We start from the raw sequence: 56768 nt of genomic DNA on the forward strand, positions 1-56768 counted from the left end.
AGGTCTGCTGATCGCGGCCATCTTAATCTTGGTGGCACGCCCACTCGCGGTAGCCCCCATTCTCAAACTGTTCGGATTTAACAATCGCGAAACGGGGCTGGTGGCATGGGTCGGGCTACGCGGTTCAGTGCCGATCATACTGGCCATATTCCCGCTGATTTTTGGACTGGAAGGCGCAGAACTGATTTTCAACGTGGTCTTCTTTGTAGTGTTGATCTCAGCCACGCTTCAAGGCACCACCCTTCCTTATGTGGCGCGTAAATTAGGCCTGACCGAAGAGCCGCCCGTCGTGCCTGCTGCAAGCCTTGAAATTACCGCTTTGGAAGATGTCGATGCTGATATTGTGGAGTATCGCCTAGGGGATTTTGCCCGCGCTGCCAACCGGCGTTTATCACAGATAGCGCTGCCTGATGGCACTGTGATTGCCATGGTCACGCGGGGCAAGAATGTCATCCCGCCAAGAGGTTCTACCATGCTGCTGCCTGGCGACCACCTGTTTGTCGTATTGCGCCCCGACACACGCCCCTTTGTTGACTGTGTCTTTGCAGAAGGCACCGCTATCGCCAGCCGCGAGCTTCCCGACCAAACCTTGCGCCTGAAAGGCAACACAAGCGTGGGCGAAATACTCCATTCGTACGGTATCGCGCTAGATAACGATATGAGCCGCACGCTGGACGCCCTTTTACACGAGCGCCTGACCGCCAACCCCAGAGAAGGCGATGCCTTGAGGCTGGGTAGCGTGACGCTGTCCGTTGAAGGTGTGCTTGAAGGGCGTATTACCACGGCCGGTTTAACAATAATGCAGCCCGCCTTATCGGTAGAGGGCGCTTTACCTTAAACCACAAGGAAAACGGCCATCCGCCAAGCATGGATGGCCGTTCAACAAAGTGAATCCTCGCACTGTCAGGCGGCTTCGTAAGCGGCCTTCAAGCGATAAAATTCATCCACAATAGCGGCCATCTCAGTGGCGTCATAGTGGCAAAGGCCGCTAACCACCAGTTTCTTGGAGCCAACTCCGACGGTGCTGCCAGCTGATTCTATCGAAAATTCAAGCAGTGCATCCGCCCGTTTACCCTGCACATCCAGCGATGAGCGGGTCAAGTCAAGGTCAGGGGTAAACCCATCCAGACGCTCTAATGAAAAACCCATGCTATCGTATATAACCAATGGGCGCTTAGGGTTGAACATCACCCCGTGCTGCTCCATGAGCGGCTTTAAGTAGTGCGGGAAGTTCTTGCCTGAAAATGCCACATAGCAACGGGCAAATGCTTCAATGGCGGTTTTATCAAAGGTTGTTTCGCCACTACGCACTACCTGCAGATAGCACTTGCCGCTCTCGTCACATACGTGAAGCTCACCATTATCAGCTTCACTAAAGCATAGCGGTGTATCAGCACTTACCATATTGGTAAAGCGAAATTCCATTTGCCGCGACAGCCCAAATTTCACAAGTATCAGAGTAAACAGTAGATCACCAGGCACGCAGAAACGCCGCGCATCCGGATTGTGAATCGGGTTGTAATCGCCGGCCACGCCTTTGGCGAAACGGCTGGCCTGCTCTGCAGAGATAACAACATACTCTCCGCTCTGCGAGTAAAAATCCTTGAACATGGCGTTTGCTGCCTGCCTAGCGTTGAAATCGAAAACCCATAACTGCCCAATGTCGCGCATAATGCCATAAAACAAGCGCTAACAGGAGACTAAGGCAAGGAAGCGAGTATGCCAAACACAAATGTCGCCCAAAAACGCTTATTGCGCTTTGCGTTAGCTACGCTGATCAGTGTGCTGTTTATCATAGCGGTTTGGCTGATGGGCAGCCACTGGCTGCTCAATAGCCAGTGGCTGCCCAACCGGATTTCCCAATTTGAAGGCATTGAAATCCGTTGGAGCCAAGGTTCCAGTCGCCATCCAGGCCGCTGGAAGGTAGAGAATCTGTATCTGACGCGCGAAGATGATGCGCTGCCCATTACCATTGAGGCTGAGCGTGCCACGCTGCACCTCTCGCTGTTGTCACTTCTGCACGGCGAACTGCATATTAACGCCATGGATGCCAAAGGGATTCGCCGCCTGACGGTGGGCGATATTGCCCTTGAGGCCCAAGGCACCTTAGAGGTGGTAGATACAACATTAAGCCGTGAACACTTAACCGTCCCCAAGGTCAATCTGGCAATCACCGAGGGGCGCTTGGTACGGCTAAGTGACCAAACCACGCTGGTTAACGAGATTAATCTTGAAGCAGCGGCGTCACTTGATGAAGTAACGCCCACCGACCCTGCCACAAGTGAGCTTAACTCTGAACTGTTAGCGGCACTTTCAGCAACACTTGAAATTCAGGCCCAGGCAGATGCCTGGGATGTCTTTATGCCTTATTTGGAGGCGCTGCCTTGGCTATTCTTAAATGGCCGAGGCGCATTGAACGGTCATATTGAACTGGCCTTGGGCACCCTTGAGCCCGGCAGTCAGCTTGTTCTGAATGCACCGGAATTACACCTGACGCTGGATGAGCGGAGGCTCAATAAGCCAGAACATCCACCCACATGGATCATTGCTGACACGCCGCCACCGCGCCATACGGCAACCGGTAAAGGCAGCGTAACGCTCGGCGTAAACGAAGATCGACTTGAGTTTGAAACCCAGCTCACGGATGTCACTCTGGCGGACACTCAGCCCTACGCCGTTAATACCGAGCTAAGCCTGACCAGCAGTGTCGCCAATCAGCGCCTGGACCACCTCGCCTCGCCCACAGATACCGAGCTCACGCTTGAAGGCACGATCACCCGGCTGGATATGCTGGACCGCTATTTGGCCGATACGCTGCAAGGTGAAGGGGTACGCCTCTCGGGTAATGGCCGCATAGCGGCCGACGTGAGCGTTCGTGACACTCAGGCCCACAATGGTCACCTATGGATTGAAGCCGAGAATCTTGCAGCCAAAGCGCTGGATTTCACGGTTCAGGGCAACGGTACACTAAACGCTGAGTTGAGAGATGCCGCGACCCTGAATGCCACACTTGATTTCAGCAGCGCGACGCTTTCCCACTTTGAACAAACGCTGCTGGATAGCGCGATATTCAACCTGACCGCTCAAAGCCCTATTGACCCAATAAAGGCCCGCGAGCAAGCCAACGCCACGCTTAGCTGGGATGACGCGCGCCTACCCAATATCAATGCCCTGCAACCCTATATAAACACCTACCTGCCCGACCCGGCACCGCTAAGGCTGATCAGCGGCCAGGCACAAAGCCAGGGGACGCTTAATGTTACCCACGACCAACTGAGCGGCGAGGTTCAGCTGGCGGGAAATGCATTAACCACCCGCTGGCAGCGCAGTGATCAGCACACCACCTTGACCAGCGACATGCAGCTTTCTCTGCTGCTTAATCAGGCTGCCACCGATGGCACCTCTCTTGATATAAGCGGCAGCCGCCTGCACTGGCAGGTAGCCGATAACATGCAACCCGGTGAGCGCCTGGAAAGTATTCTCGTACTCCGCGAAGGCCGCTTTCAACGCCGCGCTGACACCCCTAGCGGGCAGTTTCAACTGGAGGGTAGCGTGCAGCGCCTGGGCTTCTTAAATACCTTTTTACCTGCTGCCCACGGCGTATCACTCTCAGGTAACGGTCAGCTGTTCGCCCAAGGCTCGTTTCGCGATGACCGCCTGCTGGCCCCTACCCGATTGCGCATCAATGCCAACCAGCTTGAGGTGGTCTTTCTGGACTACCTGGTCACCGGACGCGGCGAGCTGACCGCACAAATCGACAGCACCGAGCAGGCCCAGCTTTCGCTGGGCATTCCGCAATTTTCCCTACAGCGTAAAGATGACGAGCGCCCTCATGTGGAAGGGCGGCACTTTGCGCTCACCACCCAGACAGACCAGTTGAGCAAAGTGCTGGCGACGCCTGCGCCGGAGTATTTTGTCACGCGTATCGCCCTACCTATTACCGAAGTGCCGGACTTTACTCGCTACAACCGCTACCTGCCCGAAAGTGCCGGAATTACGTTGTTAGGCGGGCAGGCAAGCCTTGCCAGCGAATGGCTGCTGGATGGCCTGAAGGCCCAGGGCCAGCTTTCACTACGAGCGTTTGGCGCCGATATGGCGCTGCTTGATCAGCGCCTGCGCGGGGACCTGCACCTTTCCTTAATCCTGACAGACGGTGATCTAGAAACGCACCGCTTTACCGCCGACAACTCATTCCTACGCCTAGAAAACATCATTCGCCCCAATGAAGGCATCTCGGCAGATGCCGGCTGGTGGGTACAGTTTTCCATGAACAACGCCCAACTGGATTGGACAGACCCCGTGCATCTGGTCAGCCAGGTGGGCCTTGAAATGCGTGATACTGGGTTGCTCGCCAGGCTTTTTCTAGAACGGGCACGCGCAAAGGAGTGGCTGGGGCGCTTGCTCAGCGTGCGTAATATCAGCGGTTCTGCCGAGCTTGTGATTAACGGCGAACGCGCCAGCTTGAAGGATCTTGTCTTAACCGGCGGGCCACTACTGCTGCTTTCGGATATCAACCTGGCCGAGCGCCGTGCTGATGGTGCGCTTTATGCACGCCTGGGCGCATTGGGCATGGCGGTAGAGCTTGAAGACAGCCAGCCGAACCTGCATCTCTTTCGGCCGCGCCGCTGGTTTGATCATTGGCGCCAGACTCAATCGTCCACCCTTGACGCACCGCCGCCCCGTTAACGCTTTGTCTTGCGCTCGCGCCGAATCATTCTTACCCGCTCTTTGGCTTTGGCAGGCGTCGAGAGCGGGGCGGCCGGATCTGCCTCTTTTGGCGGTAGTGTCACCCAAGCAAAGACTGGCAACGCCAAGTGCCAGTGAATGGCCGCCAGCCGAAGCCCCAAGGTAAGCGCAAGCGCCATACCAATACTCAGGTTCAACGGCGCATTCAGGGCTTGCAGCGTGACATAGACAATCCCGCCTGCCATGGCGGCAGTGGCGTATATCTCTTCACGCAACACCATGGGTACGCGCTGGGCCAGCATGTCGCGGATCATACCCCCTGCCACGCCGGTCATCATGCCCATCAGTACAGCCACCTCGCCAGAGGTTCCCAGCAACAACGCTTTATGGGTGCCGATGACGGTAAACAGGGCGAGCCCAAACGCATCGGCAATGGGCAGAAAGCCCCGCGACAGACGATGAATGTAGTGAAAGCCCACCAGAGAGACACCTACTGTGGCCAGAATGACCCACAAGTAGCTTGGGTCGCTTACCCAGAACACGGGCCGTATCCCTAGTACCAGATCGCGCAACGTGCCACCACCAATGCCAGTGACCGCGGCCAGCACCAGCATGCCGAAGGGGTCCATATTGGAACGGCACGCCAGAATAACCCCCGACAGCGCAAAGACAATCACCCCTGCCATGTCCAGCCAGTAGACCATACCTGTCACGCGATTCCCCTTTGTGAGCTATGGTTCTTAAAACAGGCAGAATAGCACTAAAGCGTTTTACGTTTATCGCTTACTCATGCCCAATTAAGCAGACTTAACACCGTGGCTTAAGGTAGGCTTAAGACAACTTTTACAAGGAGGCGCTATGGATTGGAACCCTGCATATACGTGGCTGGTACTGGCGCTACTTCTCAGCTTAGGGGAATTGATGTCAGGAGCCATGGTGCTCTTGGCACTTGGCATAGCCGCCGCCCTGACCGCAGCCGTTACCACTTTGGGCTTATCACTACCCTGGCAGATTTTAAGCATGGGCATCTTTACCGGTATTCTGGTACCGATAGGCATCTGGGTTATCCGCCCACGTTTTTCGCCCCGTGGCGTTGCCTACGGCACTACTGGCACGGGCGTGGAAAAGGGCAACTATTACTACACGCTGCGCCGCGACTTTGACGGTGCAACGGGCATTAAAATCAACGGCGACTTCTACCGTCTACGCGTTATCGATACGGGCACTACCGAACTTCCACCCGATACGTCCGTTATCTTTCAGCGCTTTGAAGGCACCACAGCGCTGGTCGCCCTCCCTTCGTCAGCATCTAACCCTCTGCGAGACGATACCACCCTGCACAAGGAGCCTTGATAATGGATTTACCTATTAGTCCCGGTTTATTGATTAGCTTGATTATTGTCGTTATCGGCATCGTGATTATTTCCAAGGGCCTGGTGATCGTTCGCCAGTCTGAGGTCATGGTGGTTGAACGCCTCGGATCGTTTAATCGCGTGCTCGAGAGCGGTATTAATATTATTGTCCCCTTTATCGAGCAGCCGCGCGCCATCACGATGCTGCGCTATCGCAAAATGGGCGAAGAGTACCAAGCAATCACCACTGACGAGACTCGCATCGACCGTCGCGAGACGGTAATGGACTTTCCTGGCCAGCCGGTAGTGACCACCGATAACGTGACCGTGCGTATTAATGGCGCACTCTACTATCAAATCATCGACCCCAAACGCGCGGTTTATGAAGTCGCCAACATGAGCCAGGCCGTCGAGGTTCTGGCTAAAACCACGCTGCGCTCGGTCGTTGGAAAAATGGAGCTGGATAAACTGTTTGAATCGCGCGCGGAAGTGAATAACGAGATCCAGACCGCGATGGAAGAGCCTGCCTCCAAGTGGGGTGTCAAGATATCTCGAGTAGAAGTGCAGGATATCGCCATGCCCGAAGAGGTGGAAACCGCCATGCGCTTGCAGATGGCCGCCGAACGTAAACGCCGCGCGACCGTGACCGAAGCCGAAGGTGAAAAATCCGCAGCCATCGCCATGGCCCAGGGTCAGCGGGAATCCGCCATTCTCAACGCCCAAGGCGATAAGGAGTCGGCTATTCTGCGTGCCCAGGGTGAGCAGGAATCCATCAAGCTGGTACTTAACGCCATTGGTGACAGCGAAGAGAACAAACGCACCGTGGTGGGTTACCTGCTGGGGCAGAGCTATATCAAAGGCTTACCCAATATGGCCAAAAATGGCGAGCGTGTCTTTGTTCCTTACGAATCGTCTGCCCTGCTGGGCTCGATGGGTATGTTCCGCGAACTGGCTGGCTCACCTGAGGATGCCGTGGGGGAACATCTTAAACACCGTACAGGTAATGCCAGCGCATCCAATAGCTTTCGCAGTGGCGTGGTAGGCGGTGGCATTAGCGGAAACTAACCCTCTCTGCTTCAAAAAAACCGGGTAATAGTTACCCGGTTTTTTTTAATACCTGCCACATGCTATCTTCTGTTGATGCGCCAGCCTTAACGGCTGGCTTTCCCAAGATGGGTTAAGCCACGCGGCGCCGCAATGCGAAAGAAACGCTCAACCACGTCGGCGTTGGTGGCCGGTGTGATTAACGAGACGCCAATGAAGACAGGCAGATTAATCATCAGCCCCCAAAAGCCGGCATGAATACCCAATGGGTGCGACCATAGCGTGGTAAATGCTACGGTTACCAAAAAGCCTGCCACAATGCCTGCCATAACGCCTAGCCGTGAAGCGCGGGGCCAGAAGAACATGCCGATAAAAGCAGGCAACACTTGGGAGGCAAACCCCAACCCCACCAATAGAATCATCACCAAACTACCCGGTTCGGCAATTGCTAAAGGCGCAATCACCAGCGCCATAATGGGAACGATCATTAGCCTGGCAAGCCTGCCGGTCATGGCATTGGAAAGCTTTAACAGCGGCTGAATGACATCTTTACTCAATGAGAGCGACACCGAGTGGATAAATGGCTCGCTTGACGACATGGAGGCCGCCAAGGTGCCTGCCCCCAGCAGCCCGACCAGCACCACCGGCAACTGCTGCATGGCGTACTCAAGGGCTACGGTATCAGCTCGAACTAACTCCGGTAATGAGAAAATACCGATAAAACCCACGACCACCATGGGCAAGATCACCACATAGTAAGTCGGCAGCCAGGTAGCGCTACGGCGAATGGTGCGCGCTGAAGATGCACTCATCCACTGGGTCCACACCGGTGGCATGAAGGAGAGCATCGAAATAATAATCGAGGTCGTCCAGAAGCTGTAACTCATGTCTCCGCTGGCGCCTGGCAGGGTCAGAAACTCAGGATGCTCGGCTTGAATACGCTCAAACACACCGGCAAAGCTTAGCCCGCCTGTTGCACTATGCACGGCCCACATGCCAACCGCCCAAGCGACCATCAGCATCAGCATGCCTTGGAACGCATTGGTGCGACCAATGGCCCGCTGCCCGCTGGCGTACAGATAAACGGCAATGCAGGCCAGCACCAGTACAACACCCAACCATACCGGTATAAGGCCGCCACTCATCACAAACAGAATGTAGGCCGAACCAATAGTTTGCAGCACTGCGTAGGCAATGGAACCCACCGCCATGACCAGCGCGGCAAGTGCGCCCAGCGCAGGGCTTTGGTAGCGATCAGCAATGGCGCTTGCCTGGGTAACATGGCCGAACTCGGCGCCAAACTGCCATACCTTGGGGCCAAAGTACCAGGCGATAAGCGCCAGATAGGCCAGGTAGGTGGCTACATAAAAGACCGCCACACCTTTGGAATACGCCCAGCCCGGGGCGCCCATAAAGGTGTAAGCACTGACGCTACCCGCGGCAATCAGCAGATAGAGCATAACCGGGCCCATGCTGCGCCCGGCAACGCCCCACTCCTCCAGGCTGTTCATATTGGCGCCCTTATGGCGAGCGCGTAAGCCAATCATCATGACAATGGCTACATAGGCTAGCGTGATCGAGAGCGGCCAGACACTATTCATGGTTGTCTCTCTCCACTATATGATTTCCAACCACCATGACCGCCACACAGGCAAAAATGACCAGATAGCTCCATACCACCATCAGGGGCAGGCCCAATACCAGGGTTGCCCGATTGACCCAGCCAATCACCGGCCACGTGCCCATTACAATCAGTGCTACAAACGCGATTAACAACCCCCACCCCGCACGCGTGGTGGGCAGTACCAGTAAACGTCGCATAGTGATTTCCTGTTATTTAACGAGCGGCAGCGTTGGCCAGCCTAGAGTAGAGTAATGCGCATCAATGAATCATCAACGCGTCTAAATATCGAGCTGGCGTATCATTACCGTCACGTTTTCGCCACGGTGTTCAAGGCATTCGATCGGCTGCCAACCCAGACGTTGATAAAGCGCCTGCTGATCCGGCGTGTAGAGGTAAAACTGGCGAATGCCGTTTGCCTGCGCCTCGGCTTCCACACGCTGTACCAGTGCTGAAGCAATGCCGCAGCCGCGTGACTCAGGTAGTACAAAGACCGAGGCAAGCCAAGGCGTTAGCTCAGGTCGAGTGCTCATATCATCAGCAATCAGGCTAGCGGTGCCTACCGGTATCTCGTCTTGCATGGCAACGAAAATAGACGGCACACCCCAGGCGCCGCACTCGGAAAAGGTTTCTTCAAGCGCATCTTGAAGCGTTTTCCCGGGATGCAAGTGCCCCCAGGCCGTAAACGTCCATTGCGCGACAACGAGGGCGTGCGGACTGCCCGCGTCTAGGTGCTCAATGGTGATCGCATCGTGCATACTGTTTCCGGAAGGTTTAGCAAAGGCAGACATAATAGTGGCATGTACCGTCAATCACTACGGGAGTTAATGCGCGCTTAGCGTACCGTCATACGTTTTTCCCGAAAGTGGGCTTCTCGTTTAACGCCGTTTCAAGCGGTTCATTGATTAGCATCTCTCCCCAGGTATCGCCATGCACCAACTCACTTAGCGGCAGTCTTGAGCGCCAGCCCTTGGCTTCAAGCTCCGGCTGGTCCAGAAACTCGCTGACATAACCAAGACATAAATAGGCCACGGGATACACATGCTCAGGCAGGTTCAAAGCCTCACTTAACTGAGTTTGATCAAGGATGCTTACCCAGCCGACGCCCACCCCTTCGGCCCGTGCGGCCAACCACAGGTTTTGTACCGCCAGGCAAGTGCTGAACAGGTCCGTCTCCACAATGCTGTTGCGCCCTAATACATGAGGACCGCCCCGGCTTCGGTCGCAGGTGATACATAGATTCAGGGGGCTTTCGACAATCCCCTGAAGTTTGAGGCTGCGATAAAGGTCTTTACGCTCACCTTCAAAATGCTCAGCCGCCGCTTGGTTTGCCTGCTCGAACAGCGCCAAAATAGAGGCTCTTATCTCATGATTTTCAATGACAATGAAATCCCAGGGCTGCATAAATCCAACGGAAGGCGCATGGTGGGCGGCCTGCAATAGACGCGCCAGTACGTCAGGTGCAATGGGGTCAGGCAAAAACTGCGAGCGTACGTCCCGCCGTTCATAGATGGCGCGGTAAACCCCATCCCGCTCAGCCTCTTTAAAGCAATTGTCTGGTGCGGTCATCGTGGGAGTTACATCCTTTTCCAGCGGTGCACTTAGGTTTTTTTAGCAAATGCTTTCTTAACTGATACTTGCTTAACGGCTGCCAGCTTAACTACCTATAGCGGGCTTCACCATATCAATATGGAGTATGCCATCCTCATCATATGGCTCGCTAACCGCCTGGAACCCCAAGGATTCATAAAACACCTTGAGATAATATTGCGCGCCAATCTTAATGCCCAGTCCGGGATAGGTTTGCTCGGTGAAACGAATCGCCTCACTCATAAGAGCCCGGCCATACTGATGATCCCGGAAAGCTTTAAGGGTCATCACCCGGCCAATCGAGGGCTCGGCGAACTTATCGCCCGGCCCTACCACACGGATATACGCCGCAAGCTGGCCATCAACCGTGGCGGTAAGATGCCAAGCCAGCGGATCCAGCTCATCAACCTCTTGATAGGCACATTGCTGCTCGACTACAAACACCGCTTCGCGTGCCTTAACGATTTCATAGAAATCGCGCGTACTAAAGTCGCTCAATCGCGACCAGCTAAAGTGCAAGGACATACAGGCCAGGCCTCCGGAACGCTCGTAGATATTCGCTGAAATTTTCAAGGCCTATTATACAGGCGCGACAAGATCCGAGGGCCCAACTCACTGCTTGTAGTTATAAACTTAACCTAGCCGCCAACGAAGTGGTGCCGTTTTACTCAGCATGCCTTCTTCATTCCAGTCCTCCCACCCGGCAAAGGGAATAGGCGACTCGTCCGTCACATTTTCCAGGCGGGCCGACCAACGCTGTTTACAAGCAAGCGGGAGTGCCTTATGTCTGTTCAAACCCTGCCAAGAAGTGCTTGAGCAGTTCATCAAGCTGCGTACGCTGTTCATCACTTAGGCCACTGGCTAGCTCGGCCTGGGTCTCTACGTGGGCGGCAATGGCCTCATCGATCAACACAAATCCTTTCTCGGATAGCGAGATTAGAAAGCCTCGCCCGTCGGCGGGGTTTTTGACACGCTCAATCAATTCCGCTTTTTCCAGCTGTTGAAGCCGATGCGTCATGGTGCCGGACGTCACCATAGTGGAGGCCATTAAATCGCTGGGCGAAAGCGCGTAAGGCGGTCCTTCGCGGCGCAGCGTGGCCAGCACGTCAAAGCTTGAGTCGTTAAGGCCATACTCCGCCCAGGTCTGTTCCATGCGGCGCATCAGGCTCTGATGCAGCCGTTTAATCCGGCCTAGCGTGCCCATAGGAGCTACGTTCAGGTCGGGGCGCTCTTGCTGCCACTGTATGAGTATTTTATCGACATGATCCATGTGGATAATGCTTACCGCTTTTTAACTTGACGTCAAGATAAAAAGCCATATAACTTGACGTCAAGTTAGTTTCAAAAAGACATTACAAGAGCCACGCCATGCAGCCATTCAATACAACGTCAGGAGCACTACCCAAAAAGAGGCGACTCGCCGCGTTTATCTATCTTGTCGCGGGTGGCGCGCTGCTTGGCCTCTCAACCAATTTGGCCAAACTGGCCGGTGGAGTGCAGCTATCGCCTCTCGCCTTTCTGTTCTGGTCGATTGCAGGCGCGGCTTTTATTTTGCTGATAGTGGCAGCACTACGCAGCAATTTACCCCCTGTCACTGGACGTACGCTTGAGTATTACCTGATTTCCGCCTTTGTGGGCGTCGCGGGTTCTAACCTGATTTTCTTCTCGGCCATTCCGCATATCGGCGCGGGGTTTGTCGCCCTTGTGATTACATTGCCGCCCCTTCTCACCTATATGGGCGCGCTGATATTAAGGCTGGAACGCTTTCAGATTATGCGGGCGATGGGCGTTGTGTCCGCGCTTGCTGGAGCTATCACCTTAGCGGCTCACAAGCTTTCCGCGCCTGATGCCGACTATGTCTGGATTCTTCTAGCGTTGGCAGGGCCGGTACTACTGGCTATCGGCAATCTTTATCGGACACTGCGCTGGCCAGCGGGAGTCTCAGGCGATGCCCTCGCCCCCGGCATGTTAATCGCCGCGGCTGGCCTTCTGTTCAGCATCGGCCTGCTGCCTGGTTTTTCGCTTGAGGTTCCAACCGAGCAACGCCTTGCGCTTCTGCTAATCGCCATTCAATCAGCGGTGTTTGCAGGTCAGTTTTTACTACTTTTCCTACTTCAAAAAACCGGTGGGCCAGTACTTCTTAGCCTGCTGGGTTCCGTCGGGGCGGTGGTTGGCGTACCGGTTGCGATATTGCTACAGGGAGAAGCCGTCCCCGAAGGTTTACTACCCGGCGCCCTGCTAATAAGCGCAGGCATCGCCCTGCTTAATATCGGCAAAGCCAAACAGCTTCCCTAGATAAAGCAGGAGGCAGGGTTTACGGTCGGGTATTGATAGATTAGGGAGGCATCGCTTAAACAATACGCCGCTCCATGTAGTGAGTATTATTTTCTGTTTTACGAACGTGAAAGCCCATGCGTTCGTAGAGCGCGGCGGCAGGATTGATGCAAAACACCCGAAGGCGCAGCGTGTCGATATCCGCCTGCCGTGCCCTGTCCATCGTATAGCGAATTGCCGCCGTCCCAAGGCCCTGGCGCTGCCATTTTGGTACGATTTGCAGCTCGCGAATATAGAGCGCCTGCGCATCCTGATTGATACATAGCAAGCCCGCCGGGCATGTATTGATGATCAGCTGATAGCTTTCCAATGTGCGCCATTCGCTATCAAACAGAGCACTGCTCCAGTGCATATCCAACTGCTCATGGTAGCTGGACATATTCTGGCGGATCAGTTGCTCTGCAAACCTCTTGTCGTTAGTCGGCCGAATAAGTGGTGTCATATCACTATTTTTCTACCCCAACTGAAACGGGTAAACCGAGCCGATCCTTAACAGCTGCGTTAGCTCATCTAACGCGGTGAGGGATTCTTCTGCGAGCTGCGGGTCAGCAAGATCTTGTGTTGTGAGGTGGTCGCGGTAGTGGCGGTTGACCCAAGTAGTGAGATCTTCATAAAGATCATTGGTGAGCAGTACACGACCAGTCAGTGCTGCGCATTCGGCTTCTGACAGAGCGACCCGCAGACGCAGGCAGGCGGGGCCGCCGCCGTTGCGCATGCTTTGCTTGACGTCCTTCACTACCACTTCACTGATGGGGTTATTGCCCGCCAGCAGGTAATCTTGAATGGTGCGCCATACCGCCTCATTTTCCTGGCATTCGCCAGGCACCACCAGTGTCATGGTGCCATCGGGGTTGGAGAGCAGCTGCGAGTTAAACAGATACGATGCCACGGCATCTTCCAGACTCACCGCTTCAACCGGCACGCGCACGGGAATCAAGGGTGTTGCCATTTTGGCGCGCAGCTCTTCAAGCGTGCCCTCTTCGTCCAAAAAGGCCATTTCGTGATACAGCAGCACGGGGCCGTTACCCACCGCAATGACGTCGTTATGGAACACGCCCGCATCAATGGCGTCCGGATGCTGCTGGGCAAACACCGTCTGGGCTTCGCTTAGCCCGTGCTGACGGGCAATGGCTTGGCTGGCTTCCAGGGTTTGCCGAGCAGGATAGCGTTTAGGTTCGTGCTCACCGCCAAACGCTTGACGCCCATAGACAAACAGGTGAACGCCCGGCTCGCCGTGCTCACCACACAGGCGAGTATGATTGGCTGCGCCTTCATCGGAAAAGGCGGGCGTAGCAGGTAGCATCGGGTGATGTACAAAGTGCTGTTCACTATGAAAAATAGCTTGCAGCACGCGGCCAGTAGTTTGCGGCTCAAGAAAACGGTGAAAGCTCGATTGTAGATTGGCCGGAGTAAAGTGAACCCTACTGTCCGGCGTATCCAGGCTGGGGGTTACGGTACCGGCATTGGCTGTCCACATGCTCGAGGCCGAGCATACGGCCCGCAGCAGCTGCGGTGCTTCTTTAGCCGCGCGAGCCAGCACCTCGTGATTGCTGCCGCTAAAGCCCAGATCGCGCAGTGCACCGATATCCGGGCGCTGTTGAGGCGGCAGTACGCCTTGGGCGTAGCCTGCCTCCATCAACGACTTCATTTTTAGAAGCCCCTGAAGCGCCCCCTCTTTAGGGTTAGAGACTAGCCCGCCATGACTCATGGAAGCCACGTTACCTACCGCCAACCCCGAGTAGTTATGGGTTGGGCCCACCAGGCCATCGAAATTGACTTCTCTGACGCTGTTAATGGAAACAGTGCTCATAGGCTTACCCCGGGCGGCAGGATTTCGGGCATTTCCAACGCTTCAGCTTCCATGGAGGCGACCGGGTAGGCGCAGTAATCCGCCGCGTAGTAAGCGCTGGGACGATGATTGCCGCTGTCGCCGACACCACCGAAAGGCGCATCGCCGGAGGCACCAGTGGTCTGGCGGTTCCAGTTCACAATCCCCGCGCGTATGCGCAGCAGGAAGTCGTCCCAATCGTCTTGATCACCGCCAATTAGTCCGGCCGAGAGCCCATAGCGCGTATCGTTGGCAAGCTGCAACGCCTCATCCCAGTCGCTATAGCGATGAACTTTAAGCAGCGGTCCGAAATACTCTTCATCAGGCACGTTCAGGCCGGTCACATCAATTAACGACGGGCTTAGCAGGCTGGTACCATTTTTGAGGCACTGCATGCGGTTGATCACCGTGCCACCTAACGCCTCCAACATATCCTGAGCGTCTAGCAGGCCACCAGCAGCGGCCACGCTTACCAAGCCGCCATAAAAAGGCTCAGGATTATTTTCAAACGGCCCTGAAACATGCAGCCTGGCAATCGCCTCGGAGAGCGCCTCGATGAGCCGGTCTCCCTGCTCACCCTGCGGAACAATAAGGCGGCGGGCACAAGTACAGCGCTGGCCGCCGGATAAAAACGCCGATTGCAAAATGGTGAGCACGGCCGCACGCTCATCCTCTACGTTTTTAACCACCAACGGGTTGTTGCCGCCTAGCTCTAACGCCAGAATTTTATCCAGCTGGCCTGCGAACTGTTGCTGCAGCATACCGCCGACTTTTGCGCTGCCGGTAAACAGCAAGCCATCAATACCCGGGTGCTCAGAAAGCGCCTGCCCCACCGGGACACCGCCCTGCACCAAGTTGATGACACCATCGGGAAGCCCGGCCTCCAGCCAGCACTGCAGGGTCAAATCGGCGGTCAACGGGGTTTGGTCACTGGGCTTGAAAACCACAGTATTGCCCGCCAGCAGTGCGGGCACCATATGGCCATTGGGCAAATGGCCGGGAAAGTTATACGGACCGAATACGGCCATGACGCCGTGAGGTCGATGACGCAATACCGCTTTGGCACTGCCTACGGGCTTCTCACGCTCGCCGGTGCGCTCGGTGTAAGCATTAATCGAAAGCGCTATCTTGCCTACCATTGCGCCCACTTCAGTACGTGCTTCCCAAAGGGGTTTACCGGTTTCGCTGGCTATCGCTATCGCTAATGCTTCACGGTGGCTTTTGACTACCTCTGCAAAGCGCTCGACAAGGGCCTGACGTTCGCTAAAGGTTTTTTTTGCCCAGCCGGGAAAAGCCTTGCGTGCGGCTTTTACCGCTGTCCCAACCTGGGTACGGCTGGCCGCCCCCCCTTGCCAGAGTAGCTCGCCTGACACGGGATCGTACTTATTAAGCGATTCTGCAGCGCCGTCCATCCAGACGCCGTTGATAAGCTGCTGCTGTTGGGCGTGCATCGTATTCTCCTAGCTTTTTTCAGGTTTCCAGAAGCCGCAGGGTATCGCCCGTGGTAACGCCAAGGCGCTCGGCTTCCGTGCTGTTTAAAACGATGGTGTCGTGGACTGGCGCACGGCCTACCCATGCGGCGGTAAACGATGACAGTTGGGTTGAGGCCGCCAGCCAGCGGCTAATGCTCTCCTCAGGTGCATCAGCAGCGATTTCGACTTGATAAAGCCGTGAATTACGCACAGCCCGCACGTCATCGATATAGGCCTCCACCGTTGGGCCCCCGTCGAAAATATCGATGTAACCTTCCCAGCGCAGGCCCTCTTTTTTGAGCATTTCAAGCGCAGGACGGGTATGCCGGTGTACCTGACCAATACACGCCCGAGCTTCTTCAGCCATAAAAGTGGTGTAGATAGGAAAGCGCGGCATTAGCTCGCCAATAAAGCTCTTCTGGCCCAAACCCGTGAGCCGGTCGGCTTCGCTGAAATCCATGGGAAAGAAGTGCTTGCCCAGACTCTCCCAGAACGGGCTTTTATTGTTCTCATCGAACACGCCACGCATCTCTGCGAGAACCTTCTCGGGGAAACGGTCGCGAAACTGGGCGATAAACAGCCAGCGTGCCTTGGAAAGCAGCGCGCCGTTGCGCAGGTGCCGGTTAGCCTCGCCCCGATATTCAGGACGCAAAAACAGCGAGCACACCTCTGCATCGCCGGTGTGATCAGAGCTTAAAAACAGCGTATCGATCGTGCGGTGTAGATCCAGCTGTACCGATGAATGCGCCAGTGTGCCCAACCGGTAGTTATAGAAAGGCACTTCATTGCCTACCTGACCCTCGATGGCGCAGCAGCCAGCCAGCTCGCCGTTGTCTTCATCTTCCAGCACAAAGAAGTAGAGCCGGTTGTTGACAGGGGTACGCTCTTCAAAAGCACGTGCGGAGGCTTCAATCTTGCCCGCCAGAAACTCACGGTTGTTGGGCAGCGAGGTAAAGCCCACCCCCGCCTGCTGCGCAAGCGCCAGCAGCCCATCCACATCCGCGCGGGCAATGGGACGAATGCGCATTAGATTTCTCCTTCATCAAAGGCATCCACTGCCGAGGGCAACGCTAGCGGTGCGGCCAATACGGCTCGCCCCTCCTCCACGCCTAAACGTTTGGCATCCGCGTCGGACAACATCAGTTGCCCAGTGGCCGAAAGCGCATAGCGAGCCACAATACAGCGGAAATTACCCAGCGCCTGATTGGCGATCAAGGCAGGTTCTGCGTCGGGCAGGCTCTCTTGCGGGCGAAGCCGCACCGGATGCCAAGCCGCCCGGTTGAACGTCGCCAAGCGCTCGCGCTCGGCTTTAACGATGGGGCCTGCATCAAAAATATCCACATGGCGCGAGCGCACAAAGCCTTCAGCAAGCATTTCCTGTAAAGCTTCTTCATGGGCCGGGTGCTCCCGACCAATCGCCGCCCTGGCCTGAGGCGTCAGCAGCGGCAGATAAAGCGGAAACTGTGGCATGACTTCAGCAATAAAGCTTTTCGAACGCACCCCGGCAATATGGTTGATATCGTGAAAGCTACGAGCAAAAAAATGATGTCCCACACTTTCCCAGAAGGGCGATTCGTTCCGGTTATCCAGATAACCGGGGAATGCCACGGCTAATATGCGCGAAAAACGCTCGGGATACTGGGCAATAAACATTAACCGGGCACGACGCAGCAGGCTTTCGGCGCTAGTACCCTTATAGCGCGGATTCAAGGAGTAGGCGCATAGCAACGTGGCGTCCGATACTTCATGAGACAGCGCCAGCGTTTGCACTTCCCGGCGCACGTTTAGCTGCTGGGAGGCGTGAATCAGGGTTTCCTGGCGGTAGGTATAATAGGCCTCCTGGGCACCCGCCTGGGCACGAATGGTGGCTGTTCCCAGCACTTCATCGCCACGCGCTTCATCCACTAGAACGAAGGTATAGTGCTCATTGCCAGGAAACTCGATATCGCCGTTAAACGCCACCAAGGAGCGCGCGATGCGCTCCTCAAGACGTTCACGGTTAGCGGGTAAATTGGTAAGCCTTGGCGTTGCATGCTCTGCCAATGTCACCAGCGCATCGATATCCGCCATTGTCACCGGACGAATCACCAGCATGGTGGCTGCTCCCTCTCTCGATACTGCCATTGGCAGACTCATGCGCTAGCAACAAGCCGCTCAATCGCCCGCTCCAAGCGCGCCATGCCCTCGGCAATATCCGCTTCAGGAATCACGAGTGAGGGCGCCATGCGCAGAACGTTAGGCCCGGCTATCAACGCCATCAATCCCTCTTCAATGGCCAGCGGAAGGATATCCTTGGCGCGGCCTTCATACGCATCCGACATCTGGGCGCCGATCAACAGCCCCATGCCGCGTATTTCCTTGAACACGCCGTGCTTGCGGTTGATGGTTTCCAGATGTTCGCGGAACAGATCGTGGCGTTTTTGCACACCTTCCAGCACGTCTGGCGTATCGATAAATTCTAAGGCGGCCAGCGCAATCGCTGAACCCAAGGCGTTCCCCCCGTAGGTAGAACCATGGGTTCCAAAAGCGAGTGATTTGGCGACTTTGTCGATTGACAGCATTGCGCCTACAGGGAAACCGCCACCCAGCGATTTGGCACTGGTGAGAATATCTGGCGTTACGCCATAACGCTCATAAGCATAAAGCGTACCGCAACGGCCAACGCCGGTTTGAACCTCATCAAACACCAGCAGGGCATTGTGCTGATCGCATAGCTCACGCAGACCTTTCAAAAACTCAGGGGTCGCCGGCAGAATGCCGCCCTCGCCCTGCATGGGCTCGACCATCACCGCGCAGGTGTCATCGCCCATTAAGGCGCGCACGCTTTCCAGATCATTAAACTCAGCGTGCAAAATGCCGCCAGGCACTGGGCCGAAACCTTGAGAGTATTTGGGCTGACCACCCACGCTTACGGTAAACAGTGTGCGGCCATGAAAAGACTGGTTGAATGAAATGATCTTGTCTTTCTTCTCACCGTAATGATCCACGGCATAACGGCGCGCCAGCTTCAGCGCCGCTTCGTTGGCTTCACCGCCGGAAGAGCACAGATATACCTTGTCGGCAAACGTGCGTTCTACCAGCTTTTTGGCCAGCTTCAGCGCGGGCTCATTGGTATAGATATTGGAGAGATGCCAAAGCTTTTCACCTTGCTCTTTCAGCGCGTTAACCAATACAGGGTGGCAGTGACCCAGCGAGTTCACCGCAATACCGCCTGCAAAATCGATATATTCACGCCCCTGCTGATCCCATAGTCGGCTACCTTCTCCGCGCACCGGGATAATCTGCTGCGGTGCATAGTTGGGGGTCATGTAGTGATCAAAATCCTGCCGAGTCGGGGTCGTGCTCATGGGGCAAACTCTCCAATAGAAATAATCAGTCGAATCAGTATACGGGGCTAACGAGGTCGCCCGCTTTCAGTAATGGGACGGTAAATTATGAAAAGCCGCATTTATTTCAGTATTTCTCACTACGCGACGGCGGGAGCACGGCTTAACGTCACTTAGTGCACTTACCCCAAGCGTTCCTCTCTTGGGGTTAAGCCAAAATGGTTGCGGTAGGCGGTAGAAAAGTGAGCGCCTGAGGAAAAGCCCGTCGCAAAGGCGATATCACCTACGGGACGGTCACTCTCGCGCAACTGCTTACGCGCTTCCTGTAAGCGCAAATTAAGGTAGTAGCGGCTGGGCACAGCCTGAAGATGCTTTTTGAATAGCCGCTCAAGCTGGCGGCGGGAAATCCCCAAATGCTCCGAAAGCTCCAGGGTAGAAAGCGGCTCTTCAATATTGGCTTCCATGAGGGTAACGGCATCTACCAGGCTTTGCGGGGCGTGGCCCAGACGATGGCGCAGCGGCACATGTTGGCGTTCATCGGCCATGCGGACACGCTCGCACATAAAATGCTCGGATACCTGTTCAACCAAATGGTCACTTTGCTGCTGGCGAACAATGGTCAACATCATATCTAGCGCGGCCGTGCCACTGGCGCAGGTAAGCCGGTTACGGTCGATTTCAAACAGCTGCTGTGAAAGCGCTACTTGAGGATAGGCCTGGGAGAATGCCGCAAAACGCTGCCAGGGCAAGGTTGCACGGTAGCCTTCTAACAACCCCGCACGCGCCAACACCTCCGCCCCACCGGCCAAGCCTCCCAATAGCGTGCGCCCATGATGCTGACGCAGCCATTCCACCAGGCTTGCAGGGAGTGCATAAGGTAGCGGAGAGGGTGCACAGACCAAAATCATATCCAAGTCAGGCGGCGCATGCTTCAAGGTGTAGTCAGCATTGCAGGTGAGCTGGGCGCTGCTTCGTACAGGCTGCTCATCATTACTTAGCGTAAAAACCTGATAGAGCACCTGCCCGCTCAATTGATTAGCCATAAGTAGCGGTTCGACGGCGCTGGCGTGCGAAAGCATTGAAAACCCAGGCAGCAGCAATACCCCTATGCGCTGGCGCGCAAACGTTGATGAGGAAGTTAAGGGGTTGGGCTGCATGCCAAATCGCCGTCAGTAAATGAGGCACCATCTTACCCAATTGCGCAGTTTTGGGCAGCGCCTGTTGGCTCTATATGGAAAAAGACGTCGCGGCTTAATTACGCATTCTTTAGCTAGGTTGCACGTACGTTCGGATAAATAACGCAGTTCTGACAGCGCAACAAGCGATAAATAACGGGCCTTAAGAAACCATAGCAATACTCTGCTGAGAGGCACTATGTTTCACATTGGCTTGAAGCCAGGCACCGGCAGCGCACTCTAGTGAAGGCGCCTCAATGACACCGTGTATTCGCGCCCGCGAAAGTAACGTGAGCCTGGTATTGGCCTTCAGAGTTCCCATTACATGCCCATCGACATCAATGCAGCCACCTTCTATATAAGATGCCACGTGTCCGGTTGACGCCACCGTAATGGGATGGTGTGAGGCAACGACCGTTCCCTGCACGCTCCCTTTAATCAGTACGGACTCATTGGCCGTTATATTGCCTGAAATATGCGTTGCTCCCCCGATTCGGCTGCCCTCTTTTAAGGGAACCACGACCGCCGTAAGGTTCGCTTGAGGCTGCGTATCTTTAACCGTTACTTCAGGAGCAATAACTACTTCAGAAGCAGCAATTTCGCGGGAAGTACTGGATGTATTAGCCAGGAGCGTCTGATGCAGAAACTCAGCGGAGCTTGAAGCAGCCGCTGCAGAAGTGAGCAGCTTTGCCTTGCGGCGTCTGCCATCCCACACAATCAGCGTCATTGCGCTAACACCGATAAGAATAAACCATGCTTGAATGCCCATGCACCTGTCCTGCCACTGCAAATATTGTTGTCCAGAATAAGGTTATACGCGTTTTATCTTTTTGTGGCAGCTCGAATAACCTCCCTCACTCAGCTTAACTCTGGGCTTTATAAGAGAGATTCGTAGATTAAAGTGTCCGATGAATTTTATGCTCACTAAAGCGAAGCTAAAAACGCTAGGGTGCCACTTCCGAGGAATTAACTATGTTTAACAAAGCCAAAAACACGACCGCTGAGCATAAAATAGCGCCGTCTGCCCCACAGGATTCAAACACCGCACCATCGGCTAACACCTTCAACAGCAGTGCACGGCCAAGCGCTTCCATTATTGGCAGCCACACGCAAGTGGAGGGAAACATCAATAGCGATGAAGATTTGACCGTAAAAGGGCGTGTTAGCGGAATCATCACCTGCAAACAACATACCGTTACCCTGGACACTAATAGCTATCTGAAAGGTGATGTGTTTGCGCATACATTGCATGTAACAGGCGAAGTAGAAGGCAATTTAGTGGCCTTACACCGTGCGACGATTCATAAAGGTGCCCAGGTGACAGGCACCATTGTATCGCCATGTCTTGTACTTGAAGATGGCAGTATTTTTCATGGCAGTATCGATATGAGCGCCGACAATGAGATGCTGAAAAAAAGCTTTAGCGACGTTCAGATCAACGCCAAAAAAACATCCGCGCCAAGCATTGCTTCTGACGTCACCTCGCTGGCAGCCACCAAAGATAAGTCTTCTAATAAACAGGCAGGCGCTGCCGAGCGAGTAGCAAAAGAAGCATAACGAGGTAATGTCTAGAAGTTTCCCTTAGCTGTTGCTGGCTAATAGTTGCATACATATAAAAGGGCAAGGCGTAAACGCCTTGCCCTCAGCTAGCAACTTAAAACGCTATTGCTGCTGTTGCTGTTGCTGTTGCTGTTGCTGCGCTTCGGATAACGTCATATCACTATCGACTTGCGTATAGCTATCCTCATTATAATCTTCTGAGGATTCTTCGATCTGTTCGCTACCATAATCGGTATTCATCACAAGCTGATCGTTTTCAAACTGCATTTCATTAACAGGCAGGGCAATATCTGTAGCGCCGAAGCCCCAGATGCCACCTACCGAGATGATGGCATACAAATCGCCAGAATCATTATGCTGAGCGATGTGCTGAATATCGCCAATTTCTTCGCCTTCCTGGTTAACCACGGTCATGCCTTCAAGGTCGCTAACCTGCTGTGTCATTAAGGATTCGCTTTGACCTTGGTTATTTTGCTCGGCACGCTGGCGCTCCTGCTCGTCGTCATTATTAACATTGACCTGTGCATCTTCAGCTTGCTCTACCGTTACTTCAGGCTGACCGCCTTGTTCAACAGTAACATTGGGTTCAGCTTCCTCAACCGTTACGTTAGGCTCGGGCTGCTCAATGGTGACTTTAGGTTCAGGCTGTTCAATAGTTACTTCAGGCTGAGACTGCTCGACTTTAATATCCGGTGATTCCTGTTCAACTTTTACCTCAGCAGGCTCTTGGTCCACCTGAACATCCATGGTTTCATCATTCGCCTGACCTTGTCCGCTGGTTGCGGCACCTGACTGTTGCGTAGTTGCCGTAGCATCTTGCTGTTGAGTCATGCGCTCAGAAGCGTCCGTGTTATTCTGATTATTGTCCTGTGCCAGAACGCCACCTGACAATCCTGTACAAATGGCGCCAATTGCGATAGCTAGTGTTGTCCGTTTCATAATGTCTCTCCTTGGGTTGGCTTGCACTTAAAAAGGCTAGTAGACGTGAGCGTTTTAGATCAAAGCCAGAATGAAATTCTAATAAAAGTTAATGAATATTGATTTATAATCGCTGATATAAGTAAACTTGCTAATTAAACAGTAAACGCCTTACCCGCCTGACTAGGCAAGATAAGGCGTTACCACCGCAACTTATATTACTAATAGCTTATATTATTGAGAGGTAGTACCGCCTGTGCTACCACTACCTGTACTACCTGCACCCTGTTGATCTTGGGTGCCCATACTGCTGCCACTTTGCTCCTCTCGTATATCTAAGTTGTCTACATTCTCTTGGTCCTGCATATCCAGATCATCGCCGTCTAAGTCCTGCTGTGGCCCTTCTGTACCTGTACGGCGCTCTGCATCACTCTGTCCTTGGCTACTTGGCGTATCGGTACTTTGCTGTTGTCCTGCGGTCGTTGCATCTTGATGCTGAGTCATCTGAGCGTCTTTATTAGCCCCAGACGTATCATTATTGGCCAAAACGCCTGATGAGACGCCCGTACAGATCGCACCAATGGCAAGGGCTAGGATTGTCCGCTTCATGTGATGTTCTCCTTGGGTTGGCTTACTCTTTTAAAACTAGTCAATAAAAAGGAGATAACACAGTATGAGATGAATACCTTAGAAATTTGAATGAAAGTTAACAGCTAACTACTTGATAGTTTAGTGCCCAATAAAAACGCCTTACTTATTCCCGAAGGAAAAGTAAGGCGAATAGACCAACCTACGTTATTTAAAACACGAATGTCATGAGGTTTGTACCATTAATATCGTTTAACACATCTTTAGTTAGGATGCTGCTGCGCCTGTTTCAAGGTCATATTATTGTCTATTTGGCTATAGTTTTCCTCATTATACTTCTCAGCGGATGCTTCTATTTCATCACTGCCATAAGTAGTGTTAGTGATTAATTGATCGTCTTCAAGCACAATCTCTTCCAGCGGCAACGCGACCTTTTCATCGCCAATTCCCCAAAGGCCACCAATGGAAACAATGGCATAGAGATCACCTGACTCTTTATGCTCAACAATGCGATCAATATTACCGATCTCCTCGTCTTGCTGATTAACAACCGACATTCCCTCAATATCCTGTATCTGGCGAGACATTAAATCGTTCGGATCTTCATTATCCTCATTGTGATCATCATCAGCAGAGGATCTTGCGTACCCATGTTTCATAGCAGCTGGCCGCTCGCCTTCTGAACCTATCTGTTCATCGACCGCTTCTTGTTGCTGCTCCAGCGCTCCTTCCGGCTGATCATTTTTTGCTTGGTTATTCTCAGCGAATACTCCACTTGAGACGCCGGTGCAAAGCGCAGCAATGGCAATAGCTAATGTAGTCCGTTTCATGTTGTCTCTCCTTGAGTAAACCTACTCTTACAAGTTAGACGACAGGGCTGTAAATCACCAATAACCGGTAAAAGCTTACTTTCCTAGCTTGAAAGACGATACTTTTCTCAGTCTGAGTGGCGGTGTTCTAGCGGATGAAGCGAAGGCCCTTCTATCACTTCACCTTGAATATCAAATCGGCTTCCGTGGCAAGGACAGTCCCAGGTTGTTTCAGCATCGTTCCAGTGCACTACGCACTTTAAATGAGGACAAACTGCAGAGAGAACAGATAAATTACCTGCCTCATTACGATAGACAGCCAACTTTTCACCATGCAGGGTAGCCACTTTTGCCTGGCCAGGTGCAATCTCATCAAGTTCTTTAAGCTTCTTCGTGCCCAAATGATCTTTAATGAGATGTTTTGCAACAGACATGTTTTCTTTAAGCCAATGCCCGGCGGAATTAACGGGTGTAAAACGTTGCGAATCAAAGCAGCGATACCAGGCGTTATCTCGCCCTTCAATGAGATCGGCGATCATCATTCCACTGACGGTACCCCATGTCAGACCATCCGCAGCAAAGCCGGTAGCCACATACACATGGTCACTGGCAAAGGTTCGTCCAATATAAGGCAGGCCATCGCCCGAGCTGTACTGCTGCGCTGACCATTCGTACTCAAACTCGCCCACATCAAAGTGCGCGCTTAAGTAGCTACGCAATGCCTGATAGCGTTCGCGCTCAGATTGGTCCTCACCCGTTTGATGCTTTTCACCAATTGCCATGATGTAGTTTTCACCATTCAAGCAATAACTACGTACGGAATGAAAAGAGTCCAGCATAAAGAAGATGCCATCGGGAAAGGATTCGGTATTAAGTTTGGCACTGACGCCATACTCCCGGGAGGCAATCATGCCGGTTTGCAGCATGTTCACCCCTTTAGGGGTATGGGTTGCCAATACGATATCGGTGGCCTTTACCTGGGCGCTATCGGTTCTAACAATACAGTGCTTGTAATCAATATCGCGCACAGGACTATGCTCATAGATATTGACGCCATGCTGGCTAATCACCTTCGCTAGGCCCTGAACATAATGAAAGGCATTAAACTGCGCCTGATGATCGACGCTTACCCCATGAGTGATTGAAAAAGGCAGAGCCATATCTGTAAAGGACTTGGCATTAAGCCCAGCTTGCACCATGGCTTCGTGCTCGGCTTCCAATGCATCGGCGCTCTTCTGATCATTTTCCGTGAGCAGCCGGTAAAGCGGGACCCGTTTGAACTGACAGTCGATGTTAAAACGGCGAACAGTCTCTTCAATTAAGTTGATAGCACCAGCACGCGCCTGAACGATGGCTCGAAGGGTATCGTCATCCCATTTAACCCCGGTTTGTGCCAATCCAGCCGATACGGGGCTATAGAGATTACCGGTTGAGCCACCCGTGCAACCACTTCCTACGCAGTGGGCTTCTAGTATCACCACACGTTTACCGCTCTCAATTAACTGCTGTGCTGTCGTTAGGCCTGTAATACCCGCCCCTACGATCACCACGTCCGTTTCAATATCGTCAGCCAATGCGGGAAAATTACAGGGATTATCTATCCCTGCTTGCCAAATCGATTTCATGACGCCTCCTGGCCAGAAATTGAGATGATCTTATTATGGAAAGTGCTTGCCTGCGTTTGGGTCAGACGCATCGTAATCCTGAGTGTCATCAGGCGCTGAACCAGGTTCATGTGAGGTTTCGGCTTCAAAGCGGCGCGCCGCTTCAATCGCTTGCGGCTCAGTTTCGTGCTGGGATATTTCCTGAGGGGCTTCGGGTTCGGTAACATCAACAACGCGCCACCCTGATACGATGATCGCGTCTTCCCGCTTTCTACTAATCGGCTCGACTCGTGCTGTCCGGGTCATATTTCCTCCTTGGCAAAGCGTTTACACCCTGCTCCTAACCATGGCAGAACTTTCAATGCCTTGCGTACCCAGCGGTGAAAGTTTAACAGCGATTGATTTATTCCTGCCGCGACCGGCTTTTACCACGACTCACCAGGGCTAACGAAAATTGCCGGGCGCAAAGACCCGGCAATTCAGAGTTACAGCTCTGGCGTACAACCAGCGCAGTGGCTTAGAGGCTAACGACGTCGAACTCAACGTTAGGGTCTACATCCGCGTCGTAATCGACATCGTCACGCTCAAAGCCAAACAGCTTCAAAAACTCGTGCTTGTAGCCCGCGTAGTCGGTAATCTCGAACAGGTTTTCAGTGGTTACTTGCGGCCAGAGATCCTGGCAGGCCTTTTGGATATCATCACGCAGCTCCCAGTCATCAAGGCGTAGCCGACCTTTTTCATCGGTGCTCATGTCTGAACCGTAAAGCCGCTCGCCGAAAAGGCGATTCAGCTGATCAACGGTACCTTCGTGGACACCCTGCTCTTTCATGATGCGATACACCATGGCGATATACAGCGGCATGACCGGAATGGCAGCACTCGCCTGAGTAACAACCGACTTCAGCACCGCAACGTTGGCACCGCCACCACTCACTTTCAGCTTGTCATCAATTGCATTGGCTGCGCGATCCAGATCTTCCTTCGCCTTACCCAACGCTCCATGCCAGTAAATCGGCCAGGTAATCTCGGTGCCGATGTAGCTGAAGGCTACGCTGCGCGCGCCTTTGGCCAGTACGCCCGCTTGATCAAGCGCCTCCATCCATAGTTCCCAATCTTCGCCACCCATAACGGTAATGGTGTCGTCGATTTCCTGCTGGGTGGCGGGTTCCACTTCGGCTTCGATAATCGTGTCTTTATTAGTGTCGATGGCCGTGGCGCGGTAAGTCTCACCAATCGGCTTCAGGCTTGAGCGCTTGAGTTCGCCGCTCTCCGGCAGCTTGCGCACAGGGGACGCTAGTGAGTACACCACCAGATCAATCTCGCCCATATCCTGCTTGATAAGTTCGATGGCTTTTTCACGGGCTTCGTTAGAGAAGGCGTCGCCATTGATGGATTTACTGTAAAGGCCTTCCTGCTTGGCAAACTTGTCAAACGCGGCGCTGTTGTACCAACCGGCCGTGCCAGTCTTGGTCTCACTGCTGGGCTTTTCAAAAAACACACCCAGGGTATCAGCGCCATAGCCAAAGGCGGCGGTAATTCGTGCAGCCAGGCCGTAACCACTGGAAGCGCCAATTACCAGAACTTTTTTCGGGCCGGCGCTTTTATCCAAACCACGCGCGCGGGTCGCTTCAATCTGCTCGCGAACGTTCTGCTCGCAGCCTTTTGGATGGGTAGTCGTGCAGATAAAGCCGCGCACCTTGGGTTTAATAATCACATCGGACCTCACTATCGGATTGATTTCATTATCAGCATGACACTGCTGTAAGCATGGCGGCTATTTTAGCCTGCCAGACGGGCGCTGTCCGCTCTTGAGCTTACTTGCCTTTCACGGCACGATAGTGCCCCTTCTTTTGAATGCCTGCGAGGCCATCATGAACGCACAGCAGCTAGTCGACGAACGCGGCGACCTTTGGCTTGCCTTGGCCCCTTTATGGCTAGACCGCGAACCCAGCGAGCGCGATTACGCCCGCATGGTCGAGATTATTCAGCAGTACGACATGCCGCTGATAGAACTTGAGTGGATGTTTCGCCTGGAGCTGGCGCCAGTAATGTCACGTCATCAGCTCTCTATTGCCAGCGAATGGCGACAATTTGATGACTACAAGCTGATGCAACAGCTGGTCAGACATAACCTGCGCCTGAAAGGCTGGCGGCGTAAAAGCTGGGCACTTTTCTCAGGGCTTACCACCATGATGGTACGTCACCGCTGGGTTGAGCTTATGAACCGTGTCAAGGTAGCCCGCGGCGAAATCTGATTACCCTTGGTCAAGCGCCGCTTCTACAGCCAGCCGCAGCGGTCGGCCATGGTCTCTTGGGCCAAAGCGAGCAATGACGTTGCCGTCACGGTCTACAAGGAACTTGGTGAAGTTCCACTTGATGGCTTGCGTCCCTAGCACCCCAGGCGCCTGCTTTTTAAGCAGCACAAAAAGCGGGTGGGCATTAGCTCCATTGACGTTGACCTTCTCCATGAGCGGAAAGGTGACTCCAAATGTCTGCTCGCCAAAGCTACAAAACGCTTCAGCGCTTTCCGGCGACTGCCGACCAAACTGATTGCAGGGAAAGCCCAGCACGGTAAAGCCTCGGTCGCGGTAGCGCTGGTACAGCGCCTCAAGCTCTTTTAGCTGTGGCGTAAATCCGCACTGGCTGGCCACATTAACCACCAGCAGCACCTGCCCACGCAAGGCGCGCAGATTGAATGGTTGACCTTGATGGGTATAACAGTCTTTATCGTAAATCGTCATTGTTGGGCCTTAAGCCTTTTAGGCAATATAAACATTACCTTGCCACGCTCTTCGAAAGGACACCAGCGTCTCACATGCGTCACCCGATCATGATGGGGCCAGCCACTACCCTTAACGCCAGCGCAATTAACAGCACGCCCGTTACCCGATTAACCCAGTGGGCATGGCGCTGTAGCCACGGCAGCACCCGTGAATGCGACAAGCCGACGGCCACCAGCACGTACCATCCGCCATCAATAAGCATAGCGGTCAATATCACGATCGCCTTGGCTATTATGCTCATGTCCGGCGTAACAAATTGACTAAGCAGGGCCACGAAAAAGATAATTAGCTTGGGGTTACCCAACGCGACCAGCACACCCTCTTTTGCTGCCTGTCGGTTAGTGGTGACAACGGCACTTGCGCTTATTGCGCCTGCCTTTCCTGCTCGCAGCGCCTGAATACCCAACCAGGCCAGATAAGCCGCCCCGCCCCAGGTAATCAGTTGAAAAACCTCAGGCGAGCGCGTTATCAAGGCGCCTAGCCCCCATACAGTCAAAAGCGCATAAAACCCGACCCCCAAGGCATGAAACAGCGCTGCCGTAATGCCTGGCAGCCGCCCGCCGCCCAATGTGTGGCGCAATACCAGTGCAAGGCTTGGCCCCGGTGACATAGCCCCCATGGCGCAGATCGCCGCCAGCGATAACCAGAGTGAAAACGGCATTTTTACTCACATTCTCTTAGTAATAGATCTTAGTAATAGACAAACGCCAGTATACGCCAATGCCGCCAAGGGCTGTATTAGCCCCATGCATAACGCCATAGCACTTAAATAACGCTGTTAGCATGGTACGCTGTTGGGTAAAATTTTCCCCTTTTGATGAAAATGACGCCTGCAATCAAGACAGGCGTTACATGGCTAATAAAGGACTCCAATATGGGTAGGGCGTTTCAAAACCGTAAAGAATCTATGGCCAAAACGGCCGCGGCAAAAACCAAGGTTTACAGCAAGTACGGGCGTGAAATCTATGTCTGCGCCAAAGCCGGCGGCACCGACCCCAACGGCAACCTTGCGCTGCGCGGTTTGATGGAGCGTGCGAAAAAAGATCAGGTGCCCTCGCACGTTATTGAGAAAGCACTGGACAAGGCCAGCGGCGCGGGTGGCGAAGATTTCTCAACGGCCCGCTACGAAGGCTTCGGCCCCGGTAATGCCATGGTAATTGTCGACTGCCTGACCGATAACCCCAACCGTACCTTTGGCGATGTACGCGGCTGCTTTACCAAAACCAAAAGCAAAATCGGCACACCCGGCAGTGTTAGCCACATGTTCGACCACTGCGCGATTTTTGCCTTTGCCGGCCAAGAAGAAGAGGCCGTGCTTGAAGCACTGATGGAAGCCGACGTCGATGTCACTGATATCGAGCAAGAAGAAGGTCGCATTACCGTTTTTGCACCGCATACTGAATATGCAAAAGCCAAGCAGGCGCTGCTGGATGCATTTGGTGAGATAGACTTTGAGGCCGATGAAATTCAGTTTCTGCCGCAAAATACCACGCCAATTGAAGGCGATGATGTGATCATGTTCGAGAAGTTCTTAAGCATGCTTAACGAATTGGATGACGTACAGAACGTCTTTCATAGCGCAGAACTACCTGAAGAAAGCGAATAGTCAGTCGGTGCACAAGGCGTCTTGCTTAGCGCCGGCGGCTTTAGTGGCGTAATCCGCGACGTCCGCCAGCAGCATCCGGTGCCTCCAGCGCCATGTCAGGCGGTAGTAGCGCTGGCTTGATTCCCGCCCGGCTTAGCACCTGCTTACCGCGCACGGTCAGGTCGGTTATAAATAGAAACTGCTGGCGTGGGTCCACGGGGTAGGCACGAATACGGTAGTGCGTGCCCCAGGGTTTCTCTTCGGCCACCACGATAATCGGTTGATCAAACTTGAGGTAAGCACTGGTCAGGGCGACATCCCGCAAAGCCTTGCGCACCCAATCCGCCTCGTGCTCTGGATGAAGGTAGAAGCTTGCCACGCACTGCAGACTGGTTTTACCGTTATTGGCATTATAAATGGCCGTGTCCCACAATTTGAGATGTGGCACCGCTACCAGATCATCATCCGGGGTCAGAATCTCCACAGTACGCATTCCGACATGCTTCACCTCGCCATAGGTGTCCTCAATATCTACCCAATCGCCTGGCCGATATGGTAGCTCCACAGCAGCTACCATGCCGGCAATTAGACTGCTGACGTAGTCTTTCAAGGCGAAGCCAATCGCTAGGCCAATGGCACCCAGGAGCGTCACCATATTGCGTAATGACGGCTCAATCATGATAGGTACAGCAATTGCCAATGCGACGATTAGAATCACCAGCCGGGTGAGTGGTACCAGAGCAAATATCCGAAAGCGGACCTGGCCATGCAATCGGTTAGCCAGCCAGTTCAACCCGCGCTGACTGACGATGGTTAGCAGAATAACGCTGGCGAGTATAATACCCAGACTAATGAGGGCCTGACTGTCGATATCGTTGAAAAGTTTGGCGTACTGCTTTTGATCGTCCATCAGGTCTCCTACAGCGGATCGACAAGATAGTTGCGTGTTTCCAGAAGTTGCCGAACGCTGGCGTAGCTTAACGGTGCCACCTGCCAACGGCCATCCTCCTTGCGGGCAAGAATGCCCTGACGAGTCAGCGCCAGCCGAGCATTTAACGCCTCATGATGCGAAAACGGCAGCACGTCACCTAACGCCTGATCCTCAAGTCCCCCGTGAAGCAACAGCGTATGCAGCACCAGCATAGCCACATCACCGGTATCTGCTGGCAGCTCGGCATCGGCCAGGGCATCAACCAGCCACAGTTCTTGAGACGTATCTTGCGATGCATCGACTTCTTTTGCAGACGCAGGCCCACGTAATCGCGCGCGCCAGTAGTGCCACGCAATCCCCAGATGCCCACGGCAGTGCGCCGCCAAACGCTGCAGCTCTTTATGAGCAGATGCCTTATGTGCAGTCTCATCCTCTTCCGGGTGGGCTAATACCTGTTTACCGGTACGCGTGCTATACACACACAGGTTATTCTCGCCGTTATTGGCAATATCGGCAAAATAGCGAGCTAGCTGCTCCCCTTCCAGCGCCTGCAGGGTAAACACAGGTGCCCCTTCGACCCCTACCGCGTGCTGTAGATAGGCGTAGGTCCAGCTATCGCAACCAATGACGCCATGTCCCAAGCGACCACTGAAGGCACGCTCCAGAAACTCCCGTACGCCTTGTAATCCATAAGAATGGCGCAGAAAATGCCGTTCAAGCGCGGGTATCGCCCAACGTTTGAACGGTGCGCAGTGCTCCACCCAGGCAAGGCTGCCGTCGGTAAGCTCCTGATACGTAGGTGGCACTATCTCTTGAACGCTCTGCTGCTCGGCCCAGTGACTGACTATCGGTGCATGGCCACCGTGAGGCGGGGTAATAAAGAACACCACCGGCTCGTTATCCAGCTTATGCTGAAAAATCGTTTGGGAAAGTAGCGCTGCGGCTGAGGACCAGTCAATGGGGGGTACCAGGTGTGCTAGCCTTACTTCCGGTAGCAAGCGCAGCTCATCCTCTTCTTTGACCTGTTGTTCGGCACCTCGCTTGCCAGCCAGCCAGGTAGCGGTTGCTCGCCAGCTTCGTCGCCACTGGCTTGCCTGGGTATTTTGAGGCGTACAGAATTTCTCCAGTGCCACTATTTCCCATGGCAGTGAAGCGGCCTTTATTGAACGCTGTGGCATCGTCTGCCCCAAAGTTTATGATAAATTGATTGGACAAGATTAAGATGTATATGCCGATATAGGTGTCATGGGGCTATACGAATTTATCGGCTAAAATACAATCTTTATAGTAATACCCTTCACCCGCAAACTTCGAGTTTATGCAGGAGGCGATCATGAGCATCGTTCATGTTAGCGAGAAAGAGCTATACGCCAAGCTTGAAAAGTGTATAGCGGGAGAGCGCGTGCTGATTGATCGTGAGGGCGATCGCTTTAGTGCTCGCATTCAGCACGCTCGCGGGATGGATGCCACCGTCATTCCGGAAAAGCAGTTAGGTAACAGTGGTAAATCGTCTAACGATATCAACAGTATTACTGTGCCCTACGAGACTATCTGGGAACTGGAAATCAAAGGCGTGGTATATAGCCGTTTAGCCGAATAAGTACGCACTCACCAGCGCGCTATCAATAGCGCTTGCTGGTGAGTCTACTTGCAGCAAAAAGCTTCTAGAACGTTAAACAGATTTTACCCAGGTGCTTGCCAGCTTCCTGATAGCGGAATGCATCTGCTATTTCCGATAGAGAAAACTCGCGGTCAATGACCGGACGCATATCATTAGCTTCAAGCGCCTTGATCATTTCCATTTGATGGCGGCGGCTTCCCACAATCAGTCCTTGTAAGCGCGCCTGCTTGGCCATCAGTTTGGCCGTCGGAACGTCACCCTGGCGCCCGGTCAATACGCCAATCAGCGAGATGTGTCCACCAATCTTGATCGCATCAATGGATTGAGGCAGCGTGCCGGGCCCACCGACCTCAATGATATGATCCACACCCTCGCCATGGGTCAACGCTTGCACTCGCTTGCCCCATTCTGGTTCTTCCTTGTAATTGATGGTATGCGCCGCGCCCAGCTCCTTGAGACGAGCAAGCTTCTCGTTTGAGGACGAAGTGGCAATCACCTCTGCACCCATCATATGCGCAAATTGAAGCGCAAATACGGACACTCCGCCTGAACCAAGTACCAGTACGGTATCGCCAGCCTTCAGTCCGCCATCTACCACCAGCGCACGCCAGGCGGTCAGCCCGGCAGTAGTCAACGTGGCCGATTCAGCATGACTATAATCCTTGGGCTGATGGGTGAACCACTGCGCCGGGCGCACGACCTGTTCACAGGCATAGCCATCCACGCCGTCGCCTGGAGTAGTTGTAAAGTCAGCAATCCGCGCAGGTCCTTCCAACCAGTAGGGAAAGAAGGTTGACACCACGCGATCACCGACTGAAAACTCGGTCACGCCCTCGCCTACTTCTTCGACAGTGCCCGCTCCATCAGACATGGGAATACGCCCATCGGCGGTGGGCATCTTGCCTGCCACCACGCCGTAATCATGAAAATTGAGCGAACTTGCGTGTATACGAACCCGGATTTCACCCGGGCCAGGCACGCCCGGAGCGGGGGCGTCCTGCACGTTGAGCTTATCTAGTCCACCGGGCGCCTGTAGCGTTACTACTTGCATTTAACGATCTCCTGATCAAGTCATTCAGTGAAAGATACGTTAGCAGAGGATAGCTCTTCTCACATATCCACGCCTAAAAAGCCGCCTGACTGGCGCTTCCATAGTCCGGCGTAAATCCCCTCCTGCGCGAGCAGCTCGGCATGTGTGCCGCTTTCCACAATTTGTCCTTGTTCTACCACGATAAGCCGGTCAAGCATCGCGATGGTGGAAAGCCGGTGGGCAATAGCGATAACTGTCTTACCTTCCATCAGCGTATCCAGCTGTTCCTGAATGGCGGCTTCCACTTCAGAGTCCAGTGCTGAGGTGGCTTCATCCAATACCAGGATGGGCGCATTTTTCAACAGTACCCTCGCGATGGCGATACGCTGGCGCTGGCCGCCAGAAAGCTTGACGCCGCGCTCGCCCACATGGGCATCCAGCCCGCGACGTCCTTTCGGATCCACCAAGTCATTGATAAACGCATCGGCGTGGGCACGGCATACAGCGGTCCACACATCCTCATCGCTTGCCTGGGGCGTGCCATAACGAATGTTGTCACGCAGCGAGCGATGCAGCAGCGAGGTATCCTGGGTCACCATGCCAATCTGGTGACGCAGCGAGGTCTGGGTGACCTGCGAAATATCCTGCCCATCAATCATAATGCGCCCGCCCTGTACGTCATAAAAGCGCAGCAGCAGATTGGCCAGGGTCGACTTGCCCGCCCCGGAGCGGCCAATCAAGCCAATTTTCTCCCCCGGAGCGATGGTCAGGTTCAGGCCATCAAACACCGTCCGGCTTTCCCCTTTGGCCTGCTCATAGCTAAAGCGCAGCGCATCAAAACGAATTCCGCCCGCAGACACCTCAAGCGCGGGCGCATTGGGCACATCGCGAATGGTGGGTTCACGAGCAATGGTATTCATGCCGTCCTGAACGGTGCCAATATTTTCAAATAGCCCCGCCACTTCCCATAAAATCCAGTCAGACATAAAGCGGATTCGCATCACCAGCGCAATCGCGATGGTCAGTACGCCGAGCGAAATGGCGTCGTAATACCAGGTACTGATCGCCATCCCCGCCGTGCCTACCAGCAATGCGGTGTTCAGCAGGGTCAGACAGACACTCATGATGGTCACCAAGCGCATCTGGCGATGCACGGTCACCATAAACGTTTCCATGGCCTCACGGGCATAGCGTTGCTCACGGTCGGTATCGGCAAACAACTTGATGGTTTGAATATTGCTGTAGCTGTCGACCACGCGCCCAGTCATCTGGGCACGGGCATCCGCCTGGGCCATGGAAACATCGCGCAGCCGAGGTACGAAAAAGCGCATGATGGCCAGATAACCGATCAGCCAGAGCCCCAACGGCAGCAATAGCCAAAGATCAGCCCGCCCCAACAGAATGGCTGCCCCAGTGAAGTACACGATCGCATAGACCAGAAGCCCCATGACCTTGGTGACCGTCTCGCGGATGGCCAGCGCCGTTTGCATCACTTTCTGGGACACACGCCCGGCAAACTCATCCTGATAAAACGCCAGGCTCTGATTGAGCATATGACGATGCGACAGCCAGCGGCCAATCATCGGGTAGTTGCCAAAGATACTCTGGTGGGTAATCAGTGACTGACCCAATACCAGAAGCGGCAGCCCGAGCAGCACCATGATGCCGATGCCCGCAAGCCAAAGGCCGTGGGCCGACCAGAAGCCTTCCCGCTCTACATGGCCCAGCCAATCCACCAGCTCGCCCATATAGCTGAAGAAGAACACTTCGGCAGATGACACCAACGCAGTGAACAGCGTCATCAAAAGCAGAAGCGGCAGCACAGGGCGCGAAAAATGCCAGATAAACGGCAAAAGACCCTGAGGTGGCGTCTGCACCTCACCTTCAGGGTAAGGGTTCACGCGGGTTTCAAAGTAACGAAACAGCGGATGCAGCATACGAGAAAACATGGGGGTTCCTTACGTTACTTATTTATCGCTGGATATATCCGCTGCCTGGCGACGCAACAGCCAGCGTGCCCAAAAAGGCGCAAATACCATCAACGCCACCATACGTAGAAGATGATGAAAGGCGACAAACACCGGATCAATATTAAGCGCTACCGCCAGAATAGCCATTTCACCAATGCCACCCGGCGCCAGAGCCAGAAGCGCCACATCGCGCCCTACGCCTACCAACTGATGAATCAACTCGGCAAACACCGCAAGTGAGCCCAAGGCCAACAGCGTGGCAACACCTGACTGCCACAAATAGCGCCCGAACAGCCGCCGCGTCATGCCCTTGAAGCGCGAGCCAATGGCACTACCCAAAACCCACAGCATCAGGTTCATGCCCCAGTCAGGCAGCTTGAGACTTGCAATATCAAACCCAGAGAGCAGTGCGGCGACTAGCAGGGGAAACAGCAATGCAGGGGTAGGAAAACGTAACCAGCGGCCAAGAGGTAATAAAAGAGGGATCAGAAGCACTATCCAACCATGCTCAAGTTCGGCAGTCTGAGAGGTGCTTGCCACGCTGCCGCCTTCATAGGCCCAAAAAAGCGGCGGGAGAAACAGAATGACCAGAATCACACGCAGCGATTGGGCAATGGCGATGCGCTGGGGATTACCGCCGCATTTATCGCCCAGCAAAATCATAGCGGTCATGGCCCCCGGCGCTGCCCCAAACCAGGCGCTGACCGAATCGAATCCGCAGCGCCGATACCAAGCAGCCGCAACGGCGGTCGAAACTGCCACCCCCAACAGAAGCAGGATTGCTGAAAGCGGCCAATCCACCACCCGGCTGGCAAGTTGAGGAGTCACCTGACTGCCCAGCACCAGCCCCATGACCGCTAAAAAGACACTGCGTAGCGGCTCGGGGATGACCACATTAAGGCCTTGTGATGAAACCAGTAAATTGGCCGTCAGCGGCCCCAGCATCCAGGCAAGGGGCAAGCCGGTGAGCTGAAAAAGGGCGCCTCCCAGCGCCCCTACTGCAAGCGATGTAATTAGCCCTTTTGCCGTCCCTGCGCTCACCTTGATGCCCTTCACATCCACTCCTTGTGTATCGCGAAAGCCGTCTTCTATGAGTGCCGCTTACTGATGAGCGAGTTCTAGCACACCAGCTTATTCTTTGAGCAGCAGAGCCTAGTAAGGCTGGGGAATCTCGTCGCTGTCATCGTCGTCGCGCATCCGCGCCTGACGCTCAGCCTCTTCTTCCTTGGCGTCGTCAATCACGGCCATCAGCTCGTCGACATTGGCTATATGGTTATCAAAATCGAACTGCCCGGTGAGTTGGCTATCCGGATGCAGCTCGCCCGCTTCATAAAGCGCCCACATTTCCTTGGCGTAGTGGGTAGTTAACAGCGCGGGCGCAAAGCGGCCAAAGTAGGCGCGCATGTTGTCCACATCGCGCTCCAGCATGACGGCTGCGCTGTTGTTGCCAGCGGCATCGACCGCCTGGGGCAGGTCAATAATTACCGGCCCTTCGGCATCCACCAACACGTTGAATTCGGATAGATCGCCGTGAATCAAGCCTGCACACAGCATGCGTACCACGTCCTGGATCACCTTGGCGTGGTAGCGAAGCGCCTGTTCTTCGGTAAGCGTGACATCATCCAGACGCGGCGCTACATCACCCTGGGCGTCGGTAATCATCTCCATCAGCAGCACGCCATCTACAAAGCCGTAAGGCTTGGGCACACGCACGTCAGCAGCCGCCAGCCGGTAGAGCGCGTCCACCTCGGCAGTTAGCCACGCTTGCTCCTGCTCTTTCTGACCGTAACGGGTTTTCTTGGCCATGGCCCGGGCCCGGCGGCTATTACGCTCCTTGCGGCCTTCCTGATACTGCACCGCCTGCTTGAAACTGCGCTGCTTGGCCTCCTTGAATACCTTGGCACAACGGACATCATCCCCGCAGCGTACAACGAAAACCTGCGCTTCCTTGCCGCTCATCAACTGCATCAATACCTCATCGATCAGGCCGTCATCGACCAGGGGCTGTAATCGTTTGGGTGTCTTCATGGGTAGCTGCAATGGCTCCTTTGATGAGTAGGCACGGCTAACACTATCGAATACCGGCGATGTCTAATAACGAATCCGGCGAACGCGAAAGGCCCGCCCTTTTAACTTGTCGCGCTCAAGCTTGGCCTGCGCTTTGTCAACGGCTGAGTAGGTGACGGCCACATACGCACTGCGCGCCAGCACCTTGATCTTACCCACCTGATCCCCCTTGAGCCCGCCATCGCCGGTTAGCGCGCCCAGAATATCGCCTGGACGCAGTTTGTCCTTCTTGCCGCCCGCTAACTGCAGTGTGGCCATGGGTGGCTTAAAAGGTGCTGCGTGGGTTGCCTTGGGTAACGCCTCAGTCGTCAGCGGCTCGCCCAGAAGATCCGACAGGCGCTCCAGGCGATAGGTTTCCTGAGGCGTGACCAGGGTACAGGCGATACCGCTTGCCCCAGCGCGCCCAGTGCGCCCTACTCTGTGAACGTGAACATCCAGTTCGCGGGCAATCTGGTAGTTAAACACAGCGTCCAACTGGGCGATATCCAGCCCACGGGCCGCTACATCAGTCGCCACCAGGATCGATGCGCTCTGATTGGCAAAGAGTATCAAAATTCGGTCGCGATCTTTCTGCTCAAGATCACCGTGCAGCGCTACGGCACTAAATCCTGAATCCACCAAGCTATCGGCCACCGCCTGGGTTTCACGCTTGGTGTTGCAAAACACCACGCTGGTGGTAGGCCGGTTGACCAGCAGCAGCTGCTTGAGCGCGGCAAAGCGGGCATCTTCGTTGGCAACTTCATAGAAGTGCTGATCAATAGTGGTGGCATCATGCATTTCGGCCACTTTCACGGTCACAGGGTCCACCATGACGCCACGCGTCATGGTAGCGAGCCCACCGGCCTCCTGCTCATCGGGGAAGGTTGCGCTAAACAGCAGCGTCTGGCGGTCGGCCGGAGTTTCCGCAATGATCGCATCCAGCGTCGCCTGAAAGCCCATATCCAGCATGCGATCGGCTTCATCCAGCACCAGCGTACGCAGCGAACCAAGCGTCAGCGATCCTTTGCGCAAGTGCTCATCGATACGTCCAGGCGTACCCACCACAATATGCGCGCCGTGTTCCAGTGAAGCGAGCTGGGGGCCAAACGGCGCGCCGCCACAAAGTGTTAATATCTTGACGTTGGCCATGGCCCGCGCCAGGCGACGAAGCTCTTCAGCGACCTGATCGGCAAGCTCACGAGTGGGGCAAAGCACCAAGCCTTGCACGGCAAACGCCTCAACGCGTAGCTCGGCAAGCAACGCTAAACCAAACGCTGCCGTTTTACCCGACCCGGTTTTGGCCTGCGCCAGGACATCGCGCCCGGCAAGCATGGGCGGCAGGCTTTGGGCCTGTACCGGCGTCATCTGGTGATAACCCAGCGATTCAAGGTTGGTAAGCAGCGCTGCCGGCAAGGCAAGCGATGAGAAGGAAGCGTCTGACACAATAGGACCTGCAGGGCCGTTCAACGGCCAGTAAAAAAATAACTAACAAGAATACACATTAATGGGAAGCACCATACCAGAAAGTGCCTATCTCTGCGTGCTTCTCATACCGCAAGGGGCACAAAGCCAGCTTTACAAAGGGCTGCCAGATCACTTGGCGTCAGCTCGATTTCAAGGCCGCGCCGCCCAGCACTGACAAATATAGTGCCAAAGCTTGCAGCCGAAGCATCAATATAGGTGGCCAAGTGCTTTTTCTGCCCCAGCGGGCTTACCCCACCCAAGACATAACCGGTTGCGCGCTCAACCTCGGCAGGCATCCCCATCACGGCCTTTTTAGCCCCAGCGGCTTTGGCAATCTGCTTCAGGCCCAGTTGCATGGTGACCGGCACGATGGCTACCGCAAGCGCCTTGCCATCCAGCGTCACGACTAGGGTTTTGAATACCTGCTCGGCGGCTACCCCCAATTTTTCAGCGGCTTCCAGGCCGTAGGACTCTGCTGCCGCATCGTGATGGTATTCATGAATTTCAAACGGGATACCTGCTTTTTTTGCCGTGTTGATGGCTGGTGTCATGATGCTCTCTTAATTATTAGTAAAAATGGGCAGCGCTCATGGAGGGCTCTGGAAAGCCTGTCCCTGCCTGCTAGGCTAAATAGCGTAAGCCCTAAAGGGAAGTCAATTGACAGGAGCTTTATTATGCCAGCTACATCGAAAGCCCAGCAAAAAGCAGCAGGTGCCGCGCTTTCCGCCAAGCGTGGGGAGACCAAGCCAAGCGAGCTTTATGATGCTTCCAAGGAGATGTATGACTCGATGAGCGAAAAAGAGCTTGAAGAGATGGCAAGCACCCAGCGTAAAGGTAAACCACAGAAGAAAGGTGATTAAATACCATGGATGTTACCGCTTTACAGCATAACGCCAGCTTATCGAGCTGGCGTTATGCTGACTACAGGTTTGCTTTTACTGGCAGGGCACGACGCGGCGCAGAGTGTCTTTAGCCCACAGCGTTTGGCCATCCGGCGTGCGGCCATGCTCGTTCCAGCGTTCGGCGGTTTCCATGCAGTAGGAACCGGCGTCTTCTGTACGCGGGTCGGCATTGGCAGGGCGCTCCCCACCAATCCGGATCACATCGGGATTATTCGTCGTGTAGCGGGGAGCAACAGTAGAACTTGCGCAGCCAGCAACCAGAACGGTCGCAAGCAGCACGGGCAAACAGCGGCGCAGTGGCATGTTTTGTAAACCCTCAAAATGCAATGTAAGGCCGACATCATTTGTCGGTAGCGCTAGATAGCATTCCGCTCTCATAACGTCAATCTTTTTACTTGCAGGCTTATGGGGCGGCTTACGTAGTAACCAAGGTGATACTGGTAATGGGGCGTAAATTACGCTGTATGCAATGCTGCTCAACGCTTTCCACAATTTCTTCGGCATCGTCTATTTGCTGTTTGTCGAGCTGTATATCCACCATCAGGAAACTACCCACCTGAGCCAGGCGCACATCGTCACTGGCAATATCAAAATCAGCGACTTCCTCTACCATGTCCTGACGAATGCTGCCCATGGGTTCGCCAAACATCAGCTCGCGCAGCGCCCCGCGCACCATACGGACCGGCATGGGCAAAAAGTAGCCCGCGATAATCAGTACCATTACTGGGTCGGCAAACCGCGCGTAGCTGGCCCAAGGGGTCAGGGTTAGCAGCCAAGTCAGCGCAAAGCCGAACATGACCGCTGCGCTCAGGCCCGTGTCCATCTGCCACTGGCGCAACTCGGCCGCCAGCAACGACGATTGGGCAATACGGGCGTAGCGCTTCAACCAACGCCAGGTCAATAAACAGCCGGCGACATTCACGATACTAAACAGCATGGCAAGATCGAGCGTTACCATACGCCCGCCCTTAAGCAGGCTCCACACCGCTGAGACCAGCGAAAATAGACACACCAGCGCAATCACCACGCCTTTGAGCAGCACGGCTAGCGGTTCTACCGTCAGCCGCCCAAAGGGGTAGTGATCATCCGCCGGTTTACGGGCATGTTGCAAGGCGAGCAGGGAAAGCGATGCCAGGGCAAGACTCAATAGCGAATAGCCACTATCGAACAAAATGGTGATTGAACCGCTGGCCAATCCCAAGACCAAGCCAGATAGCGCAAAAAGGCTTGCCGAAATGGCTGAAAATCTAAGCGCGCGGCGCTCGGCAATAAAGGGGGTCACGCTGAAAACTCCATATCAAGGTGGAATAAGTAAGTAGAAAAACGTGCCGCATATTAGCGTGTGTGCTAACGTTAAACGAATCGCTCAGCGCTAAAAAGGTTGGCGCTTAATCTGAGGCTTCGCTATGCGTGCTGAACAAGTTCAAGCGTTTGTTGAGGTCACCGAGCATGGTTCGTTTGCCGCGGCGGCCCGGCAGTCAGGCATAAAACGTAGCACGCTAAGCGCAGCTGTCCATGCGCTGGAAGACAGCCTAGGGGTGGCGCTGTTCGAGCGCTCGGGTAATAGCCTGACGCTTACGGCAGTGGGGGAAAGCGTGCTCCCCGACTGCTACCGGCTGCTGACCAGCGCCAGCCGCATCAAGAAACACTGCCACCAGCATTTGCAAGGTGTCGAGAATCAGCTGTGCATCGCTCGCGACGATGCCTTGCCTGAGGCGTTCTGGCGTCAGGTGATGCACGATCTAAAACAGCAATTCCCACTCACCGCGATATCGGTCTATCTCGTTCCTCCTCAGGAACACAGCCAGTTTATTTTGCGCCAGACCGTGGATATCGCCTTTGGCCTTTATACCACTGAAGGCGTGGTGGCCAACGCGTCCAATTTAGCCCCGGTGGGCATGCGCCTGGTTGCCTCGCCCCAACATCCGTTAAGCAGGTTACCCAACGTTAACCGTGATGATCTGGCCCAGTATACCCAGGTATGCCTGACCCACATACAGGAGGACAAACTGGTTAGCGAGGCGCTATTTTCCGCTAACTACCTGGGTTTCACCATGTTTGAGGTAATTCGCGATGCGGTGATTAACGGAACAGGCTGGGCGCTACTGCCCCACCCACTGGTCAAGGAAGCGCTGGAAAGTAAACGGCTTTGCACGTTAAACCATGATCTTGCGCTGGACAGCCATTATTACCGCTACGTTGAAGGCGAAAATCTAGGCGTTGTCGCGACCGCTCTGCTAAATAATGTGGCACGCTTTCTGGGGAATACCCGCTGATCGAAACGCTATTGAAATATAGCAGTGGAAAAAAACACAATTGCCTTCCACGCTATAAAAAAGTGCCACAGAAGGAGACTCAAGGACACGCCAGAGAAACGACACAGGCAAGTGTCATCTAGGCGTAAGATGTAACTGCCAGTGTCGATGTTGCCGTCAACCAAGGAGTTATATCCACGATGGTAAGACTCGATAAGAAAGCGACTAGGCTTTATGTCCTGGACACCAATGTTCTGATTCATGACCCCGCTGCGCTCTATCACTTTGACGAGCATGACGTGGTTATCCCCATGACTGTCCTTGAGGAGCTGGATAAGCACAAAAACGGAATTCGGGAAATCGCCCGTACGGCGCGGCAAATCAGCCGTACGCTCTCTGACCTCACTAACCAAGTCACTTTTGACGAAATTCAACGCGGCATTCCCATCCCCCGGATCAGTGGGGAAACGGGGCACCTGCACTTTTTGTGTTACAACGACCTGAAACCGCTTGACGCATTAGACGATAGCCCCGATAACCGCATTTTGGCTGAAACCTGCCGCCTGCGCGATGAGCGCCCTGACGCATCCGTCATTCTGATTACCAAAGATATTAACCTGCGCGTAAAAGCCGCGGCACTCAAGGTGCCCGTGGAGGATTACCTTAACGACCGGGCATTCTCAGACAGTGATGCCATGATCGAAGGCGCACAGATATATGCCGAAGCCGGGCATGACGGTGCGTCACTCTGGGAAGCCTTGAATGTCGATGTCACTGTGGAGCGCGTAGGTCACCAGACGTTTTATCAGCTAAGTGGTGATATGCCCCGCCACTGGCACTTGGGCATGCTGGTATCCGATAGCGAAAACGGCGCCGAGTTTGAAGCCATTATTCGCGAGCTCTCCTCCTCTTCCGCTCGCCTGCAGCTGTTGACCAACTATCGCCACCATGCGGGTGTCTGGGGGGTTCATGCCCACGACAGCCGCCAGAATTTTACTCTTAACCTGCTAATGGATCCGGACATTGACCTGGTGACTATAGCTGGCAATGCGGGGACGGGTAAAACCTTCATGACGCTTGCGGCAGCTTTTCAGCAAACCCTGGACGCCAAACTGTTCGAACGGATCGTATTTACCCGCGCACCGATTCCCATGGGCGAGGATATCGGCTTTCTGCCGGGCACCGAGGAGGAGAAAATGTCGCCGTGGATGGGTGCCTTCCACGACAATATGGATAACCTGCTACGCAACGAGGAGGGTGAATCAACGTGGGATAACGGCGCCACACGCCAGCTGATTGGCTCGCGGGTACAAATTCGCTCACCCAGCTTTATGCGCGGACGTACCTTGAACGACACCTTTTTGATTATCGATGAGGCACAAAACTTTACCCCCAAACAACTTAAATCACTGGTGACCCGGGCCGGGCGTAACACCAAGATTGTCTGTTTAGGCAACGTCGGCCAGATCGACACGCCCTACCTCACCGCCAACACCTGCGGCATGGCGGCGGTAGTGGAGCGCTTTCGTGACTGGCCCCACGCAGGCCATATCACCCTGAAAAGCGTAGAGCGCTCGCGCTTGGCCCTGGCCGCCGAAGAATTGCTGTAATCTGAAGGCTTTGAGCGAACACAAACCCGCCCGCCTAGCGCTGGCGGGTTTCTTCTTCGTCATTCCAAGGGCTTTCAATGCCTATCGTATCGGCGGCAAAGGCTTCACGTTCACCTAGCGGACGCTCCTCACCTACGGTGGTATCCCTATAGGTTTGGCGCTCCATCTCACTATTTACTTCTGCGCCAAGTAATACCACAAATGCAGAAAGCCAAAACCACATCATCAGTGCCACCACGGCGCCCAGGGAGCCATACAGCTCGCTGAAACTTGAAAAGTAGCGCACGTAAAGTGACAGCCCGCCCGACCCCAACAGCCACAATAGCGTCGCCAACATCGTGCCATAGCTTAACCAGCGCCACTGTGCCGAGCGCCGGTAGGGCGCGAAGCGATATAGTAAGGCAATCAAGAAACTCATGATGATGAGCAGCGCCGGCCAGCGTAGCCACTTCAGCACGCTATCTACAGGCGACTCAATCATTAAGCTGTCTACTACGGCAGGCACCACCGCGATAAAGCCAAGCGACAGCAGCGTCATACCAATCAGCCCGAAGGTCAGCAGGGTAAGCACCACACCACGCCAAAAAATCGGCCGCTTCTCCCGCTCGCCGTACACTACATTAAGCCCAATCACCAGTACGCCTACCGCCTTGGAAGCAATAAACATGGCGACCAACAACCCTATCAGCGCCGCCATGCCACTACCGGGTTTCGTACTCTCAATTACCTGCTGCGCCTGCTGATCAATCAGGTTGGCGGCGTCGGGTGGCATAAAGCGGCTTATCTCATAAAGCTGCTGTCCCGCTTCCACTGGATCAAATAGCAGTCCCCATAGTGAAATGACCGCCGCTATAGTAGGGAACAGGGCAAGCAGCGCATAAAAGGCAACGCCTGCTGCAAGGATGGTGATACGATCGCGTTTGGCGGCCCGCAGCATACGCCACACGATATCAGACCACCCCCGGCGCGTAATTTCCTCTGGCTTCTCGGCACGCCGTCCTCGATGGTTCGGTGAATTCCCGTGACTCATTACGCCCCTTCCCAAATTAGCAACAGTGCCAGTACGACGGCTAGCGCCATCATCAAACCGCTCGTATGGTGGCGCATCCAGCTTTCCACCGCCGTTAGTTGAGTTAAGCGCCCCATGACCCGCTTTTCAATGGCTAAAGTGGCATTAACACTCGCCGCTTTAATACCATTACACCACTGCCCCACCCCCCTTATGGCTACCAGGACGTTTTGCGCAAGCCAAGCATAAAGCCACCATAAATCGCCGGCAGGCGGTATGCCAATGCGTAAATGACGCGTTAGCCACCCGCCAAGCCATACCGCCATTACCCCCACCGGCAGCGGCCACATCAGGCTGATCCACTCTTTTAGCGGTGGTAGAGCAACACTGCCCTCAGGAAGCGGTAGCCACAGCGGTGTCACAAGAGCTGCCGTTAGCGCGGCAAGCCAAGCGCCCCACTGCGCTGCATGACTGCCGCCTGCATGGCGCTGTTGCCACTGGCGCCAGAGACTCACGCTTACCAGCGCCGAGGTGCCGATAGCGGCCCAAGTTAACAGCGTAATCAAGGACTCGTGATGCATCTCATATAAAGCGCTTTTTACGGTCCATTTGCTGATCATGCCTGCGCCAAATGCCCCGGTAAGCGATACGGCAGGCAGTGCCAGCAAGACCCAAACGAGCGCTGTTGGCCAGCGAGGCAGGTGTTCACTGATGCTGGTACCCATAAAGAGCGCGCCCTTGGCAAGGGCGTGATGGGCTGCAAACAGCACTACGCCCGGCAGTAGCAAAGGCCACACTTCGGGCGCGGCGAGCCCCATGGCAACCATGGCAGTCAGCATACCCATCTGGCTTATGCTTGAATACGCCAGTACCGCCTTAGGATGACGCTGCCAAACCCCATAGAGCGCTGCGCCAAACGCTGCGGCTAACCCGGCGATCAGCATGATCTCTCCCAACCGGGTTAGTTCAGGCGAAAGTGATGTCTCCCCCAAAGGCAGTACGTATAACCAGCCCAGCAGCCCCGCCTTGATCATTGCGCCACTTAGCACGGCGCTGGCCGGTGCCGGGGCGGCCGGGTGCGCCAGTGGCAGCCATACATGCAGACCAATAACGCCCGCTTTAACGCCCAACCCAAGCCAGAGCAGGGCCGCCATGAGTGCACCGTGCTCAGCACTAGCGATGCCTTCACGTACGCCCTCAAGCAGCACGCTCTGCGCGACGCCTGCCGCCCATAACAGTCCACCCAGGATTAATCCCTCCCCCAGCACGGCCATAATCAAATAGGCCCGGGCTCCCAACTTCGCCTCATCCGTGCCGGTATGCACCACTAAGGCATAGGCTGCAAACGTCATCAGCGCAAAGCCCAGATAAAAACTGGCGATATCCTGAGCAATAATCAGCAGTACATTACCCAGCAAAGTGAGCGGCCATAAAAGCGTTAGACGCAATAAACGGCGCTCAGCACTACTATCGCCAACCTGTGCCTTGGCCTGCTCCTTTGCCAAGTAACCGCGGGCATGCACGGCGGCAAAGCTCCACAGCAGCGTGGTAAAGGCAAGCCAGGGGCGGCTAAGCGCATCGAGCGACCACTGCCCCCCCAGCATCCAGATATCGATTACCCACTGTGCTTCGCCTGCGTAAGCCAATAAAAACGATGGCCATGCAGCACTCACCCACCACCAGGATAAATAGCGCCGCTGGGATGCGGGGGCACGGTATGCCTGCCAGACACCGGCAAGGGCGACACACAGTGGCCAGCAAAGCGCGAATATCAACAGCAGGTTAATCATTGCAGATACTCCCCCACCGCGACCCGGGTCGCCCAATCAAGCGGGCTAAACGGCAGCCCGGCAAGCAATCCCGCCGCAAGGCTGATCACCGCGGTAAAAACAGTCGGCCAGAGCAGCCAGCCGTGGGTTTCCAGGCGCCCCAGGCGTTGCTCGTTTGGCCAGGTGCCATGGCCATGGGCGGGCCCCACGCGAAACCACAGGCGGTGCACAATAGGTAAAAAATAGATCGCATTGAGGGTACTGCTTGCCACCAGCACGGCTACTACCCAGTACATCTCGGCCTGAATGGCGCCGATCCCCAAATACCACTTGGTGATAAACCCTGCCACCGGCGGCAGGCCAATCATGCCCAAGGCCCCTATCGTAAAGGCCAGGCTGGTAAGTGGCATGCGTTTGCCAGCGCCATTCATTTCATCAATGCGGTGAATCCCTAGCTCTTCTGCGTAGATGCCTGCACAGAAAAACAGCGTCACTTTCATCAACCCTTGATGCAGCAAGTGGGCAAGCGCGCCTATCGTGCCGAAAGGGCCAAACAGGCTAACTCCAAGCACGATATACGACACCTGACTGATAGTGGAAAAGGCAAGCCGGGGTTTTAACTCCTGCTGCGCGATGGCACGCAATGAGCCATAAATTATGGTGATACAGGCCGCCACGGCCAGCGCTGTGGTCACACCCAGCTCAACGCTTAACTCAATGCCGTAAAGATCGTAAATAATTCGCAAGATGCCAAAAGCACCCGCCTTGACCACGGCTACCGCATGCAGCAGTGCACTAACCGGTGCGGGTGCCACCATTGCCCGAGGCAACCAGCCATGCAGCGGCACCATAGCGGCCTTGACGGCAAATCCACCGACTAACAGGGCAAAGATAAAGGTGAGTAACGTTCGGTGATCACCCAGGTAATCCCCCAAACCGCGCTCGGAGGCAAACGAGTGCTCGCTCGTGAAGCTATACAGAAGCACTACCCCAAACAGCAGCACGACACCTGCAGTAAGGGTATAGCGCAGATAAACCCGCCCCGCCTTCAGCGCCTTGTCAGTCCCTGAATGAACGACTAGCGGATAGGTGGAAAGCGTCAGCATTTCGTAGAAAATCAGAAAGGTAAACAGGTTGCCCGCAAGCGCAATGCCTAACGTGCTTGCCACACAGAGGCTGAAGAAGCCAAAGAAGCGTTTACGGTTCGCGGTTCCTTCCAGATAGCCAATGGCGTATACCGTGGTACATAGCCATAGCACCGACGAAAGCCCGGCGAACATCACGCCAAGGGCATCGGCACGCAGAACAAAATCGATAGAGCCCACTATCTGAAAACTGAAAATGGCCTCATCACCTTGCACCACTCGTCTAACCATCAGCGCAACCAGCGTGATCTTGATCACCGCGGCCAGCAGGTTAATGTTGGTGCGCAGGCGCCTGGCGTCTTCGGGTAGCGTAAAGATGATGACCGCAGCCAGCAATGAAGCGGCTATTGCCGTTAGGGGTAGCCAGGCAGCATTCATGCACTACCTCCTTGGAGGAGTTCTAGCGGGAAGTGCGCAAGCAGCCCTAGCACAAATGCCGCCAAAGCCAGACAAAGCGCAATCATGTCCATACCGGGGGCAAGGGGCTGATAACGCTGGCGCGGGGCTGTTTCCATAAACGAATAGCGAAAAAACCGGAAAATGTAGGCTGCCGTCAACAGCGTGCCGACCAGTAACGCGGCAACCGCCAACCACTGTTGGGAGACCACCATGGCGTGTAACAGCAGCCATTTCGCCGTAAAGCCCGCGCTGGGCGGCAGCCCCATGAGCGTTACCGAAGCCACCCCAAAAACTAATAATGAGAGCGGCAGGCGGCGGCTGGTACCGGCAAGTCCTTTTAACGTGGTTTCGCCGGTCGCGAGAATCAAATTACCGGCCGACATGAACATCGCCGCCTTGGCCAGCGCGTGGCCCATTAGCTGCAGCCAGAACCCTTCCCAGGCAAGCGCGCGGGCAAGCGGGCTCGTATCCGGTCCGATCAACAGGGGAAACACCACCATCAGATAACCTAACTGTGCGACGGTAGATGAGGCCACCAGCGTTTTCAACGACTCGGCACGCCAGGCAATTAGCCCACCCCATATAATGGCCAGCATTCCCATCCAGGCAATCAAGCGGGGTGCCCAGAAGGCATCCGGCAACAATAGGCTCCACAGCTGAAGCAGCACGAACAGCGATGCCTTGACGACCAGACCGGCGTGCAGCGCGCTTACCGGCGTCCAGGCACTGGCGTGCACCGGGGAGAGCCAGCCGTGAAGTGGAAACAGGGCTGCCTTCAAGGCAAGGCCGGCCCCCATGAGCGCCGCTGCCATCCAGGCAACCGGTCCTGGCTCCATCACTTGGGCAAGCCCGGCCAAATCAAGCCGCCCCCAATAGCCGACTATCAGAGCGACACCCAGTAGATAGGCAAGTGACCCCACTAGCGTCAGCAGCAGATAGCGCATCCCCGCTTGCAGCGCGGCCGCCTTGCCGGAAAGCAGCAGCATAGCAACTGCCGCCAGCCCCATCATCTCAAGGGCGATATAAAGCGTGAGCAGGTCGGTTGCCAGCCAGGCAAGCGACAGTGCGCTTGTCACTACTCCCATTAACGGCCAGAGCCAGCGTGCGAAACGTTCAGGCTCTGAAATACGTAGCAGGCCAGGTGTATAGAGAGCTGCCGCAGCCCCCATCCACTGGGTTAATAACAGCAGCAGTATGCTCAGCCCATTCAGGCGCAAAGCTACGCTCACCCCGAAGAACTCCCACTGCCAGCGTAGCAGGCCCGCGTGCAGGGTATCGGTTAACAGATATAAGCCAGCGACGAGTATGGGGGGGCAGGCCAATGCAACGGGCCACATACGTCTGGGGGGAAGGATGGCCGCCAGGACGCCGAACAGAAGTGGCAGGCACAGAGCCGCCGCCAACGCCCAATGGCTGGTGAGCAAGGGTGTAAACGTGCTTTCTACCAGGCCAAAGCGCCACGTCATTTGCCTTTCTCCTTCAGCGCGCTTTCGCCCGACAAGGCGATCTGCCCTTCCAACTGGTAGAGCCTGCGAATCACCAGGGCGCCCAAAAGAGAACCTAACCAGGCAACCACCAAGCCAACCGTAATCAGCGCCTGACCTTGCGCGTTCGTTCCCGCAAGCCCCGCCAGCAGCAGGAATACACCTGAGCCCATTACGTTAAAGGCAAGCAGACGCCGTACCAAATGGCGGTGCCAGGCAAAAGCCCCCATCGCCGTGGCGATCATTACGATACCGGCCAATAGCAGTGGATGTTCGGTGGGCGAATAGACCATTTCGGGAAAGATAAAACGCACGGTCGCACCCACCATTAGGCACCAGGCGAGCGCCAATAGTGTGCGTATGACACCGCGAGAAAGTGGTTCTCTGATGTGATCATAAGGCGGCAGCTTGGCGGCGTGCGAAAAGCTGCCCAAGGCATAAAACAGGCACGGTGCGGTTAAAAGCGCCCCTATCAGTCCTTCGACACCGGCGAGCCAGGGCGCTTCCAGTATTAACCAGGCAAGCGCCATACAAAGAGCAAATCCCACAAAAAAACAGCAGGCACGCAGCAAATGACGGTCAAATAAACAAAACAGCGCTGCTGTCACCATACAGAGCGCTAACCCTACTTCTACACCATCAAAAAACGTTATCACTGCCTTTGCTATCCTTGCACCGGCTATCGATAAGTTACTTTGCCTGCCTTTACGTCACTTGTCGATGTGCTGATTATCCCAAAAGCTTGGTGAGCCATTGGCCGATATCATTCACCTGCTGGGGGCAAAGGGCGTGGGCCATGGGATACTGGCGGTAATTGACCGTGTAGCCCTGCTCCTTCAGGCGATCAAACGCGGCGCGCCCTAACGTTTCTGCCACAATGGGGTCAAAGTTACCGTGGTGTACTTCAATGGGCAGTGAACGGTTTGCCTCGCTCGCCTCAATGCTGTCAGCGGTGGCAAAATAGGTCGACATGGCCAGCAACCCGCCAAGTGGCTGCGGGAATGACAGCGCTGCCTGGTAAGCCACGGCGCCACCCTGGGAAAAGCCCGCCACGATAATCCGCCGACTGTCGATTCCGTGATCAATCTGTTCCTGAATCAGCGCCTGAATACGCTCGGCCGAGCGCTTGAGCTGTACTTCATCAACGCGGCGCCCTAAGTCCATGGCCAGAATGTCGTACCAGGCAGGCATCACCATTCCGCCGTTAACCGTTACTGGCAGCCTGGGTGCATGGGGCATGATAAAGCGTACATGCGCATCGTCAGGCAGTTGCAGCGCAGGGATCAGCGGCTCGAAGTCATGCCCATCAGCTCCCAAGCCGTGAATAATAAACACGCAAGCATCGGCGGGTTGACCATTTTGTGGCTCAACAATCAGTTCGCCCGGAGCGGTCATTGTATTCATCCTTACTTAATTGAAAAACAGCACCCTAGCGCAAACCGGCATTCACGGCGAGCAATTGCGCCTAAAAGGGCCATACAAAAGGAATCAAGACAAGCGCAATAACACCGGTAATGACGTTTAATCCCCCGCCTACACGAAGGAAATCGCTGACCCGGTAACCACCGGGACCATACACCATCAAATTGGTTTGATAACCGATCGGGGTTAGAAAACTGGCTGAGGCAGCGAACATGACCGCCACCACATACGGCATGGGATTAACACCCAAGCTCTCGGCAGCAGCCATTACCACCGGGAAAATAATCACGGCGGCACCGTTATTAGTGACAAGCTCGGTTAATAGCGCAACGACACAGTAAGTACCTATCAATAGCAGCCAGGGATTACCGCCCACGATATTCAGAACGCCTCCGGCAATCGCGTCTGCCGCACCTGAGCTTTGCAGCGCAGCGCCTACCCCAAAAGAGGCCGCAATGGTTAACAGTACCTGACTATCGAGCCCACGTTTGGCGGCATCAACCGAGCAGCAACCGGTCAAAAGCGCTAATGCAGCCCCTAACATGGCGGCATTCAACATACTGACCACTCCCAAGGCGGCCAGTAATACCGCACCTAGCAGGATCCCCCAGGCAAGCGGCGCTTTTTCGTGAACCGGCCTTGCCGAGCCGTTGAGCTCGCTGATCAAAAGAAAGTCCTTGGACTGGCGGTGACGCTCAATAAACGGCGGCCGGGCTTCCAGCAATAATACATCGGCAGGCTGCAGGCGTACCTGTCCTAAGTTACCTCGAACCCGCTCCCCACCGCGGCAGATTGCCAGCACGGCAGCGCCATAGAGTGTTCTAAATCGACCATCACGAATACGTTGGCCGATAAACTGGCACTGGTTGGAGACTACCGCCTCGACCAGACGGCGCTCTTTGAACTCCTTCTCAAGGCTCGAAGCACTCTCCCGAGAAGGTATCAGCCCACGGATCTGCTGCAGCTCGACTGCAGCATCACTGGTGCCCGCAAACACCAGCCGGTCACCGCCTTTTAACTGCTCGCCGGGGCCGACAACGCTGACAACGTTGCCATCGCGTTCAATCTCAACCAGAAATAGCTCTTGCAGGTGGCGCAAGCCTGCCTCTTCGACCGTACGGTTAACCAGCACGCCTTCACGGTCAACTTCCATTTCGATAGTGAACTCACGCGGGTTGGCAAATACATTGGCCAGCCCCTCGCGGGCTGGCAACAGCCGAGGGCCGAGTATAATAAGGTAGGTAAGGCCGACAACGGCCACAGGGATGCCTACCCAGGCGAGATCAAACAACCCCATGATCAAGTCGGGGTAGCGCTCAACCAGCAACCCATGAACGACCAGGTTGGTACTGGTACCAAACAGAGTAATGGTGCCGCCGAGAATCGAGGCGAAGCTGAGCGGCATCAAAAGGCGCTGGGGCGAGCGCTGCAAGCGTCGGCTCCAGCTCATCACCGCCGGTATATACGTAGCCACCACCGGCGTATTGTTTAAAAAACCACTTAGTGAAGCCACCGGCAACAGCAGCCGCACCAGAGCGCCACGCTCGGTTTTTGGGCGTCCCAGCACATAGCGGATAATCAGATCGATGCCGCCCGTTTTACGAATGCTGGCCACCAGCACGTACATGAACGCAACAGTAAACAGGCCGCTATTGGAGAAACCGCTTAACGCCTCTGCAGGCTCCAGCACGCCCAGCGTCATCAGTACGATTACAGCGCCTAGTAAAATGATATCCGGCCCCAACCGTGAGGCGGCCATTAACGGAAAAATGGTGGCAACTACGGCTACCGCAATCCAAGCATCCAGCGTCATAACGCAGCATCCTTAACAAAAAAGCATGCGCTATTGTGACGCCAACCACATATTCTAAAAAGTTATTTTTAGAAACATTTAAATATCGAAATAGAATATAAAGTTTTCATACGCGCACAAAAAACCCCGCTCTTAAGCGGGGTTTTAGCACGCTAGCGTTAAACGCTAGTGGCGAACATCAAATGCTGAGAATTAACCCAGAACCTTGATGTTAGAAGCCTGAAGGCCTTTTTTACCCTGAGTGACGTCGAAGGAAACCTTCTGGCCGTCTTGCAGAGTTTTGAAACCGTCAGCTTGAATTTCGGAGAAGTGCGCGAACAGGTCGTCGCCGTTGTCGTCCGGAGAAATGAAGCCGAAACCTTTAGTGTCGTTAAACCACTTAACGGTACCAGTTGCCATGATCGAATCCTCGATATTACTTAATGTAAAGCCGGGCAATACCCGAATTGCAGTGGGTAGAACAAGAAACTTTCACCAGACTTACGCTTGGGCGTTCGGTACTGCTGACAACGTTCGACTTGCTAACCTACTGCAGAAAGCATGCACCTAACAAAAGCGCACGTCAACATTATGTTTGAAAAAAACTTAATGCAATGAATTTTCTTCTAAAATCCAATTCGCCGCCTTTTCAGCAATCATTAGCGTAGGCGAATTTGTGTTTCCACTGGTGATCGTTGGCATGATACCCGCATCAGCAATACGCACGCCTTTAATGCCCCGCACGCGCAATCTGGCATCGACCACGGCCATGGGGTCATCCGCGCGCCCCATTCGCGTAGTACCAACAGGATGAAAGATAGTCGTACCTATATCACCTGCCAAACGCGCCAGTTCATCGTCACTTTGATATTGAACCCCAGGCTTAACTTCTTCTGGTCTGTATTTAGCAAAAGCGGGCTGTTCGGCAATACGACGGGTGACCCTCAAGGAGTCTGCTGCCACCTTGCGATCTTCAGGGGTGCTCAGGTAATTGGGCGAAATAGCTGGCGGCTCGCCTGGATAACGGCTTTTCAAACGTACCGTTCCCCGGCTGGTAGGGTTCAGGTTGCATACGCTGGCGGTAATCGCCGGGTAAGCGTGCAGTGGTTGCCCAAAGGCGTCCAGGCTTAACGGCTGAACATGATACTGAATATTAGGAAATTCATACTCATCGGCACTTCTTGTGAAGGCACCTAACTGGGAAGGCGCCATGCTCATGGGCCCTGTTCGCTTACTAAAATATTCCCATCCGATACCCGCTTTTCCCCACCAGGTACTCGCCATGGCGTTTAGGGTTTTTGCGTTGGTGACACGATACACCGAGCGTATCTGGAGGTGATCTTGCAGATTTTCTCCCACACCTGGCAGCTCGTGCATTATCTTGATGTCATACTTTTCAAGGAGTGCTTTGGGGCCGACGCCGGAAAGCTGCAAGAGATGTGGAGAACCGATGGCGCCCGCACATAAAATCACTTCCTTCATCACCCGCACTTTAACGTTTTTACCTTTGTAAGTTACATCCACCCCTGTACATTCAGGCGTATTCTGGGCGTTTTCAAAACAGAGCCGGTTGACCTGGGTGGAGTGCCATAGCGTCAGATTGGCGCGCTTGAGCGCAGGACGTAAGAAAGCCTTCGCCGTGTTCCAGCGCCAGCCATTACACTGGTTAACTTCAAAATAGGCTACACCTTCATTGTTTCCCCGATTGAAGTCCTCGGTACGTGGGATACCTGCCTGCTCGGCAGCGCTGGCAAAATCGTCCAGCACTGCCCAGTTCAAACGCTGCTTTTCGACCCGCCACTCGCCGCCGTGGCCGTGAAAGTCACGTAGCGTTGCATCCGTTTTCTCTCCTTCATCCAGTAGGTAATGATTTTCGTGCTTGATGAAATCCGGCAGGCAGTTTTCCCAGCGCCAGGCATCGTCGCCAGTAACCTCTGCCCAATGGTCATAATCACGTGCCTGGCCACGCATATAGATCATGCCATTAATGCTTGAACAGCCGCCCAGCGTTTTTCCACGGGGATAAATCAGCGAGCGACCATTTAGCCCTGATTCTGGCTCGGTGCGAAACAGCCAGTCGGTACGTGGATTATTAATGCAGTAAAGGTAGCCTACCGGAATATGAATCCAGTGATAATTATCGCGCCCGCCCGCCTCAATCAGCAGTACTTTGTTGTTCGGGTCGGCACTTAGCCGGTTAGCCATCAAACAACCTGCCGTGCCAGCGCCTATCACGATGTAGTCAAATAATGTTTGTTGTTGTGTCATTACTACCGCCTTTATAAGCAGAGCACAGAGAAAATACCCTCGCCCAAACCTAACGCGCCTGGTTTGGTGATCAATTTAGTAAACTTAAATTCGAATATAAGCTCAACTAATACCATAACAACTAGCAGATGACGCTATACCCGAATATGCAACATTAGGGCATTTATGGCAGTAGTCCGCCTGGGCAGCGTTTCACGCACTGCCGAACAGGTCCACCTTACCCAGCCAGCGGTTAGCCTAAAGTTGAAACAGCTTCAGCAGAAACTGGAACTCATCCTGTTTGAGTGCCGTCTTCAATGGCTTGTATTAACCAACGATGGCCACGTCCAAGGATTCGGCCCATCACGGTCTTTTGCACTCCATGGGATATGGCCCGCTATACGCACGTCTTATCGGGCACCATTCAGCCGCTGCATGCTTCAGGAAAGTAGCGGATGAACTCTTTAGGCAAGTCGCTGCCCCAGAATTAGACATACCGGCGAGGTATCTACTAAGGTGGATAATCAGCTTGATTAGACCAGTCGGTTCACATCGATATGGACCATGAAGCGTTGATCTAAAGATAGGAGATCTTATGAGCAACAGCATCACGACCGTAAACCCGACCACCGGCGACACACTAAATACCTATACGCTGATGGATTCCAGCCAGGCGAAGCAGGTTGTCGAGGCAAGTCATCAAGCATTTCTTGATTGGCGGTTACAGTCCCTTGAGCAGCGCGCCAAGATCGTTAAGGCAATCGGCAAGGCGCTCACGGACCATAAAGAAGAGCTGGCCGAGCTGATCGTTAAAGAGATGGGCAAACCGCCAGAGCAAGCGCGTCAGGAAATCGACCTGTGTGCAGGAATCTGCGACTACACGGCCGAGCACGGCCCCAAGAAGCTGGCCGATGAAGAACGTAAGCCCGGTAACGGCGAGCGTGGCTTTATTACCTACTCCCCCATGGGGGTGATTTACGGCATCCAGCCGTGGAACTTCCCCGCTTATCAGGTCGTGCGTTACTCCATCGCCAACATCATGGCGGGTAACACCGTTTTGCTGAAACACGCTGAAAACGTAACCGGCAGCGGCTTACTGCTTGAGAAGATTTACCGCGAAGCGGGCCTGCCTGAAAACGTTTTCCGCACGCTAGTCATTTCTCACGATATTTCCGATGAAGTGATTGCCCATAAGGCTGTACGGGGTGTCACGCTAACAGGTAGCGATGGTGCCGGGCGCAAGGTAGCCGCCAAAGCGGCTGAAAACCTGAAGAAAACCGTGCTGGAGCTGGGTTCAAACGACGCTTTCCTGGTGCTGGATGACGCCGACCTTGATCTCGCGGTCGACACTTGTGTCACCGGGCGCGTGTTTAACGGCGGTCAAACCTGTGTAGCAG

General features: G+C 54.5%; 56 protein-coding genes and 1 pseudogene (2 of these 57 running past the window's edge). 14 read left to right on the forward strand and 43 right to left on the reverse strand.

The annotated features are described in order from the left end of the window. A protein-coding gene (locus tag ELY38_RS04125; RefSeq protein ID WP_127060236.1) for a potassium/proton antiporter crosses the window boundary here: on the forward strand, positions 1–838 show its end. Its footprint begins 902 nt before the window's first position; only the last 838 of its 1740 coding nucleotides appear in the window; its start codon lies beyond the left edge, outside the window; its stop codon occupies positions 836–838. A 65-nt stretch (positions 839–903) separates the two neighbouring features. Here ELY38_RS04125 and ELY38_RS04130 read toward each other — a convergent pair whose 3' ends face one another. Then, positions 904–1611 carry a DUF3581 family protein gene (locus ELY38_RS04130; protein ID WP_127060237.1) on the reverse strand — a complete coding sequence of 236 codons (708 nt, stop codon included), beginning with the start codon at positions 1609–1611 and terminating at the stop codon, positions 904–906. Positions 1612–1719: 108 nt separating this feature from the next. Here ELY38_RS04130 and ELY38_RS04135 point away from each other — a divergent pair, with 108 nt between their 5' ends. Then, positions 1720–4686, forward strand: a complete 2967-nt coding sequence (locus ELY38_RS04135) for a translocation/assembly module TamB domain-containing protein (protein WP_127060238.1) — start codon at positions 1720–1722, stop codon at positions 4684–4686. Here the strand turns inward: ELY38_RS04135 and ELY38_RS04140 are convergent. Continuing rightward, positions 4683–5399, reverse strand: a complete 717-nt coding sequence (locus tag ELY38_RS04140) for a trimeric intracellular cation channel family protein (RefSeq protein ID WP_127060239.1) — start codon at positions 5397–5399, stop codon at positions 4683–4685. The two genes, ELY38_RS04135 and ELY38_RS04140, sit on opposite strands and share 4 nt — an antisense overlap. A 145-nt stretch (positions 5400–5544) precedes the next feature. On the opposite strand from ELY38_RS04140, the gene ELY38_RS04145 reads away from it, so the two are divergent. Continuing rightward, positions 5545–6039 carry a nodulation efficiency, NfeD-like protein gene (locus ELY38_RS04145; protein ID WP_127060240.1) on the forward strand — a complete coding sequence of 165 codons (495 nt, stop codon included), beginning with the start codon at positions 5545–5547 and terminating at the stop codon, positions 6037–6039. A gap of 2 nt (positions 6040–6041) precedes the next feature. Next, positions 6042–7103: an SPFH domain-containing protein gene (locus tag ELY38_RS04150; RefSeq protein ID WP_127060241.1), complete on the forward strand. Its 1062-nt coding sequence runs from the start codon at positions 6042–6044 to the stop codon at positions 7101–7103. An 86-nt stretch (positions 7104–7189) separates the two neighbouring features. Here the strand turns inward: ELY38_RS04150 and ELY38_RS04155 are convergent, their stop codons facing one another. From ELY38_RS04155 to ELY38_RS04185, 6 genes are all read right to left on the reverse strand, one after another. After that, the gene (locus ELY38_RS04155; RefSeq protein WP_127060242.1) at positions 7190–8683 is read right to left on the reverse strand and encodes a sodium:solute symporter family protein; all 1494 of its coding nucleotides are present in this window, start codon (positions 8681–8683) and stop codon (positions 7190–7192) included. Continuing rightward, a complete protein-coding gene (locus tag ELY38_RS04160; protein ID WP_127060243.1) occupies positions 8676–8903 on the reverse strand; it encodes a hypothetical protein in 228 nt (75 codons plus the stop codon). Before ELY38_RS04160 ends, ELY38_RS04155 begins: the two co-directional genes overlap by 8 nt. 81 nt (positions 8904–8984) lie before the next feature. Further along, complete coding sequence (locus tag ELY38_RS04165; protein ID WP_127060244.1) at positions 8985–9461, reverse strand: GNAT family N-acetyltransferase; 477 nt, start codon at positions 9459–9461, stop codon at positions 8985–8987. Positions 9462–9549: 88 nt separating this feature from the next. After that, positions 9550–10272, reverse strand: coding sequence for a 5,6-dimethylbenzimidazole synthase (bluB, locus tag ELY38_RS04170; protein WP_127060245.1), 723 nt, complete (start codon positions 10270–10272; stop codon positions 9550–9552). Positions 10273–10359: 87 nt separating this feature from the next. Next, the gene (locus tag ELY38_RS04175) at positions 10360–10818 is read right to left on the reverse strand and encodes a GNAT family N-acetyltransferase (protein ID WP_127060246.1); all 459 of its coding nucleotides are present in this window, start codon (positions 10816–10818) and stop codon (positions 10360–10362) included. A gap of 256 nt (positions 10819–11074) precedes the next feature. Next, positions 11075–11563 (reverse strand): MarR family winged helix-turn-helix transcriptional regulator, encoded by a 489-nt coding sequence (locus tag ELY38_RS04185; RefSeq protein WP_127060247.1) that lies wholly within the window; start codon positions 11561–11563, stop codon positions 11075–11077. Between the two features lie 98 nt (positions 11564–11661). Here ELY38_RS04185 and ELY38_RS04190 point away from each other — a divergent pair, with 98 nt between their 5' ends. After that, a complete protein-coding gene (locus ELY38_RS04190) occupies positions 11662–12588 on the forward strand; it encodes a DMT family transporter (RefSeq protein ID WP_127060248.1) in 927 nt (308 codons plus the stop codon). A 55-nt stretch (positions 12589–12643) separates the two neighbouring features. On the opposite strand, the gene ELY38_RS04195 is transcribed toward ELY38_RS04190, so the two are convergent. From ELY38_RS04195 to ELY38_RS04230, 8 genes are all read right to left on the reverse strand, one after another. Then, positions 12644–13069, reverse strand: coding sequence for a GNAT family N-acetyltransferase (locus tag ELY38_RS04195; protein ID WP_127060249.1), 426 nt, complete (start codon positions 13067–13069; stop codon positions 12644–12646). Positions 13070–13081: 12 nt separating this feature from the next. Next, on the reverse strand, positions 13082–14437 hold the full coding sequence (astB, locus tag ELY38_RS04200; RefSeq protein WP_127060250.1) for an N-succinylarginine dihydrolase: 1356 nt from the start codon (positions 14435–14437) through the stop codon (positions 13082–13084). Continuing rightward, positions 14434–15906: a succinylglutamate-semialdehyde dehydrogenase gene (astD, locus tag ELY38_RS04205; protein WP_127060251.1), complete on the reverse strand. Its 1473-nt coding sequence runs from the start codon at positions 15904–15906 to the stop codon at positions 14434–14436. The genes astB and astD overlap by 4 nt, the downstream gene beginning before the upstream one ends. A gap of 19 nt (positions 15907–15925) precedes the next feature. Then, the gene (gene astA, locus ELY38_RS04210) at positions 15926–16954 is read right to left on the reverse strand and encodes an arginine N-succinyltransferase (RefSeq protein ID WP_127060252.1); all 1029 of its coding nucleotides are present in this window, start codon (positions 16952–16954) and stop codon (positions 15926–15928) included. Then, positions 16954–18021 (reverse strand): arginine N-succinyltransferase, encoded by a 1068-nt coding sequence (locus ELY38_RS04215; protein ID WP_127060455.1) that lies wholly within the window; start codon positions 18019–18021, stop codon positions 16954–16956. Before ELY38_RS04215 ends, astA begins: the two co-directional genes overlap by 1 nt. Before the next feature lie 38 nt (positions 18022–18059). Further along, positions 18060–19274, reverse strand: a complete 1215-nt coding sequence (locus ELY38_RS04220; RefSeq protein WP_127060253.1) for an aspartate aminotransferase family protein — start codon at positions 19272–19274, stop codon at positions 18060–18062. 161 nt (positions 19275–19435) lie between these two features. Continuing rightward, a complete protein-coding gene (locus ELY38_RS04225) occupies positions 19436–20410 on the reverse strand; it encodes a GlxA family transcriptional regulator (RefSeq protein ID WP_185858909.1) in 975 nt (324 codons plus the stop codon). Positions 20411–20591: 181 nt separating this feature from the next. Continuing rightward, complete coding sequence (locus tag ELY38_RS04230) at positions 20592–21197, reverse strand: bactofilin family protein (RefSeq protein ID WP_127060254.1); 606 nt, start codon at positions 21195–21197, stop codon at positions 20592–20594. Between the two features lie 203 nt (positions 21198–21400). On the opposite strand from ELY38_RS04230, the gene ELY38_RS04235 reads away from it, so the two are divergent. Beyond that, positions 21401–21985 (forward strand): bactofilin family protein, encoded by a 585-nt coding sequence (locus ELY38_RS04235; RefSeq protein ID WP_127060255.1) that lies wholly within the window; start codon positions 21401–21403, stop codon positions 21983–21985. A 105-nt stretch (positions 21986–22090) separates the two neighbouring features. Here the strand turns inward: ELY38_RS04235 and ELY38_RS04240 are convergent, their stop codons facing one another. The 6 genes from ELY38_RS04240 to fabV form a co-directional block, all read right to left on the reverse strand. Next, the gene (locus ELY38_RS04240; RefSeq protein WP_127060256.1) at positions 22091–22927 is read right to left on the reverse strand and encodes a PRC-barrel domain-containing protein; all 837 of its coding nucleotides are present in this window, start codon (positions 22925–22927) and stop codon (positions 22091–22093) included. A 213-nt stretch (positions 22928–23140) separates the two neighbouring features. After that, positions 23141–23515: a hypothetical protein gene (locus ELY38_RS04245; RefSeq protein WP_127060257.1), complete on the reverse strand. Its 375-nt coding sequence runs from the start codon at positions 23513–23515 to the stop codon at positions 23141–23143. Positions 23516–23757: 242 nt separating this feature from the next. Continuing rightward, positions 23758–24324 carry a PRC-barrel domain-containing protein gene (locus ELY38_RS04250; RefSeq protein WP_127060258.1) on the reverse strand — a complete coding sequence of 189 codons (567 nt, stop codon included), beginning with the start codon at positions 24322–24324 and terminating at the stop codon, positions 23758–23760. 107 nt (positions 24325–24431) lie between these two features. Beyond that, positions 24432–25928: an FAD-dependent oxidoreductase gene (locus ELY38_RS04255; RefSeq protein ID WP_127060259.1), complete on the reverse strand. Its 1497-nt coding sequence runs from the start codon at positions 25926–25928 to the stop codon at positions 24432–24434. 33 nt (positions 25929–25961) lie between these two features. Next, positions 25962–26213 (reverse strand): hypothetical protein, encoded by a 252-nt coding sequence (locus ELY38_RS04260; RefSeq protein WP_127060260.1) that lies wholly within the window; start codon positions 26211–26213, stop codon positions 25962–25964. Between the two features lie 211 nt (positions 26214–26424). Next, positions 26425–27621 (reverse strand): enoyl-ACP reductase FabV, encoded by a 1197-nt coding sequence (gene fabV / locus ELY38_RS04265; protein WP_127060261.1) that lies wholly within the window; start codon positions 27619–27621, stop codon positions 26425–26427. A 157-nt stretch (positions 27622–27778) separates the two neighbouring features. On the opposite strand from fabV, the gene ELY38_RS04270 reads away from it, so the two are divergent. Next, positions 27779–28162, forward strand: coding sequence for a DUF7079 family protein (locus ELY38_RS04270; RefSeq protein WP_127060262.1), 384 nt, complete (start codon positions 27779–27781; stop codon positions 28160–28162). Here ELY38_RS04270 and ELY38_RS04275 read toward each other — a convergent pair whose 3' ends face one another. Together ELY38_RS04275 and ELY38_RS04280 are read right to left on the reverse strand one after the other, a co-directional pair. Next, positions 28163–28648 (reverse strand): glutathione peroxidase, encoded by a 486-nt coding sequence (locus ELY38_RS04275; protein WP_127060263.1) that lies wholly within the window; start codon positions 28646–28648, stop codon positions 28163–28165. It abuts the gene before it with no gap. Between the two features lie 79 nt (positions 28649–28727). Beyond that, complete coding sequence (locus ELY38_RS04280; protein WP_127060264.1) at positions 28728–29351, reverse strand: LysE family translocator; 624 nt, start codon at positions 29349–29351, stop codon at positions 28728–28730. A 213-nt stretch (positions 29352–29564) separates the two neighbouring features. Here ELY38_RS04280 and ELY38_RS04285 point away from each other — a divergent pair, with 213 nt between their 5' ends. Next, the gene (locus ELY38_RS04285) at positions 29565–30296 is read left to right on the forward strand and encodes a YebC/PmpR family DNA-binding transcriptional regulator (protein WP_127060265.1); all 732 of its coding nucleotides are present in this window, start codon (positions 29565–29567) and stop codon (positions 30294–30296) included. Between the two features lie 40 nt (positions 30297–30336). On the opposite strand, the gene ELY38_RS04290 is transcribed toward ELY38_RS04285, so the two are convergent. Both ELY38_RS04290 and ELY38_RS04295 read right to left on the reverse strand, forming a co-directional pair. Continuing rightward, positions 30337–31185: a mechanosensitive ion channel family protein gene (locus ELY38_RS04290; RefSeq protein ID WP_127060266.1), complete on the reverse strand. Its 849-nt coding sequence runs from the start codon at positions 31183–31185 to the stop codon at positions 30337–30339. 8 nt (positions 31186–31193) lie between these two features. Then, positions 31194–32384: a hypothetical protein gene (locus tag ELY38_RS04295; RefSeq protein ID WP_127060267.1), complete on the reverse strand. Its 1191-nt coding sequence runs from the start codon at positions 32382–32384 to the stop codon at positions 31194–31196. A 155-nt stretch (positions 32385–32539) separates the two neighbouring features. Between ELY38_RS04295 and ELY38_RS04300 the strand changes: the two genes are divergently transcribed. Continuing rightward, entirely contained in the window at positions 32540–32806 is a 267-nt protein-coding gene (locus ELY38_RS04300) for a hypothetical protein (protein ID WP_127060268.1), read from the forward strand. Between the two features lie 64 nt (positions 32807–32870). Here ELY38_RS04300 and ELY38_RS04305 read toward each other — a convergent pair whose 3' ends face one another. The 6 genes from ELY38_RS04305 to ybaK form a co-directional block, all read right to left on the reverse strand. Then, the gene (locus ELY38_RS04305) at positions 32871–33878 is read right to left on the reverse strand and encodes a zinc-dependent alcohol dehydrogenase family protein (protein ID WP_127060269.1); all 1008 of its coding nucleotides are present in this window, start codon (positions 33876–33878) and stop codon (positions 32871–32873) included. Positions 33879–33937: 59 nt separating this feature from the next. Further along, positions 33938–35806, reverse strand: a complete 1869-nt coding sequence (locus tag ELY38_RS04310) for an ABC transporter ATP-binding protein (protein WP_127060270.1) — start codon at positions 35804–35806, stop codon at positions 33938–33940. 18 nt (positions 35807–35824) lie between these two features. Then, positions 35825–36883, reverse strand: coding sequence for an AbrB family transcriptional regulator (locus tag ELY38_RS04315; RefSeq protein ID WP_127060271.1), 1059 nt, complete (start codon positions 36881–36883; stop codon positions 35825–35827). A 96-nt stretch (positions 36884–36979) separates the two neighbouring features. Continuing rightward, positions 36980–37855 carry a PA4780 family RIO1-like protein kinase gene (locus tag ELY38_RS04320; protein WP_127060272.1) on the reverse strand — a complete coding sequence of 292 codons (876 nt, stop codon included), beginning with the start codon at positions 37853–37855 and terminating at the stop codon, positions 36980–36982. 63 nt (positions 37856–37918) lie between these two features. Continuing rightward, positions 37919–39316, reverse strand: coding sequence for an ATP-dependent RNA helicase DbpA (gene dbpA, locus ELY38_RS04325; protein ID WP_127060273.1), 1398 nt, complete (start codon positions 39314–39316; stop codon positions 37919–37921). 104 nt (positions 39317–39420) lie between these two features. Then, a complete protein-coding gene (gene ybaK, locus ELY38_RS04330; RefSeq protein WP_127060274.1) occupies positions 39421–39888 on the reverse strand; it encodes a Cys-tRNA(Pro) deacylase in 468 nt (155 codons plus the stop codon). A gap of 123 nt (positions 39889–40011) precedes the next feature. Here ybaK and ELY38_RS04335 point away from each other — a divergent pair, with 123 nt between their 5' ends. Next, on the forward strand, positions 40012–40197 hold the full coding sequence (locus ELY38_RS04335) for a DUF3008 family protein (protein ID WP_127060275.1): 186 nt from the start codon (positions 40012–40014) through the stop codon (positions 40195–40197). A 75-nt stretch (positions 40198–40272) separates the two neighbouring features. Here the strand turns inward: ELY38_RS04335 and ELY38_RS04340 are convergent, their stop codons facing one another. Both ELY38_RS04340 and ELY38_RS04345 read right to left on the reverse strand, forming a co-directional pair. After that, positions 40273–40542 carry a hypothetical protein gene (locus ELY38_RS04340; RefSeq protein ID WP_127060276.1) on the reverse strand — a complete coding sequence of 90 codons (270 nt, stop codon included), beginning with the start codon at positions 40540–40542 and terminating at the stop codon, positions 40273–40275. A 112-nt stretch (positions 40543–40654) separates the two neighbouring features. Beyond that, positions 40655–41521 (reverse strand): cation diffusion facilitator family transporter, encoded by an 867-nt coding sequence (locus ELY38_RS04345; protein ID WP_127060277.1) that lies wholly within the window; start codon positions 41519–41521, stop codon positions 40655–40657. 124 nt (positions 41522–41645) lie between these two features. On the opposite strand from ELY38_RS04345, the gene ELY38_RS04350 reads away from it, so the two are divergent. Both ELY38_RS04350 and ELY38_RS04355 read left to right on the forward strand, forming a co-directional pair. Continuing rightward, positions 41646–42515 carry a LysR family transcriptional regulator gene (locus tag ELY38_RS04350; protein WP_127060278.1) on the forward strand — a complete coding sequence of 290 codons (870 nt, stop codon included), beginning with the start codon at positions 41646–41648 and terminating at the stop codon, positions 42513–42515. 179 nt (positions 42516–42694) lie between these two features. Then, on the forward strand, positions 42695–44104 hold the full coding sequence (locus ELY38_RS04355) for a PhoH family protein (RefSeq protein ID WP_127060279.1): 1410 nt from the start codon (positions 42695–42697) through the stop codon (positions 44102–44104). A 34-nt stretch (positions 44105–44138) separates the two neighbouring features. Here the strand turns inward: ELY38_RS04355 and ELY38_RS04360 are convergent, their stop codons facing one another. From ELY38_RS04360 to ELY38_RS04400, 9 genes are all read right to left on the reverse strand, one after another. After that, on the reverse strand, positions 44139–45134 hold the full coding sequence (locus tag ELY38_RS04360) for a YihY/virulence factor BrkB family protein (protein WP_127060280.1): 996 nt from the start codon (positions 45132–45134) through the stop codon (positions 44139–44141). Beyond that, positions 45134–46903, reverse strand: a complete 1770-nt coding sequence (locus tag ELY38_RS04365; RefSeq protein ID WP_127060281.1) for a proton-conducting transporter transmembrane domain-containing protein — start codon at positions 46901–46903, stop codon at positions 45134–45136. The genes ELY38_RS04360 and ELY38_RS04365 overlap by 1 nt, the downstream gene beginning before the upstream one ends. After that, positions 46900–48405, reverse strand: coding sequence for a complex I subunit 5 family protein (locus ELY38_RS04370; protein ID WP_127060282.1), 1506 nt, complete (start codon positions 48403–48405; stop codon positions 46900–46902). The genes ELY38_RS04365 and ELY38_RS04370 overlap by 4 nt, the downstream gene beginning before the upstream one ends. Continuing rightward, positions 48402–49892 carry a complex I subunit 5 family protein gene (locus ELY38_RS04375; RefSeq protein ID WP_127060283.1) on the reverse strand — a complete coding sequence of 497 codons (1491 nt, stop codon included), beginning with the start codon at positions 49890–49892 and terminating at the stop codon, positions 48402–48404. Before ELY38_RS04375 ends, ELY38_RS04370 begins: the two co-directional genes overlap by 4 nt. Then, positions 49889–50566, reverse strand: a complete 678-nt coding sequence (locus tag ELY38_RS04380) for an NADH-quinone oxidoreductase subunit K (protein ID WP_246009066.1) — start codon at positions 50564–50566, stop codon at positions 49889–49891. Before ELY38_RS04380 ends, ELY38_RS04375 begins: the two co-directional genes overlap by 4 nt. Positions 50567–50639: 73 nt before the next feature. Next, entirely contained in the window at positions 50640–51305 is a 666-nt protein-coding gene (locus tag ELY38_RS04385) for an alpha/beta hydrolase (RefSeq protein ID WP_127060284.1), read from the reverse strand. A 70-nt stretch (positions 51306–51375) separates the two neighbouring features. Further along, positions 51376–53145 carry an SLC13 family permease gene (locus tag ELY38_RS04390; RefSeq protein WP_127060285.1) on the reverse strand — a complete coding sequence of 590 codons (1770 nt, stop codon included), beginning with the start codon at positions 53143–53145 and terminating at the stop codon, positions 51376–51378. 192 nt (positions 53146–53337) lie between these two features. Next, positions 53338–53544, reverse strand: a complete 207-nt coding sequence (locus tag ELY38_RS04395) for a cold-shock protein (protein WP_054641278.1) — start codon at positions 53542–53544, stop codon at positions 53338–53340. A 186-nt stretch (positions 53545–53730) separates the two neighbouring features. Continuing rightward, positions 53731–55392, reverse strand: a complete 1662-nt coding sequence (locus ELY38_RS04400; RefSeq protein ID WP_127060286.1) for a GMC family oxidoreductase — start codon at positions 55390–55392, stop codon at positions 53731–53733. A 165-nt stretch (positions 55393–55557) separates the two neighbouring features. Between ELY38_RS04400 and ELY38_RS19315 the strand changes: the two are divergent. Continuing rightward, a pseudogene (locus tag ELY38_RS19315) lies at positions 55558–55716 on the forward strand (helix-turn-helix domain-containing protein); the annotation flags it as partial. A gap of 250 nt (positions 55717–55966) precedes the next feature. Further along, positions 55967–56768: the 5' portion of an NAD-dependent succinate-semialdehyde dehydrogenase gene (locus ELY38_RS04410; protein WP_127060288.1), read on the forward strand. The gene runs 581 nt beyond the window's last position; 802 of the gene's 1383 nt are visible here — the first part of the coding sequence; it begins with the start codon at positions 55967–55969; the stop codon falls past the right edge of the window.

This window comes from Vreelandella nanhaiensis, from assembly GCF_003990185.1.
Classification (GTDB): domain Bacteria; phylum Pseudomonadota; class Gammaproteobacteria; order Pseudomonadales; family Halomonadaceae; genus Vreelandella; species Vreelandella nanhaiensis.

Excerpts from the sequence above, each read along its gene's own strand:
- ELY38_RS04130 (WP_127060237.1), bottom strand. The coding sequence starts at position 1,611 with ATGTTCAAGGATTTTTACTCGCAGAGCGGAGAGTATGTTGTTATCTCT.
- ELY38_RS04135 (WP_127060238.1), top strand. The coding sequence starts at position 1,720 with ATGCCAAACACAAATGTCGCCCAAAAACGCTTATTGCGCTTTGCGTTA.
- ELY38_RS04145 (WP_127060240.1), top strand. The coding sequence starts at position 5,545 with ATGGATTGGAACCCTGCATATACGTGGCTGGTACTGGCGCTACTTCTC.
- ELY38_RS04150 (WP_127060241.1), top strand. The coding sequence starts at position 6,042 with ATGGATTTACCTATTAGTCCCGGTTTATTGATTAGCTTGATTATTGTC.
- ELY38_RS04155 (WP_127060242.1), bottom strand. The coding sequence starts at position 8,683 with ATGAATAGTGTCTGGCCGCTCTCGATCACGCTAGCCTATGTAGCCATT.
- ELY38_RS04160 (WP_127060243.1), bottom strand. The coding sequence starts at position 8,903 with ATGCGACGTTTACTGGTACTGCCCACCACGCGTGCGGGGTGGGGGTTG.
- ELY38_RS04165 (WP_127060244.1), bottom strand. The coding sequence starts at position 9,461 with ATGCACGATGCGATCACCATTGAGCACCTAGACGCGGGCAGTCCGCAC.
- bluB (WP_127060245.1), bottom strand. The coding sequence starts at position 10,272 with ATGACCGCACCAGACAATTGCTTTAAAGAGGCTGAGCGGGATGGGGTT.
- ELY38_RS04175 (WP_127060246.1), bottom strand. The coding sequence starts at position 10,818 with ATGTCCTTGCACTTTAGCTGGTCGCGATTGAGCGACTTTAGTACGCGC.
- ELY38_RS04185 (WP_127060247.1), bottom strand. The coding sequence starts at position 11,563 with ATGGATCATGTCGATAAAATACTCATACAGTGGCAGCAAGAGCGCCCC.
- ELY38_RS04190 (WP_127060248.1), top strand. The coding sequence starts at position 11,662 with ATGCAGCCATTCAATACAACGTCAGGAGCACTACCCAAAAAGAGGCGA.
- ELY38_RS04195 (WP_127060249.1), bottom strand. The coding sequence starts at position 13,069 with ATGACACCACTTATTCGGCCGACTAACGACAAGAGGTTTGCAGAGCAA.
- astB (WP_127060250.1), bottom strand. The coding sequence starts at position 14,437 with ATGAGCACTGTTTCCATTAACAGCGTCAGAGAAGTCAATTTCGATGGC.
- astD (WP_127060251.1), bottom strand. The coding sequence starts at position 15,906 with ATGCACGCCCAACAGCAGCAGCTTATCAACGGCGTCTGGATGGACGGC.
- astA (WP_127060252.1), bottom strand. The coding sequence starts at position 16,954 with ATGCGCATTCGTCCCATTGCCCGCGCGGATGTGGATGGGCTGCTGGCG.
- ELY38_RS04215 (WP_127060455.1), bottom strand. The coding sequence starts at position 18,021 with ATGCTGGTGATTCGTCCGGTGACAATGGCGGATATCGATGCGCTGGTG.
- ELY38_RS04220 (WP_127060253.1), bottom strand. The coding sequence starts at position 19,274 with ATGAGCACGACCCCGACTCGGCAGGATTTTGATCACTACATGACCCCC.
- ELY38_RS04225 (WP_185858909.1), bottom strand. The coding sequence starts at position 20,410 with ATGCAGCCCAACCCCTTAACTTCCTCATCAACGTTTGCGCGCCAGCGC.
- ELY38_RS04230 (WP_127060254.1), bottom strand. The coding sequence starts at position 21,197 with ATGGGCATTCAAGCATGGTTTATTCTTATCGGTGTTAGCGCAATGACG.
- ELY38_RS04235 (WP_127060255.1), top strand. The coding sequence starts at position 21,401 with ATGTTTAACAAAGCCAAAAACACGACCGCTGAGCATAAAATAGCGCCG.
- ELY38_RS04240 (WP_127060256.1), bottom strand. The coding sequence starts at position 22,927 with ATGAAACGGACAACACTAGCTATCGCAATTGGCGCCATTTGTACAGGA.
- ELY38_RS04245 (WP_127060257.1), bottom strand. The coding sequence starts at position 23,515 with ATGAAGCGGACAATCCTAGCCCTTGCCATTGGTGCGATCTGTACGGGC.
- ELY38_RS04250 (WP_127060258.1), bottom strand. The coding sequence starts at position 24,324 with ATGAAACGGACTACATTAGCTATTGCCATTGCTGCGCTTTGCACCGGC.
- ELY38_RS04255 (WP_127060259.1), bottom strand. The coding sequence starts at position 25,928 with ATGAAATCGATTTGGCAAGCAGGGATAGATAATCCCTGTAATTTTCCC.
- ELY38_RS04260 (WP_127060260.1), bottom strand. The coding sequence starts at position 26,213 with ATGACCCGGACAGCACGAGTCGAGCCGATTAGTAGAAAGCGGGAAGAC.
- ELY38_RS04270 (WP_127060262.1), top strand. The coding sequence starts at position 27,779 with ATGAACGCACAGCAGCTAGTCGACGAACGCGGCGACCTTTGGCTTGCC.
- ELY38_RS04275 (WP_127060263.1), bottom strand. The coding sequence starts at position 28,648 with ATGACGATTTACGATAAAGACTGTTATACCCATCAAGGTCAACCATTC.
- ELY38_RS04280 (WP_127060264.1), bottom strand. The coding sequence starts at position 29,351 with ATGCCGTTTTCACTCTGGTTATCGCTGGCGGCGATCTGCGCCATGGGG.
- ELY38_RS04285 (WP_127060265.1), top strand. The coding sequence starts at position 29,565 with ATGGGTAGGGCGTTTCAAAACCGTAAAGAATCTATGGCCAAAACGGCC.
- ELY38_RS04290 (WP_127060266.1), bottom strand. The coding sequence starts at position 31,185 with ATGGACGATCAAAAGCAGTACGCCAAACTTTTCAACGATATCGACAGT.
- ELY38_RS04295 (WP_127060267.1), bottom strand. The coding sequence starts at position 32,384 with ATGCCACAGCGTTCAATAAAGGCCGCTTCACTGCCATGGGAAATAGTG.
- ELY38_RS04300 (WP_127060268.1), top strand. The coding sequence starts at position 32,540 with ATGAGCATCGTTCATGTTAGCGAGAAAGAGCTATACGCCAAGCTTGAA.
- ELY38_RS04305 (WP_127060269.1), bottom strand. The coding sequence starts at position 33,878 with ATGCAAGTAGTAACGCTACAGGCGCCCGGTGGACTAGATAAGCTCAAC.
- ELY38_RS04310 (WP_127060270.1), bottom strand. The coding sequence starts at position 35,806 with ATGTTTTCTCGTATGCTGCATCCGCTGTTTCGTTACTTTGAAACCCGC.
- ELY38_RS04320 (WP_127060272.1), bottom strand. The coding sequence starts at position 37,855 with ATGAAGACACCCAAACGATTACAGCCCCTGGTCGATGACGGCCTGATC.
- ybaK (WP_127060274.1), bottom strand. The coding sequence starts at position 39,888 with ATGACACCAGCCATCAACACGGCAAAAAAAGCAGGTATCCCGTTTGAA.
- ELY38_RS04335 (WP_127060275.1), top strand. The coding sequence starts at position 40,012 with ATGCCAGCTACATCGAAAGCCCAGCAAAAAGCAGCAGGTGCCGCGCTT.
- ELY38_RS04340 (WP_127060276.1), bottom strand. The coding sequence starts at position 40,542 with ATGCCACTGCGCCGCTGTTTGCCCGTGCTGCTTGCGACCGTTCTGGTT.
- ELY38_RS04350 (WP_127060278.1), top strand. The coding sequence starts at position 41,646 with ATGCGTGCTGAACAAGTTCAAGCGTTTGTTGAGGTCACCGAGCATGGT.
- ELY38_RS04355 (WP_127060279.1), top strand. The coding sequence starts at position 42,695 with ATGGTAAGACTCGATAAGAAAGCGACTAGGCTTTATGTCCTGGACACC.
- ELY38_RS04360 (WP_127060280.1), bottom strand. The coding sequence starts at position 45,134 with ATGAGTCACGGGAATTCACCGAACCATCGAGGACGGCGTGCCGAGAAG.
- ELY38_RS04365 (WP_127060281.1), bottom strand. The coding sequence starts at position 46,903 with ATGATTAACCTGCTGTTGATATTCGCGCTTTGCTGGCCACTGTGTGTC.
- ELY38_RS04370 (WP_127060282.1), bottom strand. The coding sequence starts at position 48,405 with ATGAATGCTGCCTGGCTACCCCTAACGGCAATAGCCGCTTCATTGCTG.
- ELY38_RS04375 (WP_127060283.1), bottom strand. The coding sequence starts at position 49,892 with ATGACGTGGCGCTTTGGCCTGGTAGAAAGCACGTTTACACCCTTGCTC.
- ELY38_RS04385 (WP_127060284.1), bottom strand. The coding sequence starts at position 51,305 with ATGACCGCTCCGGGCGAACTGATTGTTGAGCCACAAAATGGTCAACCC.
- ELY38_RS04390 (WP_127060285.1), bottom strand. The coding sequence starts at position 53,145 with ATGACGCTGGATGCTTGGATTGCGGTAGCCGTAGTTGCCACCATTTTT.
- ELY38_RS04395 (WP_054641278.1), bottom strand. The coding sequence starts at position 53,544 with ATGGCAACTGGTACCGTTAAGTGGTTTAACGACACTAAAGGTTTCGGC.
- ELY38_RS04400 (WP_127060286.1), bottom strand. The coding sequence starts at position 55,392 with ATGACACAACAACAAACATTATTTGACTACATCGTGATAGGCGCTGGC.